46 protein-coding genes, 1 pseudogene and 1 CRISPR repeat array (1 of these 48 cut by a window edge) are annotated in these 57238 nt (G+C 64.7%); of the genes and pseudogenes, 34 read left to right on the top strand and 13 right to left on the bottom strand.

Annotated elements, in window-relative coordinates; genetic code table 11:
• Both A1D30_RS06310 and A1D30_RS06305 read right to left on the bottom strand, forming a co-directional pair.
• Window positions 1-732 carry the 5' portion of an ABC transporter ATP-binding protein gene (locus A1D30_RS06310; RefSeq protein WP_242421802.1) on the bottom strand. The gene continues 171 nt to the left of window position 1, outside the view, so 732 of the gene's 903 nt are visible here — the first part of the coding sequence; the start codon lies at window positions 730-732; the stop codon falls past the left edge of the window.
• Window positions 733-792: 60 nt separating this feature from the next.
• The gene (locus A1D30_RS06305) at window positions 793-1275 is read right to left on the bottom strand and encodes an Lrp/AsnC family transcriptional regulator (RefSeq protein WP_109790902.1); all 483 of its coding nucleotides are present in this window, start codon (window positions 1273-1275) and stop codon (window positions 793-795) included.
• 165 nt (window positions 1276-1440) lie between these two features.
• Here A1D30_RS06305 and A1D30_RS06300 point away from each other — a divergent pair, with 165 nt between their 5' ends.
• The 5 genes from A1D30_RS06300 to phhA all read left to right on the top strand — a co-directional run bounded on the left by A1D30_RS06300 (window position 1441) and on the right by phhA (window position 6616).
• Window positions 1441-2382, top strand: coding sequence for a triacylglycerol lipase (locus A1D30_RS06300; RefSeq protein ID WP_109790901.1), 942 nt, complete (start codon window positions 1441-1443; stop codon window positions 2380-2382).
• A gap of 3 nt (window positions 2383-2385) precedes the next feature.
• A complete protein-coding gene (locus tag A1D30_RS06295; RefSeq protein ID WP_063459944.1) occupies window positions 2386-3381 on the top strand; it encodes a lipase secretion chaperone in 996 nt (331 codons plus the stop codon).
• A gap of 179 nt (window positions 3382-3560) precedes the next feature.
• Entirely contained in the window at window positions 3561-4673 is a 1113-nt protein-coding gene (gene hppD, locus A1D30_RS06290; protein WP_063459943.1) for a 4-hydroxyphenylpyruvate dioxygenase, read from the top strand.
• 73 nt (window positions 4674-4746) lie between these two features.
• A complete protein-coding gene (locus A1D30_RS06285) occupies window positions 4747-5715 on the top strand; it encodes a tripartite tricarboxylate transporter substrate binding protein (RefSeq protein ID WP_063459942.1) in 969 nt (322 codons plus the stop codon).
• 61 nt (window positions 5716-5776) lie between these two features.
• Window positions 5777-6616, top strand: a complete 840-nt coding sequence (gene phhA / locus A1D30_RS06280) for a phenylalanine 4-monooxygenase (protein WP_063460827.1) — start codon at window positions 5777-5779, stop codon at window positions 6614-6616.
• Between the two features lie 1251 nt (window positions 6617-7867).
• On the opposite strand, the gene A1D30_RS06275 is transcribed toward phhA, so the two are convergent.
• Together A1D30_RS06275 and A1D30_RS06270 are read right to left on the bottom strand one after the other, a co-directional pair.
• Window positions 7868-8839, bottom strand: coding sequence for an IS30 family transposase (locus tag A1D30_RS06275; RefSeq protein ID WP_063459941.1), 972 nt, complete (start codon window positions 8837-8839; stop codon window positions 7868-7870).
• Between the two features lie 254 nt (window positions 8840-9093).
• Entirely contained in the window at window positions 9094-9990 is an 897-nt protein-coding gene (locus tag A1D30_RS06270) for an alpha/beta fold hydrolase (protein ID WP_063459940.1), read from the bottom strand.
• Window positions 9991-10097: 107 nt separating this feature from the next.
• Between A1D30_RS06270 and A1D30_RS06265 the strand changes: the two genes are divergently transcribed.
• The 9 genes and pseudogenes from A1D30_RS06265 to A1D30_RS06225 all read left to right on the top strand — a co-directional run bounded on the left by A1D30_RS06265 (window position 10098) and on the right by A1D30_RS06225 (window position 20100).
• Entirely contained in the window at window positions 10098-10844 is a 747-nt protein-coding gene (locus tag A1D30_RS06265) for a hypothetical protein (RefSeq protein ID WP_063459939.1), read from the top strand.
• Between the two features lie 82 nt (window positions 10845-10926).
• Window positions 10927-12609, top strand: a complete 1683-nt coding sequence (locus A1D30_RS06260; RefSeq protein ID WP_063460826.1) for an AMP-binding protein — start codon at window positions 10927-10929, stop codon at window positions 12607-12609.
• 302 nt (window positions 12610-12911) lie between these two features.
• On the top strand, window positions 12912-13865 hold the full coding sequence (locus A1D30_RS06255) for a sugar ABC transporter substrate-binding protein (RefSeq protein WP_063459938.1): 954 nt from the start codon (window positions 12912-12914) through the stop codon (window positions 13863-13865).
• 144 nt (window positions 13866-14009) lie between these two features.
• A pseudogene (locus A1D30_RS06250) lies at window positions 14010-15672 on the top strand (sugar ABC transporter ATP-binding protein).
• Entirely contained in the window at window positions 15669-16661 is a 993-nt protein-coding gene (locus A1D30_RS06245) for an ABC transporter permease (RefSeq protein WP_063459937.1), read from the top strand. Before A1D30_RS06250 ends, A1D30_RS06245 begins: the two are co-directional and overlap by 4 nt.
• Window positions 16662-16717: 56 nt before the next feature.
• Entirely contained in the window at window positions 16718-17740 is a 1023-nt protein-coding gene (locus A1D30_RS06240; RefSeq protein WP_063459936.1) for a LacI family DNA-binding transcriptional regulator, read from the top strand.
• The gene (rbsK, locus tag A1D30_RS06235) at window positions 17737-18681 is read left to right on the top strand and encodes a ribokinase (RefSeq protein WP_063459935.1); all 945 of its coding nucleotides are present in this window, start codon (window positions 17737-17739) and stop codon (window positions 18679-18681) included. Before A1D30_RS06240 ends, rbsK begins: the two co-directional genes overlap by 4 nt.
• Complete coding sequence (gene rbsD / locus A1D30_RS06230; RefSeq protein WP_063459934.1) at window positions 18678-19067, top strand: D-ribose pyranase; 390 nt, start codon at window positions 18678-18680, stop codon at window positions 19065-19067. Before rbsK ends, rbsD begins: the two co-directional genes overlap by 4 nt.
• Before the next feature lie 100 nt (window positions 19068-19167).
• The gene (locus A1D30_RS06225) at window positions 19168-20100 is read left to right on the top strand and encodes an MBL fold metallo-hydrolase (RefSeq protein ID WP_063459933.1); all 933 of its coding nucleotides are present in this window, start codon (window positions 19168-19170) and stop codon (window positions 20098-20100) included.
• 36 nt (window positions 20101-20136) lie between these two features.
• Here A1D30_RS06225 and A1D30_RS06220 read toward each other — a convergent pair whose 3' ends face one another.
• The 3 genes from A1D30_RS06220 to A1D30_RS06210 form a co-directional block, all read right to left on the bottom strand.
• Complete coding sequence (locus tag A1D30_RS06220; RefSeq protein ID WP_063459932.1) at window positions 20137-20682, bottom strand: hypothetical protein; 546 nt, start codon at window positions 20680-20682, stop codon at window positions 20137-20139.
• Between the two features lie 27 nt (window positions 20683-20709).
• Window positions 20710-21291, bottom strand: a complete 582-nt coding sequence (locus tag A1D30_RS06215; RefSeq protein ID WP_063459931.1) for a DUF4124 domain-containing protein — start codon at window positions 21289-21291, stop codon at window positions 20710-20712.
• Window positions 21292-21405: 114 nt separating this feature from the next.
• Window positions 21406-23391: a lytic transglycosylase domain-containing protein gene (locus A1D30_RS06210; protein ID WP_063459930.1), complete on the bottom strand. Its 1986-nt coding sequence runs from the start codon at window positions 23389-23391 to the stop codon at window positions 21406-21408.
• A 14-nt stretch (window positions 23392-23405) separates the two neighbouring features.
• Between A1D30_RS06210 and A1D30_RS06205 the strand changes: the two genes are divergently transcribed.
• The 3 genes from A1D30_RS06205 (at window position 23406) to A1D30_RS06195 (ending at window position 25107) form a co-directional block, all read left to right on the top strand.
• Window positions 23406-23978: a 5-formyltetrahydrofolate cyclo-ligase gene (locus tag A1D30_RS06205; RefSeq protein ID WP_063459929.1), complete on the top strand. Its 573-nt coding sequence runs from the start codon at window positions 23406-23408 to the stop codon at window positions 23976-23978.
• A gap of 119 nt (window positions 23979-24097) precedes the next feature.
• Window positions 24098-24790 carry a glutathione S-transferase family protein gene (locus tag A1D30_RS06200; protein ID WP_063459928.1) on the top strand — a complete coding sequence of 231 codons (693 nt, stop codon included), beginning with the start codon at window positions 24098-24100 and terminating at the stop codon, window positions 24788-24790.
• Window positions 24791-24798: 8 nt separating this feature from the next.
• Entirely contained in the window at window positions 24799-25107 is a 309-nt protein-coding gene (locus A1D30_RS06195) for an NIPSNAP family protein (RefSeq protein ID WP_063459927.1), read from the top strand.
• A 139-nt stretch (window positions 25108-25246) separates the two neighbouring features.
• Here the strand turns inward: A1D30_RS06195 and A1D30_RS06190 are convergent, their stop codons facing one another.
• Complete coding sequence (locus A1D30_RS06190) at window positions 25247-25702, bottom strand: hypothetical protein (protein WP_063459926.1); 456 nt, start codon at window positions 25700-25702, stop codon at window positions 25247-25249.
• Window positions 25703-25746: 44 nt separating this feature from the next.
• Between A1D30_RS06190 and A1D30_RS06185 the strand changes: the two genes are divergently transcribed.
• Window positions 25747-26997: a multifunctional CCA addition/repair protein gene (locus A1D30_RS06185; protein ID WP_063459925.1), complete on the top strand. Its 1251-nt coding sequence runs from the start codon at window positions 25747-25749 to the stop codon at window positions 26995-26997.
• 28 nt (window positions 26998-27025) lie between these two features.
• Here A1D30_RS06185 and A1D30_RS06180 read toward each other — a convergent pair whose 3' ends face one another.
• Complete coding sequence (locus A1D30_RS06180; protein ID WP_063459924.1) at window positions 27026-27667, bottom strand: DUF1109 domain-containing protein; 642 nt, start codon at window positions 27665-27667, stop codon at window positions 27026-27028.
• 1 nt (window position 27668) lies between these two features.
• Window positions 27669-28313 carry a sigma-70 family RNA polymerase sigma factor gene (locus A1D30_RS06175; RefSeq protein ID WP_277922017.1) on the bottom strand — a complete coding sequence of 215 codons (645 nt, stop codon included), beginning with the start codon at window positions 28311-28313 and terminating at the stop codon, window positions 27669-27671.
• Between the two features lie 200 nt (window positions 28314-28513).
• Between A1D30_RS06175 and A1D30_RS06170 the strand changes: the two genes are divergently transcribed.
• The 4 genes from A1D30_RS06170 to A1D30_RS06155 are packed head-to-tail and all read left to right on the top strand — an operon-like array spanning window position 28514 to window position 30920.
• A complete protein-coding gene (locus A1D30_RS06170) occupies window positions 28514-28807 on the top strand; it encodes a DUF2282 domain-containing protein (RefSeq protein ID WP_063459922.1) in 294 nt (97 codons plus the stop codon).
• Window positions 28808-28810: 3 nt separating this feature from the next.
• A complete protein-coding gene (locus A1D30_RS06165; RefSeq protein ID WP_063459921.1) occupies window positions 28811-29671 on the top strand; it encodes a DUF692 domain-containing protein in 861 nt (286 codons plus the stop codon).
• The gene (locus A1D30_RS06160) at window positions 29662-30423 is read left to right on the top strand and encodes a DNA-binding domain-containing protein (protein ID WP_063459920.1); all 762 of its coding nucleotides are present in this window, start codon (window positions 29662-29664) and stop codon (window positions 30421-30423) included. Before A1D30_RS06165 ends, A1D30_RS06160 begins: the two co-directional genes overlap by 10 nt.
• A gap of 23 nt (window positions 30424-30446) precedes the next feature.
• Window positions 30447-30920, top strand: a complete 474-nt coding sequence (locus A1D30_RS06155) for a DoxX family protein (protein ID WP_109790899.1) — start codon at window positions 30447-30449, stop codon at window positions 30918-30920.
• Between the two features lie 12 nt (window positions 30921-30932).
• Here A1D30_RS06155 and trxC read toward each other — a convergent pair whose 3' ends face one another.
• The 3 genes from trxC to A1D30_RS06140 all read right to left on the bottom strand — a co-directional run bounded on the left by trxC (window position 30933) and on the right by A1D30_RS06140 (window position 32760).
• A complete protein-coding gene (gene trxC, locus A1D30_RS06150; protein WP_063459919.1) occupies window positions 30933-31370 on the bottom strand; it encodes a thioredoxin TrxC in 438 nt (145 codons plus the stop codon).
• A 63-nt stretch (window positions 31371-31433) separates the two neighbouring features.
• The gene (locus A1D30_RS06145; RefSeq protein WP_063459918.1) at window positions 31434-31628 is read right to left on the bottom strand and encodes a DUF2905 domain-containing protein; all 195 of its coding nucleotides are present in this window, start codon (window positions 31626-31628) and stop codon (window positions 31434-31436) included.
• Window positions 31629-31641: 13 nt separating this feature from the next.
• A complete protein-coding gene (locus A1D30_RS06140; protein ID WP_063459917.1) occupies window positions 31642-32760 on the bottom strand; it encodes an SAM-dependent methyltransferase in 1119 nt (372 codons plus the stop codon).
• Window positions 32761-32775: 15 nt separating this feature from the next.
• Between A1D30_RS06140 and A1D30_RS06135 the strand changes: the two genes are divergently transcribed.
• The 12 genes from A1D30_RS06135 (at window position 32776) to cas6f (ending at window position 46584) form a co-directional block, all read left to right on the top strand.
• On the top strand, window positions 32776-33561 hold the full coding sequence (locus A1D30_RS06135; protein ID WP_063459916.1) for an SDR family oxidoreductase: 786 nt from the start codon (window positions 32776-32778) through the stop codon (window positions 33559-33561).
• 29 nt (window positions 33562-33590) lie between these two features.
• Complete coding sequence (locus A1D30_RS06130; protein ID WP_063459915.1) at window positions 33591-33965, top strand: dihydroneopterin aldolase; 375 nt, start codon at window positions 33591-33593, stop codon at window positions 33963-33965.
• 48 nt (window positions 33966-34013) lie between these two features.
• On the top strand, window positions 34014-34955 hold the full coding sequence (gene ttcA / locus A1D30_RS06125; RefSeq protein ID WP_199865932.1) for a tRNA 2-thiocytidine(32) synthetase TtcA: 942 nt from the start codon (window positions 34014-34016) through the stop codon (window positions 34953-34955).
• Window positions 34956-35010: 55 nt separating this feature from the next.
• Window positions 35011-35625 carry a DUF4136 domain-containing protein gene (locus tag A1D30_RS06120; protein ID WP_063459914.1) on the top strand — a complete coding sequence of 205 codons (615 nt, stop codon included), beginning with the start codon at window positions 35011-35013 and terminating at the stop codon, window positions 35623-35625.
• Window positions 35626-35653: 28 nt separating this feature from the next.
• Window positions 35654-36295 (top strand): histidine phosphatase family protein, encoded by a 642-nt coding sequence (locus tag A1D30_RS06115; RefSeq protein WP_063459913.1) that lies wholly within the window; start codon window positions 35654-35656, stop codon window positions 36293-36295.
• Window positions 36279-37448, top strand: coding sequence for a DSD1 family PLP-dependent enzyme (locus A1D30_RS06110; RefSeq protein WP_063459912.1), 1170 nt, complete (start codon window positions 36279-36281; stop codon window positions 37446-37448). Before A1D30_RS06115 ends, A1D30_RS06110 begins: the two co-directional genes overlap by 17 nt.
• 84 nt (window positions 37449-37532) lie before the next feature.
• On the top strand, window positions 37533-38522 hold the full coding sequence (gene cas1f / locus A1D30_RS06105) for a type I-F CRISPR-associated endonuclease Cas1f (RefSeq protein WP_063459911.1): 990 nt from the start codon (window positions 37533-37535) through the stop codon (window positions 38520-38522).
• The gene (gene cas3f / locus A1D30_RS06100; RefSeq protein ID WP_063459910.1) at window positions 38519-42052 is read left to right on the top strand and encodes a type I-F CRISPR-associated helicase Cas3f; all 3534 of its coding nucleotides are present in this window, start codon (window positions 38519-38521) and stop codon (window positions 42050-42052) included. Before cas1f ends, cas3f begins: the two co-directional genes overlap by 4 nt.
• Window positions 42053-42421: 369 nt before the next feature.
• Entirely contained in the window at window positions 42422-43828 is a 1407-nt protein-coding gene (gene csy1, locus A1D30_RS06095) for a type I-F CRISPR-associated protein Csy1 (protein ID WP_063459909.1), read from the top strand.
• Window positions 43825-44913, top strand: a complete 1089-nt coding sequence (gene csy2 / locus A1D30_RS06090; protein WP_063459908.1) for a type I-F CRISPR-associated protein Csy2 — start codon at window positions 43825-43827, stop codon at window positions 44911-44913. The genes csy1 and csy2 overlap by 4 nt, the downstream gene beginning before the upstream one ends.
• Before the next feature lie 56 nt (window positions 44914-44969).
• On the top strand, window positions 44970-45995 hold the full coding sequence (csy3, locus tag A1D30_RS06085; protein WP_063459907.1) for a type I-F CRISPR-associated protein Csy3: 1026 nt from the start codon (window positions 44970-44972) through the stop codon (window positions 45993-45995).
• Window positions 45996-46008: 13 nt separating this feature from the next.
• The gene (gene cas6f, locus A1D30_RS06080) at window positions 46009-46584 is read left to right on the top strand and encodes a type I-F CRISPR-associated endoribonuclease Cas6/Csy4 (protein ID WP_063459906.1); all 576 of its coding nucleotides are present in this window, start codon (window positions 46009-46011) and stop codon (window positions 46582-46584) included.
• A 140-nt stretch (window positions 46585-46724) separates the two neighbouring features.
• Window positions 46725-57086: direct repeats of the CRISPR family, unit length 28 nt; unit sequence GTTCACTGCCGCATAGGCAGCTCAGAAA.
• Window positions 57087-57238: the final 152 nt, after the last annotated feature.

Below are 57238 nucleotides of genomic sequence, written 5' to 3'. Positions count from 1 at the left end.
CTGGCCGATGCGCTCCTGGTAAAGCAGCGCACCTTGCACCGCTGGCAGCGCGGACGCATCGGCCGCCACGCCCATGTGCAGCAGGCGCGCCAGGTCGTCCATGCGGGCCGCCAGCGCCAGCCGCCCCTGGTCGATGAACCAGATGTGGCTCAGGATGCTTTCCAGGTCGTGCGCCTGGTGGGTGCTGATGAGCACGGCGCGGTGCGCGTGTTCGGGGCGCTGCATCAGCTTGCGAAACTGTGCGCGCCCGACGATGTCCAGCCCGTTGGTGGGCTCGTCCATCAACAGCAGCGGGGTGCCCGTGGCCAGCGCAAAGGCGATGGCGGCCTTCTTCTTCTGGCCCAGGCTCATGGACTCGAAACGCGCCTGCGCGGGCACCTCCAGCTCAACCAGGTACTGGTTCAGCAGGTCGGAAGAAAAGCGGGGGTAGAAGACGCCCTGCGTTGCGGCCAGCTGCGCGCAGGTGAGGTTGGGCAGGTGAAACTCTTCCGGCACGATGTAGATGGCGGCGAGCAGATCCGCCGCGCGCTCGCGCGGGTTGCGCCCCAGCACCTCGATGTGCCCGGCCCAGGGCGTGAGCAGGCCGCACAGCAGCTTGAGCAGCGTGGATTTTCCACTGCCATTGCGCCCGAAAAGCCCATAGATGCCGGGCTGCTCCACGCGCGCCGCAAAGCCTTGGTACAGCAGGTGACGGCCATAGCCGAACTGCATTTCATCGATTGAAATCATCATGCTGCGAACCGCCCTCCCGCGGCCCCGGGCGCGATGCCACGCCCCGGTGCGCGCGGATTGTCACACGGGCACGGCCGTCGTTGCCTTCACCCTGTCGAGCACAAAACTGGTCTTGCAGTCCTGCACGCTGGGGTGCTTGAGCAAGGTGTCCATGATGAAGCGGCTGTAGTGCGCCATGTCGGCCACCACCACGCGCAGCAGGTAGTCCATCTCGCCGGTGAGCGAGGCGCACTCCACCACCTCGGGCCAGGTCTGCACGCTGGCGCGGAACAGGTCCATGGGGTTCCGTTTGTGGCTTTCGGTGTGTTTTTCGAGCCGCACGTTGAGGTAGGCCGTGAGCCCCAGCCCCACCGCTTCGGGTGGCACCAGGGCCACGTAGCGGTCGATCACGCCGCTGTCCTCCAGCCGCTTGACGCGGCGCAGCACGGCGCTGGGCGACAGGCCCACCTGCTCGCCGATCACGTCGTAGGTCTCGCGACCGTTTTCTTGCAGACGGCGCAGGATGGCGCGATCCAGCTTGTCCAATGCGTCAAAAGCTTTCATGGCGCAGGATTTTACGGAATCGATGCACTTTTCCGCCGTCCACATTGCAGGCACGGGTATGTCCCGATAGTGACAGCGGCCATCTCCCCAAAAAATAAACCTTGCAAAAAAGAACGACCGTTCTATTTTGCAAGCATAAGAAATCACATCAACGGAGACAAACACATGACCGGATTTTTCAGCCGCTTGTTGCGGCGACTGGTGCTGGCAGCAACGGCGGGGTTGCTGCTGGCGGGCGGGGGCGCGCAGGCGCAAGCGGGCTACACGCAAACGCGGTATCCCGTCGTGCTGGTGCACGGGCTTTTTGGTTTTGACTCGGCGCTGGGCATCGACTACTTCTACGGCATTCCCGACGCGCTGCGCCAGGGCGGCGCCAAGGTCTACGTGGCCCAGGTGTCGGCCGCAAACAGCACCGAGGTGCGGGGCGAGCAGCTGCTGGCCCAGGTCAAGACCATTCTCGCCATCACCGGCGCGGCCAAGGTGAATCTGGTGGGCCACTCGCACGGCGGCCCCACCACGCGCTATGTGGCGGGTGTGGCGCCGCAGCTGGTGGCGTCGGTCACGTCCATCGGGGGCGTCAACCGGGGTTCGCGCGTGGCCGACATCCTGCGCGGCGTGGCGCCTGCAGGCTCGGTGTCCGAGGCCGTGGCCAATGCGGCGGCCAAGGCGCTGGTGGGCCTGATCAACCTGACCTCCGGCGGCACGGGCCTGCCCCAGATGCCCACGGCCGCGCTGGACTCGCTGACCACGGCAGGCTCGGCCAAATTCAACAGCCGCTTCCCGCAAGGCGTGCCAACCTCCGGCTGCGGCAATGGCGCCGAACTGGTGAACGGCGTGCGCTACTACTCCTGGACCGGCACACAGCCACTGACCAATGTGCTGGACGCCAGCGACGGCCTGCTCAGCGTACTGAGCCTGACCTTTGGCGAGGCCAACGATGGCTTGGTGTCGGCCTGCTCGTCGCGCCTGGGCAAACACCTGGGCGACTACCGCCAGAACCACCTCGACGAAGTGAACCAGCTGCTGGGCCTGCGCGACTGGTTCTCCACCGACCCGGTGACGCTGTACCGCCAGCACGCCAACCGCCTCAAGCAACAAGGCCTGTAAACCATGACCCGCCGCACCTGGGCCAGGCCTGCATGGCTCCTGGCCATCGCCTCGGCCGCCGTGGCCTGGTGGCTGGTGGGCCCTGCGGGCTGGCCCGGTGTGGCAGCAGGGCCTGTGCAAGCGGTGAGCGCGGGCGCCGCGCTCACCGGTGCTCCGGGCCTGCATCCCATGTCTGCGCCGGGCGCAGATGCAGACGCAGGGGCGCGGCGTCGCAGCGGCAGCAGCATCGACAGCACCGCCGACCCCTTGCTGGTGGACGGCCTGCGCAACACGCTGGAAGCCCTGCTGCTGGAAGCGGGCGACGCCAGCGACCCGGCCACGCTCAAGCAGCGCCTGGCCTCTTTGGTGGGCAAGCACTTCCCCGCCGCCCTGGCCACCCGCGCGCTGGCGCTGGCCGAGCGCTATGTGGACTACCGCGTGGCCCTGGGCCAGCTGCGTGCGCCCCAGGACCTGACCGACCCGCGCGCCTTGCGCGATGCGATGGACGCCCGCCACAAGGTGCGCCTGAAGCTGTTCGATGGTGCGGAATACGACGCGCTGTTTGCGCGCGAGGCCGAGCTGGACCGCTACACCCTGGCGCGCCTGGAGGCCGCACACAACACCCAGCTCACCCCGGAACAACGCACCCAGGCGCTGCAGCAGGCAGAGCGCGAACTCTCGCCCGAGCGCCGCGCCGAACGCAGCGCTGCCACCGAGCACCTGGCCGCCGCCGCGCAGACGGCCGCCTTCAACACCCAGAACGCCGACGACTACACCCGCCACGCCGCGCGCAGCGCCCAGTACGGCGAGGCCGCTGCCCATGCGCTGGCCCAGCTCGACCGGGAGGAGCAGCACTGGCAGCAGCGCCTGGACCAGTACAGCCAGGCCCGGGCCCAGCAGGGCGATGGGGCTGCCGCACTCCAGCAATTGCGCCAGCAGCTTTTTTCTGCCGACGAACAGCAGCGTGTGGACGCTGCGCTGGCCCTGCGCAAGCTGCAGGCCACCGGTCCCGGCTCCTGAGCCTGGGCGCCGTACATGGCGGCCTATCCCCGCAAACAGCGCCGACTCCTTGCGCAAAAATTTGACCATTCACAAGATTCCTGCAAATCAGAGACCAAAGCCTCTTGATTTCGCCAGAAACATGAGGCAGGGCGCGCCTACAGTCCATGACATTCATCAACGAATGCCGGAGACACCCCATGAACGCCGCCCTGCCACAAGAAACCGCCGCCCAGCTCCAAGCCTGGGACAACCCCATGGGCCTGATGGGCTTCGAGTTCGTCGAATTCACCTCGCCCCAGCCGGGCGTGCTGGAGGCGGTGTTTGAAAAGCTCGGCTTCACCCTGGTCGCCAAGCACCGCTCCAAGGATGTGGTGCTGTACCGCCAGAACGGCATCAACTTCATCCTGAACCGCGAGCCCCACAGCCAGGCCGCCTACTTTGGCGCAGAGCACGGCCCCTCGGCCTGTGGCCTGGCCTTTCGCGTCAAGGACGCGCACAAGGCCTACAACCGCGCGCTGGAACTGGGCGCCCAGCCCATCGAGATCCCCACTGGTCCCATGGAGCTGCGCCTGCCCGCGATCAAGGGCATTGGCGGCGCGCCGCTGTATCTGATCGACCGCTTTGAAGACGGCAAGTCCATCTACGACATCGACTTTGAATTCATCGAGGGCGTGGACCGCCGCCCTGCGGGTCACGGCCTGAACCTCATCGACCACCTCACCCACAACGTGTACCGGGGCCGCATGGGCTTCTGGGCCAACTTCTACGAAAAGCTGTTCGGCTTCCGCGAAATCCGCTACTTCGACATCCAGGGCGAATACACGGGCCTGACCAGCAAGGCCATGACCGCGCCCGACGGCAAGATCCGCATCCCGCTGAACGAAGAGTCCAAGCAGGGCGGCGGCCAGATCGAAGAATTTTTGATGCAGTTCAATGGCGAAGGCATCCAGCACATCGCGCTGATCTGCGACAACCTGCTGGACGTGGTGGACAAGCTCGGCATGGCCGGGGTGCAGCTGGCCACGGCGCCCAACGAGGTGTATTACGAAATGCTGGACACCCGCCTGCCCGGCCACGGCCAGCCCGTGCCCGAACTGCAGTCGCGCGGCATCCTGCTGGACGGCACTACCGCCGACGGCACGCCCCGCCTGCTGCTGCAGATCTTCTCCACCCCCATGCTGGGCCCGGTGTTCTTCGAGTTCATCCAGCGCGAAGGCGACTACCGCGACGGCTTTGGCGAAGGCAACTTCAAAGCGCTGTTCGAGTCGCTGGAGCGCGACCAGATCCGCCGTGGCGTGCTGAACGCCTGAGTCATCAGACATCAAGGGTTAACCCTGATCAGGTGCCTATACTGCGCGCTCCCCGGAACTCAAAAGGATCCCGATGTCGCTCCGTAGCACCCTGTTCAGTGTCGGCCTGACCTGTGTGGCCACCTTTGCCATGGCCCAAAGCCCCTCTGCCCCGCTCACCATCGTGGTGCCCTACCCCGCTGGTGGTCCGCTGGACACCTCGGCCCGCATCGTGGCCGAAGGTGCTGCCGCCCAGTTGGGCTCCATTACCGTGGAGAACAAACCGGGGGCGGGTGGCAATACCGGTGCTAACCAGGTCGCCAAATCGCCCAAGACCAGCAACCAGGTGCTGATGGGCGCCGTGGCCACCCACGCCGTCAACCCCTGGCTGTACAAGAACTTCCCCTACAACGCGCTCAAGGACTTCAAACCCATCGCCCTCGTGGCACGCACGCCCAACGTGCTGGTGGTGAGTGCGGCACAGGCGACCAAGCTGGGCATCAAGACCACGCCCGAACTGGTGCAGTACCTCAAGAAGAACCCGGACCAGGCCAAGTACGGCTCGGGCGGCAACGGCAGCATCGGCCAGATCTCGGCCGAGATGTTCAAGTCGCTCACCAACACCCGGATGGGCCACACGCCGTTCCAGGGCTCCAAGCCCGCCCTGGCCGCACTCGAATCCGGCCAGGTGCTGATGGTGTTCGACAACCTGGCCTCGGCGCTGCCGCAGATCCAGTCGGGCAAGCTGCTGGCGCTGGGCGTGACCACATTGAGCCGCAACGAGGCACTGCCGAACGTGCCCAGCATCAACGACAGCGTGCAGGGCTTCAACGTGTCCACCTGGTTCGGCCTGTTCGCACCGGCCTCGCTGCCCGATGCAGATGCGCGCCGCTACGCCGACGCGATCAGCGCCGCGATGCATTCGCCCGCTGGCAAGGAGAAGTTCAAGAAGATGGGTATCACGCCCGAAGAGCTCACGCTCGACGGGTTTGCGCAGTTTGTGCGCTCGGAAAACAGCAAGTACGAGTTCCTGATCCGGGCCGCAAAGATCAAGATCGATTAACAGCCGCCGGTCAAATGCGCACCGGTCGGTGCGCAAGGTCATGGCGGCAAAGGAGAAAAAAATGGGACAAGCCCCCGTCGTCTATGGCCAATCCACCCGCCCACCCCGTGGCGACTATTCGCGTGCCAACGCGGACTACACCTGCCCGCAAGACTACGCGGCCTACACCGACGCCGACCACGACACCTACCGCCGCCTGTACGAACGCCAGCGCGCGCTGCTGCCGGGCCTGGCGAGCCAGGCGTTCATCGACGCCCTGCCCTCGCTGGGCGCGAGCGACCAGATTCCCCGTTTTGAAGAAGTCAACGAGCGCCTCTACAAGGCCACCGGCTGGGAGCTGGTGGGCGTACCCGGCCTGATCCCCGAAGTGCCGTTCTTCACCCTGCTGGCCAACCGCCAATTCCCGGTGACGGACTGGATCCGCAAGCCCGAGGAGTTCGAGTACATCGTCGAGCCCGACATTTTTCACGACCTGTTCGGCCATGTGCCGCTGCTGTTCAACCCCGTGTTTGCCGACTATGTGCAGCGTTATGGCCAGGGCGGGCTGAAGGCGCAGGGGCTGGGGTCGTGCGAGATGCTGAGCCGCTTGTACTGGTACACGATCGAGTTCGGACTGATCCGGGAGGCGGGGGAGCTGCGGGCGTATGGCGCGGGGATTTTGAGTTCGTCGGGCGAGTTGGCGTATTCGGTCCAGAGCCCGGAGCCGCAGCGCATTCCGCTGGCGCTGGAGCGCACGATGCGCACGCGCTACAAGATCGATACGTACCAGCAGACGTATTTTGTGATCGACAGTTTTGAGCAGTTGTTTGAGATGACGGCGGCGGACTTTGCGCCGATCTATGAGCGGCTCAGGGGGTTGCCAGAGTTTGCTGCGGATGAGCGGGAGGCTGTGGCGGCTTGATTTTTTAGATGAAATTGGCTGCTACCGCCTGTCTATAAAGCACTAATAGCTATCATTTTCACAGTTAGTAAGCGGCCATTCGGGTTGAGCTGATCGGAGGATTGGCGTGCTGGTATGGAAGGCGTGCTTTGGTTGAGGGCGGAGGCCGGGGTGTGCGCCCGGCGGCGCAGTGGCTTTCTTTTGCTTCGCCAAAAGAAAGTCACCAAAGAAAAGGCGACCCTACACGCTGCGTCCCTCCGCTTCGCTGCGGGCAACCTGCGGTGCTCGTGCGTGGGGCGCGCCGTGGAACTCGCTTTGCGCTGCGCGCGCCGCTCGGACAACCACGGCGAGTCAGTTCACGAAGCACGCGCGCTCCGACGCGCGTGCCGCCCCACGCCCTGCGCTCCTCGGCGCATCGTGAAGGGGACCCAACGGACATCCACGCGGGCCATCGCTGCGCTCGGCCCCGCCTGCGCAGCGCGTGGCGCTTGCGCCCGCGAGAGGGGCCGAGCGAAGCAAAGGTCCGTGTGGCTGTTCGGCTGTTGGATGTTCGGCTGTCCACCCCCTGCTGGCTGCGCCTGCGGCGGGGCGGTTGCGGGGTGAGCATGCGCGTCGGAGCGCGCATGCCTCGTGATCTGACTCGCCGTGGTTGTCCGAGCGGCGCGCGCAGCGCAAAGCGAGTTCCACGGCGCACCCCGCAATCGCCCCGACGCAGGTTTGCCCCTTCGCACCGCGAAGGGGTCGCAGACTGGGGGTCGCCCTTTCTTTGGTGACTTTCTTTCGGCGACGCGAAAGAAAGTTACTCGCATGCCGGGCGACTCCCGGCCTCCGCCCTCAGCACAGGCATGCGCTCAATCCGCGAGCTCGCGAGCGGCGCCCAGGTTTCGACAAGCTCAACCCGAACGGTTGATGAAAACACGCGAGCTTTGACAAGCCTGCCCTGAACCTGTCGAAGGGCTCAGCTCAAAAGTTCAGTCCCACCCAAAAGCTACAAAAACAATAGCTACCCACGATTTACCAACAAGCGCTAGATGCCAAACTGACCGGCGGTTTCAACAACGAAGTGCGCCAGTCCCCAGTGTAAGTGGCGTCACTTTGTAGCCATGGAACACCTCATGCGGAGTCTTCCAGCCCAGGCATCTGCGGGGTCGGTGGTTGAGCCGGTACACAGCTTGGAGCACCTGCTCTTCGCTGNCCCCACCCAAAAGCTACAAAAACAATAGCTACCCACGATTTACCAACAAGCGCTAGATGCCAAACTGACCGGCGGTTTCAACAACGAAGTGCGCCAGTCCCCAGTGTAAGTGGCGTCACTTTGTAGCCATGGAACACCTCATGCGGAGTCTTCCAGCCCAGGCATCTGCGGGGTCGGTGGTTGAGCCGGTACACAGCTTGGAGCACCTGCTCTTCGCTGGCCTTGCCCAGATCGCTGCCCTTGGGGAAGTAGTGGCGTAGCAGCCCATTGTGGTTCTCGTTGAGCCCCCGCTGCCAGGGGCTGTGCGGATCGGCGAAGTACACCCTCGTCTTCAGGCGTCTGTGCACCCACCTGTGCTCGGCGAACTCCTTGCCGTTGTCCAGCGTCAGGGTGTGGCGGCGCTTGGGATGGGGCCTGAGCATTTCGATGATGGCCTGGCCCACCGGCTCGGCCTGGCGCCGCTGCACGTGCTGTGCCAGTGTGTAGCGCGAGCGCCGCTCGGTCAGGGTCACCAACCCTGCCAGCCCACCCGCACCCGAGACGATGGTGTCCCCCTCCCAGTCGCCCAGGCGCGCTCGCTTGTCCACGATGGCGGGGCGCTGTGCGATGCCCACGCGATCGCGCAGTTGCCCCGCCCCCGAAGGTGCCTTGCGCCGGCGCTGGCCGCAACGCAGGCGCAGTGCAGCTTGTCCCATACGGCGCAGCCGGTTGTAGATACAGGTGTGGCTGATGCGCAGGCGCCTTTCCAGCCCCAGGCGGGCGGCTGCCTGCTGAGGCGATAGGTCCAGCTGCAGATACGACAGCACCAGCGCCCACTGGGCATCGTCAAAGCGCTGAGCGTTGGTCTGGCCGCTTTGGCGTGCGAGAGCCTGTTGATGGGCGCTGTGGGCTTGGTAGGCTGTGCTGGCGCCGCTGTTGCGCCGGATCTCGCGGGCAATGGTGCTGCGGTGGCGCCCCAGGCGCAGGGCTGTCTGCGTGATCGACAGCCCCACGTCGCGCAGGCATTGGATTTGGTAACGTTCGCTTTGGCTCAGATGGGTGTAGTTCATGGTGCACTTGGGTTGACTGGCAGGTCACACAAGTCATCTTCACTTACTTGTCTGGGCCTACCTTTGGGCTGCGTGCACTTCGTTGTTTAAACCGCCNCGCAGGCATTGGATTTGGTAACGTTCGCTTTGGCTCAGATGGGTGTAGTTCATGGTGCACTTGGGTTGACTGGCAGGTCACACAAGTCATCTTCACTTACTTGTCTGGGCCTACCTTTGGGCTGCGTGCACTTCGTTGTTTAAACCGCCGACCCAAATTACCCTCGTCCAATCTCATCCAGACACTCTCGCACCACCGCAGGATCAAACGCCATCTGCACATGCGCCACCCCTTCCACTAACCGGAGCTCAGCCCCCGCCAACGCCGCCGTGGTCGCCGGGAACACGATGTTGTCGCAGTTCGAATACCAGCAGGTAAACAACGCAGCCCGCCCCGCAGGCTCCGCCCGCTGCAACGCCACCACCCAATCCCCCGCCAAGCTCATCTGCCGCCCATTCACCGCACGACTGAAACGCCCCAGCCACGTGCCCCCATGCGGCGTGCCCAGCGTCAACACCCGGTGCACCCGCCCATCCGCCTGGTGCGCCCGCAGCCATGCCCGCACCGCCAAGCCCCCCATGCTGTGGCACAACAACACAGGTGCCTGCCCCGTGGCCGCCGTCACCTTGCGCACAGCGTCTTCGATGCTGTCCGCATACGCGTCAATCGAGCCCATCACCGGCTCCAGATTCACCGCCACATAGGCATGCCCCCGCGCCTGCAAGGGCGCAAACCACGGCAACCACAAGCCCCGGTTGCACATGAAGCCGTGCACCAGCACCACGCCACGCTTTCCCGTCGGCTGGGCAGGCAGCCAGTCGGGCACGGACTGGTGGCGAAACGGCTGGCGCCAGCAGAAGACCATCAACGCCACCCACACCTCGGCCCACCAGGCACCCACCACCTGCGACAGGCGGGCGCGCGGCGCCGCTTCAGTGCGGTTGGTGATGTGCATCAGCACAAACTCCACCGCCATCACCACCAGGTACAGACACAGCGGTACCAAGGCCCCCAGCACGGCACGCCAGGGTGAATGGGGCCATTGCCACACCAGCCAGGCGGCCATGGCCAGCAGGATGCACAGGAGAAGGATTCGTTGCCAGCGCGCGATCATGATGGTGGTGGTGACGATGGGCCAATGTTGTAATCGACCAGCACATTGTGCGGTCTGGCCACAGCACCGCCACCGCACCCCGCAGAACGCTGAAAGGACCCCGCCCCATGGATGCCGCCCAGACCATCCGCGATGCCATTGCCGACGTGACCGCCCTGCGCCTGCACCGCACGGGCGACCCGGCGCTGGGGGCGGCGGTGGGCAGCGTCAAGACATTCCAGGCACAGCGCTTTCGCGGCACCTATGCCGACCTGATGGCATCGCCCGCGTTCGGACCCGCAGCACGGTTCTTTCTGGAAGAGCTCTACAGCGATACCGACTACACCGACCGCGACCAGCAGTTTGGCCGCATCGCGGGCACACTGCAGACCATATTTCCCCAGCCGGTCGTGAACACCGCCGTGGCCCTGGCCGTGCTGCATGCGCAGACCGAAGAACTGGACCAGGACATGGGCCGCGCTTGGCTTGCGCATGAAGGGGCCGACGCGGCCAACGACGCCGCCCTCTACACCGCCGCGTGGCGCGCTGTGGGCCAGCGCCACGCGCGCCAGCAGCAACTGCAGCGCGTGCTGGCCATGGGCACCGACCTGGCGCGCCTCACCCGCACACCCGGTCTGCGGATGATGCTGCGCATGATGCGCGGCCCGGCCAACGCAGCGGGCATGGGCGCGCTGCAGAAGTTTCTGGAGGCCGGGTTCGACACCTTCGGCCAGCTTGCGCGCCAGCGCGGTGGGGTGGAGCAGTTTCTGGCCACCATCGAGCAGCGCGAGCGGGCGCTGATGGATTTGCTCTTCGATGCCGACCCTGTCACCTGCGAGACCCAGCTTAACCACACACTAGGACAAGCCCGATAGCCCGTTGCGCCCCCGCCTTCCACAATCTGTGCCCACCTATCAATGGCATTTAGTGGCATTTGGCACCGAAGGAAACACGCGCATGGAAAAGATCTGGCTCAAGAGCTACCCCCCGGGCGTCCCGCATGACGTGAAGCCCGAACAATACCGCTCTGTGGCCCACCTGCTGGAAGAGTCGTTCCGCAAACACGCAAAGAGCCCGTTCTCGGTCTGCATGGACCAGTGGATGACCTATGGCGAGCTGGAACGCCGCTCGGCCGCTTTGGGCGCCTATCTGCAAAGCCTGGGCCTGGAGCCCGGTGCGCGCGTGGCCATCATGCTGCCCAACATCCCGCAGTTCGGCGTGACCATGGCCGCCGTGCTGCGCGCAGGCTACACCTGCGTGAACGTGAACCCGCTGTACACCGCGCGCGAGCTGGAGCACCAGCTCAAGGACTCGGGTGCCACGGCCATCGTGATCCTGGAGAACTTTGCCCACACGCTGGCCGATGTCATTGACCACACGGCCGTCAAGCATGTGGTGATGGCCTCCATGGGCGACCTGCTGGGCTTCTGGTTTGGCCAATGGATCACCTTTGCTGTGCGCCACCTCGCCAAGATGGTGCCTGCGTATGACCTGCCGCTGACGGGCGGCCGCAAGGTGGTCACGTTCAAGAAGGCGCTGTCGGTGGGCGAACACAAGTCGCTCGCGCCCAGCCAGGCCACGCTGGATTCGATTGCGTTTTTGCAATACACGGGCGGCACCACGGGCCTGTCGAAGGGCGCCGTGCTGACCCACCGCAACATCGTGGCCGCCACGCTGCAGGCCGAGGCGTGGTTCACGCCCGCGCTGTCCAAGGTGGGCGACCTCTCCAAGGCCAACAGCATTGCCGCGCTGCCGCTGTACCACATCTTCGCGCTCACGCTGTGCCTGCTGGCCATCCGCCAGGGCTCCAGCCTCACGCTGATCCCCAACCCGCGCGACATTCCCAAGTTCGTGGCCGAACTCAAGAAGCGCCCCTTCCACATGCTGCCTGCGGTGAACACGCTGTTCAACGCGCTGCTGCAAAACCCGCAGTTCAAGACGCTGGATTTCTCTCACCTGTGCGTGTCGCAGGCCGGGGGCATGGCGGCCAGCGAGGGCACGGCCAAGCAGTGGCAAAAGGTGACCGGCAGCACCATGATCGAAGGCTGGGGCATGAGCGAGACCTGTGCCATCGGCACCAACAACCCGGTGATCAGCACCACCTTCAGCGGCAACATCGGCCTGCCGCTGCCGGGCATCGACATCGCCATCAAGGACGACGACGGCAACAGCCTGCCCCAGGGCGAGTCGGGCGAGATCTGCATCCGCGGCCCCAACGTGATGGTGGGCTACTACAACCAGCCCGAAGAGAACGCCAAGGCCTTCACGCCCGATGGATTCATGCGCACGGGCGACATCGGCATCATGGACCCGCAGGGCTACACCCGCATCATCGACCGCAAGAAGGACATGATTTTGGTGAGCGGCTTCAACGTGTTCCCCAACGAGCTGGAGCAGGTCATCAGCCTGTGCCCCGGCGTGGTCGAATGCGCGGCGATTGGCGTGCCCGACGAGAAACAGGGCGAGGCCATCAAGGTGTTCATCATCAAGAACGACCCGGCCCTGACCGAGGACGAGGTAGCCAACTACTGCCACCAGAACCTCACGGGCTACAAGCGCCCCAAGTACATCGAGTTCCGCGACGAGCTGCCCAAGAGCAATGTGGGCAAGATCTTGCGCAGGGAACTGCGCAAGGCCTGACACCGTCCACAGGGGCAGCGCGCCAAACGCCGCCTTCTGCCACCTCCCCCAGGGCGCTTCGGCGCCCTTTTTCTTGGGCGCAAACCCTGCAAGTCGCCCGCGTGCATTGGGTCCCCCGATGTCTGCATCTCCGGGTTTTTACCGACTAGCAAACGTTTGCGCAAACGTTTGCTTTCGTTATCATCCCGATCGCGACAAGGCACCGGGCACCCGCAGCCGTTTCTTTTTTGCTGTATCAGCTGCGAATTTCCCTCCACGCTGTCGGTCGCCTTCGTCCACATTCCAACCTGGAGACAAAACCCATGCAGTTCACCCGCCGTTCCGTTCAGACCGCTGCCGCCCTCGCCGTTGTGGGCAGCCTGCTGGCCAGCCCTGCGTTTGCGCAGGACAAGCCCAAGATCGCGCTCATCATGAAGTCGCTGGCCAACGAGTTCTTCCGCACCATGGAAGACGGCGCCAAGGCGCACCAGAAGGCCCACGCCAAGGAATACACGCTGGTGGCCAACGGCATCAAGAACGAGACCGACACGGCGGCGCAGATCAAGATGATCGAACAGGCCATGGCGCAGAAGGTCAGCGCCATCGTGCTGGCCCCGGCAGATTCGAAGGCGCTGGTGCCCGTGGTCAAGGCGGCCATCGACAAGGGCATCCTGGTGGTCAACATCGACAACCAGCTCGATGCCGATGCGCTCAAGGAAAAGAACATCACAGTGCCCTTCGTGGGCCCCGACAACCGCGCCGGTGCCAAGCTGGTGGGCGACCACCTGGCCAAGACGCTGAAGGCGGGTGACAAGGTCGGCATCATCGAAGGCGTGTCCACCACCTTCAATGCGCAGCAGCGCACCCTGGGCTACCAGGACGCCATGAAGGCTGCCAACATCACCGTGGTGGGCGTGCAGTCGGGCAACTGGGAGATCGAAAAGGGCAACACCGTGGCCGCCGGCATGATGCGCGAGCACCCTGACCTGGTGGCCTTGCTGGCCGGCAACGACAGCATGGCCCTGGGGGCCGTGGCCGCCGTGAAGGCCGCCGGCAAGACCGGCAAGGTGCAAGTGGTGGGCTACGACAACATCGGCGCCATCAAGCCCATGCTGGCCGACGGCCGCGTGCTGGCCACCGCCGACCAGTACGCCGCCAAGCAGGCCGTGTTCGGCATCGAGCTGGCGCAGAAGGCGCTGGCCGCCAAGACGCCGCAGAACCAGCTGCCCGCCACGGTGAAGACCGACGTGGTGCTAGTGACCAAGGACAGCAAGTAAACCTCTGGCACCTGAGAACGCATCCAACCTCCTAGCCGTTCACCCTGAGCCTGTCGAAGGGCTGCGCTACCGTAGCGCCTTGGCTTCGACAGGCTCAGCCCGAACGGGTTGGGGAAGATGCCTTCTGATGCACGTGAGCAGCCCATGACTCCAAAGCCCCCTACGAACACTTCGCCACCCCTGCTCGCCATCCAGGCCATTGGCAAGGACTACACCGCCACCGTGCTCGATGGCGTGAACGTGGAGCTGTTTGCGGGCGAGGTGCTGGCGCTGACCGGGGAGAACGGCGCGGGCAAGAGCACGCTGTCCAAGATCCTCTGCGGGCTGGAGCAGCCCACGCGCGGCGGCATGTTGCTGGCGGGGCAGGCCTACGCCCCCACCTCGCGCCGCGATGCCGAGCGCCACGGCGTGCGCATGGTCATGCAGGAGCTGGGCCTGGTGCCCACCCTCACCGTGGCCGAGAATTTGTTGATGGGCCGCCTGCCGCACCGGCTGGGCTGGCTGCAGCGCGATGTGCTGCACGCCGCCGCCCGCGCGCAGCTGGCCAAGATCGGGCTCGACAGCATCGACCCCGCCACCCCCGTCTCGCAGCTGGGCATCGGCCAGCAGCAGATGGTCGAGATCGCGCGCAATCTGCAGGACGACACGCGCATCCTGGTGCTCGACGAGCCCACGGCCATGCTCACGCCGCGCGAGACCAACTACCTGTTCGAGCAGATTGCCCACCTCACCGCACGCGGCGTGGCCATCATCTACGTGTCGCACCGGCTGGAAGAATTGCGCCGCATCGCCGACCGCGTGGCCGTGCTGCGCGATGGCCGCCTGGTGGACGTGCGCCCCATGGCGGGCATGAGCGAAGACGACCTGGTGCAGCGCATGGTGGGCCGCGTGGTGAGCGACCTGGACCACCGCCCACGCCGCCCTGTGGGCCCGGTGGTGATGAGCGCCGAAGGCCTGGGCCGGGGCACCGCCGTGCAGGGCGTGAGCCTGGAGCTGCGCGCGGGTGAGATCTTTGGCATTGCCGGGCTGGTCGGATCGGGCCGCACCGAGCTGGTCCGCCTGCTGTTCGGCGCGGACCGTGCGGACCGGGGCAGCGTCACCCTGCACCCAGAATTTGAACAAAAACAGGCCCTACCGCGCGATGGACAAGCGCAAGCAGCTATACAAAAGATAGCAAATACACCAAACCCCGCCACGGCTGCGCCCCGCACCTGGCAACGGGGCTTTGCATCGCCCCTGCAGGCCATCGCCGCTGGCGTGGGCCTCGTCACCGAAGACCGCAAATCGCAGGGCCTGCTGCTGTCGCAGCCCATCCGCATCAACGCCACGCTGTCCGACCTGTCGGCCGTGTCGCGCGGTGGCTGGCTGCAGCGCGGGTTCGAAAACCGGCTGGTGCAAGGCTTTGTGCGCACGCTGGGCATCCGCTGCCGCAGCCCCGAGCAGCCCGTGGGCCAGCTCTCGGGCGGCAACCAGCAAAAAGGTGGTGTTCGCCCGCTGGCTGCACCGCGAAGGCCGCGTGCTGCTGCTCGACGAACCCACGCGCGGCGTGGACGTGGGCGCCCGCGCCGAGCTGTATGGCGAGCTGGACCGCATGGCCCTGGAAGGCCGCGCGCTGCTCATGGTGTCGTCCGACCTGCGCGAACTCATGGCCATGGCCGACCGCATCGGCGTGATGAGTGCGGGCCGCCTGGTGGCCGTGTTCGAGCGCGGCGAGTGGTCCGAGCAATCGCTGCTGGCGGCTGCGTTCTCCGAGCCCGGCGGGCGCACCAGCACCACACCTTCAACTTCTTCTCCTGTGACCGCATGAACGCCCCCACCGCACCTGCCGCGCCCGCTGCGACGCCCTCCTCCGCCTCGGTCTGGCGCAGCCAGCTGGGCACCTACCTGGGCCTGCTGGCCGTTTTGGCGGGCATGGTGGCGCTGTTCTCGTCGCTGTCCGAATACTTCTGGAGCGCCGAGACCTTCATCACCATCGCCAACGAAATCCCGGCCCTGGCCGTGATGGCCGTGGGCATGACCTTTGTGCTCATCATTGCGGGCATCGACCTGTCGGTGGGCTCGGTGATGGCGCTGGCCGCCGCCACCTCGGCCGCCGCCATCCTGCAGTGGGGCTGGACGGTGCCCGCCGCCGCCGCGCTGGCACTGGCCACCGGCCTGGTGTGCGGCACCATCACGGGCGCCATTTCGGTCGCGTGGCGGCTGCCCTCGTTCATCGTGTCGCTGGGCATGCTCGAAGCCGTGCGCGGCAGCGCGTATGTGGTGACCGACTCGCGCACACAGTACGTGGGCGATGCGATCTCGTGGCTGTCGGCGCCGTTCTTTGGCGGCATCTCGTTCGCGTTCTTGCTGGCCGTGGTGCTGGTGGTGGTGGCACAGCTGGTGCTGTCGCGCACCGTGTTTGGCCGCTGCGTGGTCGGCATTGGCACCAATGAAGAAGCCATGCGCCTGGCCGGTGTGGACCCGCGCCCCATCCGCGTCATCGTGTTTGCCATGACCGGCCTGCTCGCCGGCCTGGCGGGCCTGATGCAGTCGGCCCGGCTGGAAGCCGCCGACCCCAACGCGGGCACGGGCATGGAGCTGCAGGTGATTGCGGCCGTGGTGATTGGCGGCACCAGCCTCATGGGCGGGCGCGGCTCGGTGGTGAACACCGCGTTTGGCGTGCTCATCATCGCGGTGCTCGAAGCAGGCCTGGCCCAGGTGGGCGCCAGCGAGCCCAGCAAGCGCATCATCACGGGTTTTGTGATCGTGGCGGCTGTGATCGTGGACACACTGCGCCAGCGCCGCGCCAAGGTCTGAGAGACTGACCCCGCATCCAGCCGCCCCACCACCCACGACCTCATTCTTCTTTTTGCATGGCTACTATCAAGGACGTTGCGCGCCACGCCGAGGTGTCGGTCACCACGGTGTCGCACGTGGTCAACGGCACACGCCGCGTGAGCCCCGAGGGGCGCGAGCGGGTCGAGGCCGCCATCCGCGCCCTGGGCTATGTGCCCAGCGCCATTGCGCGCAGCCTCAAGAGCAACAACACGCGCACGCTGGGCATGCTGATCCCCAACAGCTCCAACCCCTACTTTGCCGAGATCGTGCACAGCGTGGAAGACCGCTGCTTTGGCGCGGGCTACAACGTCATCCTGTGCAACACCAACGACGAGGCACACCGCCAGGGCACCTACCTGCAGGTGCTGGCCGAGCGGCGCATCGACGGGCTGATCGTGGTCTCTACCGGGCATGACGCCACGCTGGCCACGCAGTTGGCGGGCCTGTCCATCCCCACCGTGCTGGTGGACCGCGAAATCGACATCGCCGAACAGCAGCCTTGCGACCTGGTGGAAACCGCCCACATGCAGGGCGGCCTGCTGGCCACGCGCCACCTGCTGTCGCTGGGCCACCGCCGCATTGCCTGCATTGGCGGCCCCGAAGGCATTGCCCCCAGCGAGCAGCGCATTGCCGGCTGGCGCACCGCGCTGGCCGACGCAGGCTGCGGCACCGGCGAGGGCCTGCTGTGGCACGGCAACTTCACGAGCCAGGGCGGCTACGAAGCCATGCACGCCGTGCTGCGCGCACCCGAGCCGCCCACTGCCGTCTTCGTCTGTAACGACCTCATGGCCATGGGCGCGCTGTGCGCCGCGCACGAGCGTGACCTGCGCGTGCCCGAGGCACTGTCTATCGTCGGCTTTGACGACATCGAACTCACCGCCTTCACCAGCCCGCCGCTGACCACCGTGGCCCAGCCCAAGCAGCGCATCGGGGCGCTGGCCGTGGACATGCTGCTGGAGCGCATCGACGGCAAGCGCCAGGACGCGCGCAAGGTGATGCTGCAGCCCGAGCTGCGCGTGCGCGCCTCCACCGCCCATGCGCCCGGAGGTGCGGCATGAGCGCAAACAACGCGCCCCGCATCGCCGTCGTCGGCAGCCTGAACATGGACCTGGTGCTGCAGGTGCAGCACGCACCCGGCCCCGGCGAAACCGTGCTGGCCGACGCCCTGCACCTGGTGCCCGGTGGCAAAGGCGGCAACCAGGCCGTGGCCTGCGCGCGCCAGGGCGCCCAGGTGGCCTTGTTCGGCCGCGTGGGCGACGATGGCTACGGCCACACGCTGCGCGCGGGGCTGGACGCCGACGGCATCGACCACAGCGGCGTGCAGACCGACACCGCAACCACCACCGGCGTGGCTGCCATCACCGTGGAAGCCACCGGGCAAAACCGCATCGTGGTCGTGCCCGGCGCCAACGGCCGCTTTGTGCTGGATGCCACCGCGCTGGGTGCAGCGCTGCAAGGCGCAGGTGGCCTGGTGCTGCAGTTTGAAACTCCCCTCCGCCAGGTGCTGGCCGCCGCCGAGATGGCGCATGCCGCTGGCTGCCCCGTGGTGCTCAACCCCTCCCCCATCCAGCCCCTGCCCGAAGCCCTGTGGCCGCTGGTGCACACGCTGGTCGTGAACGAGGTGGAAGCCGCCGCGCTGGCAGGCCAGAACGTGACCACCCCCGCCGATGCTGCGCAGGCCGCACAAGCCTTGCGCGCCAAGGGGCCCGCCCAGGTGGTGGTGACCCTGGGCGCTGCGGGCGCCGTGGCCGCCGATGCCGCAGGCAACCGCTACCACCCTGGCCTGGTCGTGAGGGCTGTGGACACCACGGCCGCAGGCGACACGTTCCTGGGTGCGCTGGCCGTTGCTCTGGCACGCGGCGAGCCGCTCGATGCCGGCGTGCGCGAGGGCATCCGCGCCGCCGCGCTGTGCGTGACGCAGCACGGCGCGCAGCCCTCCATCCCCACCCGCGCCGCCGTGGCGCACAGCCCCCAACCGCCCGACTGGATCGCCCTGTGAAACGCACCACCCTGCTGCACGCCGAACTCTCCCACGCCATCGCCAGCCTGGGCCATGGCGACATGCTGGTCATCGGCGACGTGGGCCTGCCCATCCCCGACGGCCCGCGCCGCATCGACCTGGCCCTGACCCCCGGCATCCCGGCCGTGGTGGACGTGCTGCGCGTGGTGCTGGCGGAAATGCAGGTCGAGAAGGCCGTGATCGCCACCGAAGCCGTGGAGCGCAACGGCGGCCAGTTGCCCGCCTGGTGCCAGTTGCCGGTCACGCCCCAGGCGGTTTCGCACGACGACTTCAAGCGCCTGACCCAGCAAGCCCGCGTGATGGTGCGCACCGGCGAGTGCACGCCGTATGCCAACGTGATCCTGGTGGCGGGCGTCACGTTCTGACACCACTCGCCCCCGCCAGGGGCGATGGCTTGCGGGTTTTGGAGAAGGTCTGAAGGGGCGCTCCTGCGGTACGCTGGGCCGTCACCGTTTGCCCGCCCCCATGCCCAGTTCTGCCCCCCACGACCTGCTCCCCCCCGAAATCACCGTGCTGGAGCGCGGCTGGCTGTCGGCCAACAACATCCTCTTCATCGGCCACCACGACACGGCCATCGTGGACACCGGCTACTGCAGCCATGCCGAACAGACCGTAGAGCTGGTGCGGGGCGCACTGGCAGGCCGCGCGCTGGACCGCGTGCTCAACACCCACCTGCACAGCGACCACTGCGGCGGCAACGCCGCGCTGCAAAAAGCCTGGCCCGGTGTGCTCACCGCCATCCCGCCCGGCCAGGCCGACCATGTGCGCCAGTGGGACGCCTATGCGCTCAGCTACACCCCCACGGGGCAGGAATGCCCGCCGTTTCGGGCCGACACCTTGCTGATGCCGGATTCGTGCGTGCTGCTGGGCGACAAGCCCTGGCAGGTGCATGCTGCCCCGGGCCACGACCCGCACTCGGTGGTGCTGTTCAACCCGCAGGACCGGGTGCTGATCTCTGCCGATGCGCTGTGGGAAAACGGCTTCGGCGTCGTCTTCCCGGAGCTGGAAGGCGACAGCGCGTTCGCCGAGGTGTCCGCCACGCTCGATGTGATCGAAGCCCTGGCCCCGCGCGTGGTGATCCCCGGCCATGGCCCGGTGTTCACCGACGCCCCCCGCGCCATCGAAGGCGCGCGCCGCAGGCTGGACGGCTTCGTGCGCAACCCGTCAAAACATGCGCTCTACGCGGCCAAGGTGCTGCTGAAATACAAGCTGCTCGAATGGCAGCAGATCGGCATGGCCGACCTCACGGCCTGGGCGCAGGGCACGCCGTACTTCGGCATGCTGCACGAGACACACTTCGGCGACCAGGATGAGGGTGTGTGGCTGCAGAGCCTGGCGGATGACCTGGTGCGGTCGGGGGCGGCCGTGCGGCAGGGAGACGTGCTGCACAACGTGTGAGCCCTTGCAAGGCCGCCACTCCCATGGCCGCCGAAGCTACGCAAGCTTGGCCTGGTAGCCACGCAATCGCGCGCCGAGGCCCGGCTCCAGGAGAGCATTGAATCGGTCGGCTTCCCGCACGGAGGCGTCGGAGCCCTCTGCATACAGCACCGCAATCCAGGTCGGCTCGATGCGTCGCGGTATCGGTTCAGCCTCTTGCCCCAGGGCATACCGCATGGCGCTGACCACCTGCGGGTTCTGCGCCACCTCCAACAACCGGGAGCGCTGGCGTTCCGTTCCGACGGGAGAGGCGGACAGCAATGCGCGAAGGTGGGACAGATTGCGCTTCCAGGACTCGCGCAGGGCATCGTCGTCGTCGGAAAGCTCGACGATGCGGGTCAGCGCATGGGTGTAGCGGGAGAGGTCCGGCCGCTCCCGCAGCATGCGGAGCGAATCCCGTATCAGCTGCGGTTTGATGCCCACGAGATTCTTCGAGCCGGAATCAAATGCAGCTGACGGATCCCAGTCCGCCCAGATGATGCAGCGGATGAACTCGTCGGCCGATTTCGGCTTCTGGTGGAAGGGGTTGCCGAGTGGATGCATGGGGGTCAGCGGGGCACAGAGTGCTTGCTACTCATGCTTGTACTGCTTGTCGCACCCCATCACATGGTTGTTGCTGCTCGACATGCATTGGTAGAACAGCTTCTTGTTGCCCGACGAGGACTGGCAGTCCGACACGCTGTACCTGCCCCGGGCCTCGCGGATCTTGGGGGCGTTCTTGTCGAAGTCGGCCTTGCTCATGTAGCCATCGCGCACGTTCTTCTGGCCCACTTCCAGCATGGTGTCGGCCTGATCGTGGATGTTGCCCACGGCGGCGGTGCAGTTGAGGGGCACCTGCTTGCTATCCACGGTCTGCAGGGACTTCTTCAAGCCCTCCCCGAACTCTTCAACGTCTTTCGGGATTTTCTTGGTGCCGTCCGCGTTGTACTGCTGGCCCGGTTTGCCCGATGAAGATGAAGAAACGCTTCGGGTGGAGCCGTTGTTGCTCTGCAGCTTGAGCGGCTCGGCATCCGCATGGGACGGCGGCGGCTGGGAGCCGTAGTGCGTCTTGCCCTGGGCGTCCACCCACTTGTAGACGGGCTGCGCCTGCGCGCCGGCCGCAAGGCCGCACACCAGGGCCGCCATTGCCAGCCATGACAGTGTCTTGTTCATCCTCTCCATCCCTCTCGTTCATTGACGATCAAAAAAGCCGTTCACCGATTGATGCACAAGCGGCAACAGCTATTATTTTTATAGCAAACCCAGGCTCACTCGGCCCCGTGCCACTCAGGGCAGGTCTTTGTTCACCTCGGGCGCTGCCGCATCGCGCGGGCCGATGGTGCCCAGGCGGCTCTTGAGCGACTGGGACTGGCCGGTGAGCATGGCGGCGTAGTTGGTGGTGTTGGCCAGCACCTTCTTCACGTAGTCGCGCGTTTCGGCAAAAGGCACGTTCTCGGCCCAGATGGCGGCGTCCAGCACGGGGCCGTTGCGCCAGCTGCGCGGGCGTCCGGGGCCGGCGTTGTAGGCCGCCGCGGCCATGGGCATGGAGCCCGCGAAGTCGTCCAGCGCGAGCTTGAGGTACGCCGTGCCGATGGTGATGTTGGTGTCGCGATCGTTGATCTGGTCGGCGGTGAAGTTGGTCATACCGATCTTCTTGGCCGTCCAGCGCGCGGTGGCGGGCATGACCTGCATCAGGCCCGAGGCGCCCACATGGGAGCGCGCGTCCATGATGAAGCGGCTTTCCTGGCGGATCAGGCCGTAGACATAGGCCGGGTCCAGCCCAATGCCGTTGGCGCGCTCCACCACCGCGCTGCGGAAGGGGGTGGGGAAACGCTGGGTGACGTCCACCACGCTCTTGGTGCGTTCACTGGTGTTGATGCAGCGGTCCCACACCTCGCGCTGGCAGGCGAAGTCGGCGGCGGCCAGCAGTTCGCGGTCGGGCATGCCGCCGCTCTGGTGCAGGTTGGTGGTGTAGTTCCATTCGCGCACGCCCTCGGTGCGCAGGCCCAGCAGGATGGCGTAAAGGGCACGGTTCAGGCCCGGGTTGGCGCGGGCACCCGCTTTTTCTTCGGCGGTGAGGGGCGCGGGGGCCTGGGGCGTGGTGATGCGCTGGCCCAGTTCTTCCAGCGCCAGCATTTCGTAGAAGCCTCGGGTGCTGGCAATGCCTTCGAGCAGCTGGCGCGCTTCGGCGCGTTCGGCATCGGTCACGCGGCCTGCGAGCAGTGCGCGCGCCTTCCAGTACACCCAGGTGCTGTCCTGGCGCCCTTCGGGGCCCATGGCGTCCACGGCCTTGCCCACTGTCTTCCACTGCCCGGCACGCAGCGCGGCGCGCACCTTCCAGCCCAGCAGGTCGTCGTTCAGGTCGGTGTCCTTGGTCACGTTGGCAAAGTAGCCCGCCGCGTTGGACGAGAGCTTTTGCGCAGCGGCCTTGCCGATCACGCCCCAGGCCCAGTTGCGCTCTTCGGCCGAGAGGTGCACGCCCCATTTGTTGTCCAGCTGCTGCGCGGCGCCGTCCGGGTCGCTGCCTCCGAGCTTGATCAGGGCCAGCAGCACCAGCTCTTGCCGGGCGTTGCCGCGTGCCGTGGCGCGCGAGAGCAGGAATTTGGTGGGCGCGTCCAGCACCTCCTTGAGCTGCGGCAGCGCGTCGGGCGAGACGATCTCGACCGCGTTGCGCACCACGCGCGGGCGGTTGGCCTCCACGCCCAGACGCGCCTTGCGCCAGATGTCGAGCGCGCTGAGTTTCTTGTAGCTGTACAGCTCGCCAGCGGCATGGGTGCAGCCATCGTCGGCGTCGCGGATCGCATACCAGTTGCTGCGCACATCGTCCGCCACGGTGGCGGGGGCGGTGCCTTTGAGGGTGTCGATCAGCAGCGCATAGCAGCGCACTTCGCGGTCGTCCGACATGCGGTAGGCGGGGTGCTGCTCGGCAAACTGCGCCCAGTTGCGCCGCTGGCCCAGCAGCAGCAGCCAGTCGTTGCGCAGGCGGTCCTCCTGGTAGCTGCCCGCGTAGCGCTGCATGAAGGACTGGATTTCAGCGGGCTGGGCCTCGGCCAGGCGCACGCGCAGCTCCCAGTAGGCGGCCCAGGGCTCCAGCGCATGGCCACGGGCGGAGGGCAGCAGTTGCTCCAGCCGCTTGCGGTCGCCCTTGCGGAAGGCCTGCTGCATCTCCAGCAGGGTGTCGTCGCCCTTGCTGTTTTGCGCCTGGACAAGGGGGGCAGCCGTGGCAAGCAGGGCACTGGCGACAAGCGGTGTCAGAATTCGAAACAATTGCATGGGGGAATTATGTGATGGACAAAGCAGCCCTTCGGCGCGCATTGATAGAAGAACGTCTCAATCTGCCCGACCGCCTACAGCGGTCCGACCTGTTACAGCAGGTGATGCGCATCTGGCTTGTGAACCGGCCCGACACCGTGATCGGCGCCTATTGGCCCATCAAGGGCGAGTTCGACCCCCTGCCTGCCCTGCATCGCTGGAAGGAAGACGGCGAACTGCTGGACGAGCCCCAGCTGCGCCGCATCGGCCTGCCGGTGGTCAACAAGCAGCACAAAACGCTCACCTTCCACGCCTGGTACCCCGGCTGCCCCATGGAGGAAGACGCCTACGGCATCCCCAAGCCCAAGGACACCGAGGTCATCGTGCCCACGCTGCTGTTTGTGCCCTGCGTGGGCTACGCGGCCGGGGGCTACCGCCTGGGCTATGGCGGCGGGTTCTATGACCGCACGCTGGCCACGCTGCAGCCCAAGCCGTTCACCGTGGGACTGGGGTTCACCCACGGCTTCCTGGACGACTTCGAGCCCGAAGAATTCGACCTGCCGCTCGATGCCATCCTGAACGACAACGGCGTGGTCTGGCCGATCTGATCGGCGGCGGGGTGGCCGGTGATGCGCGCCGCGCATCATTCAGACCGCGTTTTGGCATCGCTGGCGCGCCGCGCAGCCGCTAGCATGGCGGGCTGACCTTTATTTTTCAGGTGCCCACCATGCCCAAGCTCTACATCGGCAACAAGAACTATTCGTCCTGGTCCATGCGCCCCTGGGTGCTGCTCAAGCAGGCCGGCATCCCGTTCGAGGAAGTGCGCGTGCGCTTCGACAGCTTCGAGACCGACTCGGAATTCAAGCGCGTCATCGGCCCCGTGAGCCCCACCGGCAAGGTGCCAGTGCTGGTCGATGGCGACCTGGTGGTGTGGGACACCCTGGCCATCGCGGAATACGTGGCCGAAACCTGGGCCGACAAGCAACTGTGGCCCGCCGACCCCAAAGCCCGCGCGCGCGCCCGCAGCGTCTGCGCCGAAATGCACAGCGGCTTCACCGCCCTGCGCAGCCACTGCATCATGAACATCGAGGCCGACCTGGCCGACACCGGCGCGCTGATCTGGCGCGACAAGCCTGGCGTGCGCGCCGATGTGGCCCGCTTGGTGGAGATGTGGAGCGCGCTGCTGCAAGAACACGGCGGGCCGATGCTGTTTGGTCAGTTCTCGGTGGCCGATGCCTACTTTGCCCCCGTGTGCACACGCCTGCACACCTATGCCCTGCCTGTGCCCCCCCAGATCGCCGCCTATGTGGACCGGGTGCGCGCACTGCCGGGTGTCAAGGCATGGATAGACGACGCCCTGGCCGAGAAAGACTTTCTCGACTTTGAAGAGCCCTACCGCCTGCAACCCACGCAAGACTGAAGCACACCATGGCCGTCACCATCTACCTGCGCTACGTGCTCAACACGAGCAAGCTCAAGGAGTTTGAGCACTACGGAAAACTGTGGATCCCACTGGTCGAGAAGTTCGGCGGTCAGCACCACGGTTACTTCCTACCCAGCGAAGGGGCCAACAACATCGCGCTGGCGCTGTTCACGTTTGAAAGCCTCGCGGCCTACGAACGCTACCGCGAGGCGTCGATGCAGGACGCGGAATGCCAGGCGGCGTTCCGCTATGCCGAGGAGACAGGGTGCATCGTGAGTTACGAGCGGAGCTTTTTCAGGCCGGTGTTTGGCTGACGCGAATCCGCGTTGAATCCTCAGCACCGTTCGGGCTGAGCTTGTCGAAGCCTCGCGCGGCGCTTCGACAAGCTCAGCGTGATCGTTTTTTTGTTTTTTGATCGCACCGTGATACACGCCTGTGCGGGTGGATGAAGGTCTACCGGAACTGCTTGCGCAAAAACGCCTTGTGCCGCGCGATGTGCGCCAGCTGTGCGGGGGCGATGGAGCCGCCCAGGTCTTCGTCCTCGGTGTTGAGCACCTGGTTGGCATAAGCCATGGCGCGGGCCACCACCTCTTCTTCGCTCACGCCCTGCGGGGCTGCCAGGTCCATCGCCACGCGGCGCATGGCGCGCTGCGACAGCATCCACATCGCGCCGAAGGAATCCCACGCGGCCGCCACCTCCTTGAACTTGTCGTGTTCGGCCAGGATGTCGTTGAGCGGCTTGGCCAGGATCTCCTGCAGCCCCTCCACCTTCGCCTTCAGGGCCTCGAACTGCGCCTCGCGCTGCAAGGCTTCGGCGGCCGCGTTGGCAGCGGCATCGGGCGCGGTGGGCACGGGCACGCTGCCGTCGGGGTTGAGCTGGGCGATGGTGAGGTCAGACGAGAGGGACATGATGGGTTGAATATACGGCGCGGCGCAGGTCCTAAACTAGCCCGATGCAAATCTACATGGTGGGCGGCGCGGTCCGCGACAAGCTGCTGGGCCGGCCGGTGAATGACCGCGACTGGGTGGTGGTGGGCGCGACGCCCGAGCAGATGCTGGCGCTGGGCTACCTGCCCGTGGGGCGCGATTTCCCCGTCTTTTTGCACCCCGAGACGCGCGAGGAATACGCCCTGGCCCGCACCGAGCGCAAGAGCGGGCGCGGCTACCGGGGCTTTGTGGTGCACAGCGCACCCGATGTGACGCTGGAAGAAGACCTCTCGCGCCGCGACCTTACTATCAATGCGATAGCTGAAAACACAGATGGGACGAGCGCAGAGGGCATTTTTGACCCCTATTCTGGTGCCCAGGACATTGAAGCGCGCGTGCTGCGCCATGTGACCGACGCGTTCCGCGAAGACCCGGTGCGCATCCTGCGCGTGGCGCGGTTTGCGGCGCGCTTCACCGACTTCAGCGTGGCGCCCGAAACCATGCAGCTGATGCGCGAGATGGTGGAACACGGCGAGGTGGACCACCTGGTGCCCGAGCGCGTGTGGCAGGAGCTGGCGCGCGGGCTGATGGAAGAACAACCCTCGCGCATGTTCGAGGTGCTGCGCGACTGTGGCGCACTGGCCGTGCTGCTGCCCGAGGTGGCGCGCCTGTGGGGCGTGCCCCAGCGGGCCGAATACCACCCCGAGGTGGACACCGGCGTGCACCTGATGATGGTGCTGGACATGGCGGCGCGGCTCTCGGCGCCGCTCACGGTGCGGTTTGCCTGCCTGGCGCACGACCTGGGCAAGGGCACCACGCCCGCCGATGTGCTGCCGCGCCACATCGACCACGAAACCCGCAGCGCGGAGCTGCTGAAAGACGTGGCCGAGCGCCTGCGCGTGCCCGTGGACTGCCGCGAGACGGCCGATGTGGTGGCGCGTGAACATGGCCACATCCACCGCAGCACCGATTTGTCTGCCGCCGCACTGGTGCGCCTGCTGGAGCGCTGCGACGCGATCCGCAAGCCCGGGCGGTTTGCCGAGATCCTGCTGGCCTGCGAGTGCGACGCACGCGGGCGGCTGGGGTTTGAAGAGTCTGCCTATCCGCAGCGCCCGCGCCTGCTGGCCGTGCTGGGCGCCGTGCAGTCGGTGGTCACGCGCGAGATTGCGGCGCAGGCAGCGGCCAAGGGGCTGAGCGGCCCGCAGGTGGGCGGGCTGATCCACCAGGCGCGGGTGGCAGCGGTGGCGCAGTGGCTCAAAGCACCCACTGCGCTCTGAACCGATCAACGCACGCTGAGAGCGGCCCTTACCAGCGCAGCAGGCGCGGCCCCAGCATGGCGCCCAGCGCCGTGGGGATGGCGATGCCCGCCAGGTACCACACGGCCAGGAAGGGCGTGGCCATCTCTGGGCAGTGCAAGGCATAGACCAAGGCGCCCAGCGCACCGGCCAGCAGGCCCGCGCCCGCGCCCGCCCAGGCCAGGCGGGTGGGTGCTGCGCCCTTGAGCGCCCAGAACCCGGCCACGAACGCGGGCACCGACAGCGCGGCGATGTTGAATGGGCAGGTGCGCCAGGTGCTGCCCAGGATGAGCGGCGCACGCTCTGCCGCAGGCACCTGCGCCAGTGCCCCCAGGGCCAGGGCCCAGAGCACCAGCGGCGGCACGGCCAGCCACAGGGCGGCATGGCCGACCTGCATGCCCGGGCGGGCCATGCGGCGCAACAGCCCCACCCCGGCCGCAGCCAGGGCCGCCGCAAACACCAGCTTGCCCCAGAACATGGGCAGCGCCATGGTCGCCAGCAGGTCGGGGCGCAGGCCAAACAGCGCCAGCATCAGCACCCCGGCACCGGCAATGCCCGCTGCGGTGGCCACGGCAAACCGCTGCTCGATGGCGGCGCGCTGCACAGGCCGCTCGTCCGCAGCCAGCAGGTGGATCAATTCATCGGTTTTCATGCTATTTCTCCTGGGCTTTGCGCGCATCCGGGGGCAGCACCGACCGGCCTGCGGTGTCCGGTGGTTTGCCCGCCCCCTTCTGGGCGTAAGCCATGTCCCTGATCCTGGCGGCCAGGGCCTTGAGCCCCCGGTGCACGCCGACTTTGACGGCCGACTCCGACAGCCCCGTCAGGCGCGCCGTCTCGACCACAGACAACCCTTCCAGCTTCACATACTCAATCGGCAGGCGCTGCTTGTCCGGCAGGGTCTGCAGCAGCTGCCCCAGGTCGCGCCGCGCCTCGGCAGCCTCGCTGTCGCTGCTGGCAAACAGTTCGTCCGCATCGTCCAGCGGGTCGTTGCGCGCCTCTTTGGCGGCATGCGAGCGCAGCCAGTCGATGAGCTTGTAGCGCGCAATCGCATGCGCCCAGGCCGTCACCGGCATCTCGGGCCGGTAGGTGTGGCGCTGGTTGTGCACGGCCAGCAGCGTCTCCTGCACCAGATCCTCGACCTCGTCGGGCCGCTGCGCCAGGCGGCGGCGCAAAAACGCACGCAGGTGGGCGCTCAGCTCCTTCAGAAAGCGCTGGTAGGCGGCAGCGTCCGCATCCAGCCCCTGCAGCAGCAAGGCCCGCAAGCGCTCTTCCACAGTCTCCATGGTGTCTCCCTGCAAGGTATTCGTCTCCAGAGGCCCACGGGTTACAGGCAGCGCAAAAAATTCTTTGCACAACCGCCGCGATCTTTTTTTTGCGCAGCGCTGTAACCCGCCCGCTGCACAGCGCGAATTACAACGCAGATCGGGCCGCTGAAAGCCGCTTTCGCGCAGCACCCCGGTCGGATTCAACCCTTACCCAACCTTCGGAGAACCGTACCATGACCACCCGCCCCCTCAGCCTTGGCGCCCTCGCCCTTGTTGCCCTCACTTCTGGTGCCGCCATGGCCCAGACCAGCTCCGCGCCCATGGATGGCGCCAAGCCCGCCATGGAGAAGTGCTATGGCGTGTCGATGGCCGGCAAGAACGACTGCGCCGCAGGCCCCGGCACCACCTGCGCAGGCTCGTCCAAGATGGACTACCAGGGCAACGCCTGGAAGTTTGTACCCGCAGGCACCTGCGCCACGATCAAGACGCCCAAGGGCATGGGCTCGCTGACACCCGCCAAGGCCTGACCCATGGCCCCGCACCCGCTCACCGCTGGCCTGGGCCTCAAGCCCCAGCACTATGGCGAGGCGCTGCATTGCAGCGCCCCCGGCCTGTGGTGGGAGGTGCACCCCGAAAACTACCTGGCCGACGGCGGCCCGCGCCTGGCCTGGCTGGAGGCCATCCGCGCACGCCACCCCGTGGCGCTGCATGGCGTGTCGCTGTCGCTCGCGGCCGACGCGCCGCCCGATGCGGCCCACCTGGCGCGCCTGGCCGCCCTCACAAGGCGCGTGGAGCCCGCCATCGTTTCAGAGCACCTGGCCTGGTCCACCTGGCGCGGGCAGTACCTCCCCGACCTGCTGCCGTTTCCGCGCACCCACGCCGCGTTGCAGCGCATTGCCGACAACATCGCCCGCACGCAGGATGTGCTGCAACGCCCCATCGCGATCGAGAACCCCACGCACTACCTGCACATCGACGGCCACGACTGGGCCGAGACTGAATTTCTGGCCGCGCTGGTGCAGCGCACCGGCTGCGCCCTGCTGCTGGACGTGAACAACGTGCACGTCAGCGCCCACAACCTGGGTTTTTGCGCGCAGACGTACCTCGACGCGTTTCCCCTGCATGCCGTGGCCGAGATCCACCTCGCAGGCCACCATGCCGACCCGGTACATGGCGATGCCTTGCTCATCGACAGCCACGATGCGCCCGTGGCGCCCGCCGTGTGGGCACTGTACGAGCAGGTGATCGCACGCACCGGCCCCGTACCCACCCTGATCGAGCGCGACGAGCACCTGCCCGCGTTTGGCGAACTGATGGACGAGCGCGACCGGGCCCACCGGGCGCTCTCGGCCGCGCACGCAGCGCAGCCCGAGGAGGCCGCATGCAGCTGAGCACATTCCAGGACGGCTTTTCTGCTGCGCTGCACGGCCAGGCCGTGCATGCGCCGTGGCTGTCCGCATTGGAGGCCCAGCCGGGTTTTGCCGTGTACCGCAATACCGTGCTCAAGGGCTGCATCGACGCGCTGCAGGCCAGCTACCCCACCGTGTGCCAGCTGGTGGGCACCGACTGGTTCCGTGCAGCGGCCGCCATGTACGCGCGCGCCCAGCCGCCCCGTGATGGCTTGCTGATGGACTATGGCGACGGCTTCGTCCACTTTCTGAACCAGTTCGCGCCCGCTGCCGACCTGCCTTACCTGGGCGCCGTGGCGCGCCTGGACCGCTGCTGGACCGAATGCCACCTGGCGGCGGATGCCCCCGCTGTGGGCCGCGACTGGCTGGCACAGCAGGCCCCACACACCTTGCCCCAGGTGCCACTGCGCCCCCACCCTGCCGCGCGCTGGGCCTGGTGCGATGCGCATCCCGCCTATGCACTGTGGCAGCACCACCGCGCGGGCCTGGCGCTGCCCGACGCGTTGGACTGGTTTGGCGATGGGGCCCTGCTCACCCGGCCCCACACGGAAGTGACATGGCGCCCCTTGCCCCGCGCAGGGGTAGCGTTTCTGGACGCCTGCGCCCAAGGCCTCCCGCTGGAGGCCGCAGCCACCCGCGCCCTGGAGACCGAGCCCGGCACCGACTTTGCCGCCCTGATGGGCAGCCTGCTGGACGCAGGCGCCCTGACCCTCACCGATTCACGCGCAGGCTGAGAACCTGTTCAAAGGAGCCCCCCATGCACACCACCACCCACTTCCCCACCGCCCCCGCCAAAGGCCCGCGCGTGCTGCTGGCCCGCCTGGCCGATGCCGCCACCTGGCTCACGCCCCACAGCCTGCTGGCCCTGGTGAACCGCGTGGCCATCGCGGGCATCTTCTGGCTGTCGGCACGCACCAAGGTCGATGGCTGGTTCACCATCTCCGACAGCGCCTACGCGCTGTTCCGCGACGAGTACAAGCTGCCCTTGCTGCCGCCCGAACTGGCGGCGCAGATGGCCACAGTGGCCGAGCACCTGTTCCCGGTGCTGCTGGTGCTGGGCCTGTTCACGCGCCTGTCGGCCCTGGCCCTGCTGGGCATGACGCTGGTGATCCAGGTGTTTGTGTACCCCGACGCCTGGCCCACGCACCTGTCGTGGGCGGGGCTGATGCTGTACCTGGCGGGGCGTGGTGCGGGCAATGTCTCGCTGGACCGGGCGCTGGGGATTCGCTGACGATTTGGCTTTTTATGCTGCCGCCGTGCGCACCCAGCGCACGATGTCCGCCGCGCCCAGCGCGCCGGAAATGCGCGCCACCTCGCGCCCCTGCTGGAACAGGACCATGGTCGGGATGCTGCGAATGGCATAACGCGCAGCGATGGCCTGCTGGTCTTCGGTGTTGAGCTTGGCCAGGCGCACACGCGGCTCCAGCTCGCGCGCAGCCTGCGCAAAGGCGGGCGCCATCTGGCGACAGGGCCCGCACCAGGGCGCCCAGAAGTCCACCAGCACGGGGATGTGGTTGCGCACCACCTGCTTGTCGAAGCTGGTGGCATCCAGCTCCAGCGGGGCGCCCATAAACAGGGGGCGGTGGCAGCTGCCGCAGTCGGGCGCGCTGCCCAGCTGGGCGGCCTGCACGCGGTTGGTGGTGTGGCAATGGGGGCAGACGATGTGCAGGGCTTCGGTCATGGGCAGGTCAGGGGTTTTCTGACAAACCACATGGCGACCACAGCGTGGCGTTTCAAGGGCGAACTACAGCAGCTTGGTCAGCAGGCTCACCACAAAACTCAGCAGCAGCGTGGACGCGAGCGGCACATCCCAGTCGCGCCCCAGCCAGCGAAACCGGAAGTCCCCCGGCAGGCGCCCAAAGCCCATGCGGCGCAGCAGCGGCGACAGCCAGCTGATGAGCATTAGGGCCAGGACGATGACGAGGAGCCAGCGGAACATGGGGCCTGCAGCCTCACAGCCGGTGCGAGCGGTCGCCGTGCGCAAACCCCACGGGCTCCCACGCCTCGCCCGCGCCCACGGCCAGCACCTTGAACAGCTCGCCCATTTCATGCTCCATGATCAATTTGGCCGCTGTCGCGCGCCCCTCTTGCGGCAGTTGCTCCATTTTTAATAGCAACCCACAGTTGATGAGGAAATGCGCCTGCGTGGTGTAGCCCAGCACGTTCAGGCCCGCCTCCTGCGCGGCCAGCGCCATGGCGGTGAAGTTAACGTGGGCGGTGATGTCCTTGCGGCCCACCGCCACCAGCGGGTCGCCGTCGGCCAGGTGGCCCTGGTGGCACATCACGGTGCCCATGTGGCGCTGGGGGTGGTAGTACTCGCTTTCGCCAAAGCCGTAGTCCAGCAGGAAGGCCGCGCCGCGCGTGAGCCGGTCGGCCAGCATGCGCATGAAGCCTTCGCCCTGCGCGTGGATCTCGGTCAGGTAGTCCTGCGGGCCTTCGATGTCCACGGGCGGGCGCAGGTCGGTGGGGCGGTCGGCCCAGGCAAAGCGGCCGTCTGCGTCCACCACCACGCCGCGTTCGTGCCACACGCCGCCCTGCTGGCCGCCATGGCGCGCGAGCAGTTGCACGGGCATGGCATCGAGCACCTCGTTGCCCACCACCACGCCGCTGAATTTCTCAGGCAAGGCATCCACCCAGCGCAGCTTGTGGGCATGCGCCACCAGCCTGGCCTGCTGGCGCGCGCGCAGGCTGCCCGACAGATCAACGATGGTGTAGCGCTGCACCTGGTCGCCCAACGCATCCAGCAACTGCAGCGGCAGCGCGCCGGAGCCCGCGCCAAACTCCCACACCTCGTCGGTCCCGGTGTGCGCCAGGGCTTCGCCCACCTGCACGGCCAGCGTCTGGCCGAACAGGGGGGTCATCTCGGGCGCGGTCACAAAGTCGCTGCCGGACTCGGGCATGGCGCCGAACTTGGTGGAATCGTTGGCGTAATAGCCCAGGCCGGGGGTGTAGAGGGCCAGTGCCATGAAGCGGTCAAACCCCAGCCAGCCCCCTTCGGCGGCAATGGCCTGGGTGATGTGCTGGTGCAGGGCGGTCGTTAAACTGTCGGGTCTTTGGGTCACGGCCCGCATTGTCTCCCAGCCCACATGCCTACTCCCTCCCACCCGCGCACCGTTCTGGTCACAGGCGCCGCCAAGCGCCTGGGCCGCAGCATTGCGCTGGCGCTGGCAGAGGGCGGCTGGCAGGTGGCGGTGCACTACCGCTCGTCGCAGCAGGATGCTATGGATACCGTAGCTGCTTGCGCACAGCTGACGCGCGGTAGTGCCCTTTTTGATGCAAATTTCGAAGACGAGGCCGCCGTGCGCGGCCTGCTGCCCCGCGTGGTGGCGCACTTTGGCCGCGTGGATGCGGTGGTCAACAGTGCCTCGCTGTTCGAGCACGACAACGCCGCCACCTTTGGCTTTGCCGCGCTCGAAAAACACCTGCGCAGCAACACCGCCGCCCCCGTGCTGCTGGCCCAGGCGCTGCACCAGCATGTGGCCGACCGCGTGGTGGCAGGCGAGGCCGATGCCCAGGGCGCTGTGGTCAACCTGCTGGACCAGAAGCTCTGGAACCAGAACCCCGACTTCGTGAGCTACACGCTCTCCAAGGCCGCGCTGGAGGCCGCAGGCACCATGCTGGCGCTGGCGCTGGCGCCGCGCGTGCGGGTGGTGGGCGTGGCGCCGGGCCTCACGCTCACCAGCCACATGCTCAGCGACGACAAGTTTGCACAGCTGCATGCGCTCTCCCCGCTGGGCCGCTCGTCCACCGCAGAGGATGTGGCCGCCACCGTCAAATTTGCGCTGGAGAACCGGTCGATCACCGGCACCACGCTGCTGGTGGACGGTGGCCAGCACCTGATGAAGTTTGACCGCGATTTTTCAATGATGTGAGCGCAAGCTCACGCAGAAAGCCATCTCCCATGGACCACAAAGCCGTCGGCACCCAGATCCTCACGCTCACCGGCCTGCGCTTCGACGCCAACCTGGGCATCCTCTCGCACGAGAAGACCGCCCCCCAGCCCATCCAGGTCGATGCCGAGCTGAGCCTGGGCGTGCAGCCGCTCGCGCCGCGCGACGACGACATCCAGCATGTGCTGGACTACCGCAAGGTGCGCCAGATCATCATCGACGAGTGCCGCGCCGAGCATGTGAACCTGCTGGAAAGCCTGATCGGCAAGCTGTCCAACCGCCTGATGCAGCTGCCCGGCGTGCTGGGCGTGCGGGTGAAGATCGCCAAGCTGGAGATTTTTGACGACTGCGAAGTGGCGATTCGTGTGGAAACCGGGCAGTGGTGAACGCAGTGCCCGGGCCCGCAAAAAGGCACAAATGAGACAATCGGCGGCATGAGTACCGTCTGGACAGAAGTCGAAGCCCCCTCCGTTGCCGCCACCGCGCCGCGCAACGACTTGAAGATCGAGCGCGAAACCCACAAGCTGGAAAAGCGCCTGTGCCGCGAGGTCGGCAAGGCGATTGTGGACTTCAACATGATCGAAGAAGGCGACAAGGTGATGGTGTGCATGTCCGGCGGCAAGGACAGCTACACCCTGCTGGACATCCTCATCAAGATGAAGGCGCGCGCGCCCATTCACTTTGACCTGGTGGCCGTGAACCTGGACCAGAAACAGCCCGGGTTCCCAGAGCACATCCTGCCCGAATACCTGGCCAGCACCGGAGTGCCGTTCCACATCGAGAACGAAGACACCTACAGCATCGTCAAGAAGCTGGTGCCCGAGGGCAAGACCACCTGCAGCCTGTGCAGCCGCCTGCGCCGGGGCATCCTGTACCGCGTGGCCGACGAGCTGGGCTGCACCAAGATCGCGCTGGGCCACCACCGCGACGACATCCTGCAGACCCTGCTGCTCAACATGTTCTTTGGCGGCAAGATGAAGAGCATGCCGCCCAAGCTGGTCAGCGACGATGGCAAGCATGTGGTGATCCGCCCGCTGGCCTACGTGGCCGAGAAGGACACGGCCCGCTGGTCCGCGCACCGCGACTTCCCCATCATCCCCTGCAACCTGTGCGGCAGCCAGGAGAACCTGCAGCGCAAGCAGGTGGGCGAGATGCTGCGCGAGTGGGAGAAAAAATTCCCCGGCCGCGTGGAGAACATGTTCACCGCGCTGCAGAACGTGGTGCCCTCGCACCTGCTGGACGGCGATCTGTACGACTTCAAGAACGCCCGGGCCACGGGCATCGCCAGCGAAGACGGCGACAAGGCGTTTGACAAGGAAGAGTTTGCGGCGCCCTCGCCATCGCTGCCGGGCGTGCAGGTGGTGCAGCTGTCGTGAACCCCGGCGGGCTGCGGCACTCTCACAGAGATCTCTTTTTCTGGAGCCTCTGAGCATGACAGCCCGACGCCGCTGGATTCCCCTTCTTGCACTCGGCCTGGCCACCGCCCTGCTCGCAGGCTGCAGCACCACGCGCGTGGTCGAAGGCCAGGTGCAAAGCTTCTCGACCCTGGCGGCCGTGCCCACGCCCGCCACCTACCGCATCGACCGCCTGCCTTCGCAGCAGGCCCCATCGTTTGACGCCATCGCCACGCTGGCCGAGCAATCCCTGGCCCGCGCAGGCCTGCAGCGCGACGAAACCGCGCCCCGCCTGCTGGTGCAACTGGGCGTGCAGGCCGACGCCGTGCCGCGCTATGACCCGTTCCGGCCTTATGGACCCTACAGCCCCGGCCCCTGGGGCATGGGCGGCTGGTATGGCCGGGGCTGGGGCGTGCATGGCATGTGGCGTTTTGGCGACCCCACGCCGCTGCACCGCCGCGCTGTCAGCATCGTGATGCGCGACGCCGCCACCCAGGCCGTGGTGTACGAAACATCGGCCGTGCACGAGGACGTGTGGGTGAGCGACCCGGCCGTGTATGGCGTGCTGTTCGACGCCGCGCTCAACGGTTTTCCGAAGCCGCCCCAAGGGCCCCGCCAGGTGCGCCTGCCCCTGGCGCCGCCAGCTCCCTGACACCCTGCAGCCCCCACCACCCCACTGCATGCAAGCCACCCGCATCGTTGCCATCCGCCACGGCGAAACCGCCTGGAACGTGGACACCCGCATCCAGGGCCACCTGGATATTCCGCTCAACACCACCGGCCTGTGGCAGGCCGATCAGGTGGCCCGTGCACTTGCCGACGAGCCCATCACCGCCATCTACACCAGCGACCTGAAGCGCGCCCACGCCACCGCCCAGGCCGTGGCGCGCAGCACGGGCGCACCGCTCACCACCCACACCGGCCTGCGCGAGCGCAGCTTCGGCCATTTCCAGGGCCGCACCTTTGCCGAAATCGAGGCCGAGCTGCCCGAGGACGCCTACCGCTGGCGCAAGCGCGACCCGCACTATGCCCCCGAGGGCGGCGAGTCGCTGGTCACATTGAGAGAACGCATCGAACGCACCGTGGCCCAACTGGCGCAGCAGCACCTGGACGAGCAGGTGGTGATGGTGGCGCACGGCGGCGTGCTCGATGTGCTGTACCGCCTGGCCACGCGCCAGGACATCCAGGCGCCCCGCACCTGGCAACTCTCCAACGCGGCCATCAACCGCCTGCTGTGGACACCCGACGGCCTGAGCCTGGTGGGCTGGGCCGACACGCAGCACCTGGACAACAACGCCCTCCGCGATGAAACCCATTCCTGACGCCCTGCAGTCCACCATCGGCCAACGCGTGGACCTGATCGACACCCCCGCCCTGGTGGTGGACCTGGACGCCATGGACCGCAACATCCAGCGCATGGCCGACTTTGCGCGCAAGCACCAGGTGCGCTGGCGCCCCCACGCCAAGATGCACAAAAGCGCCGAGCTGGCCCTGTTGCAGCAGCAGGCGGGCGCCCAGGGCGTGTGTGTGCAAAAAGTGGCCGAGGCCGAGGCACTGGCCGCCGGGGGCGTGCACGACATCACCATCACCAACCAGGTGGTTGCCATGCCCAAACTGCACCGCGTGGCACGGCTGGCCGCCCAGCTGGCGGCGCGCGGCGGGCGCCTGGGCGTGGCGGTGGACCACCCCGAAGGCATCACCCGCCTGGCCGAAGCCATGGCGCAGCATGGCAGCGATGCGGGCATCGACGTGCTGGTGGAGATCGACGTGGGCCAGGGCCGCTGCGGTGTGCCGCCCGGCGAGGCCGCCGTGCCGCTGGCGCTGGCTGTCTCGCGCAGCCCGCGCCTGCGGTTTGCGGGCCTGCAGGCCTACCATGGCCGCGCCCAGCACCTGGGCAGCAGCGTGGGCCGCCGCGAGGCGATTGCCCAGGTGGTGCGCGCCGCCCACCACACGCGCCAGCTCATCGAGGCCGAGGGCCTGACCGTGCCGCTGATCACTGGCTCGGGCACCGGCACCCTGGTGCACGAGGCCGCCAGCGGTGTGTTTGGCGAGCTGCAGGCGGGCTCCTTCATGTTCATGGACGCCGACTACGCGCGCAACGAGCGCGAGCCCGCGCAGCCCGCGTTTGAACACGCGCTGTTCGTCAAGACCCAGGTGGTGTCGGTGCGCGACACCCACGCGGTGTGCGACGCGGGCCACAAGAGCCACGCCATTGACTCCGGCCTGCCCACCGTGGCCCTGCTGCCCCCCGGGCACGCGCTGCGCTATGGCAACGGCGGCGACGAACATGGCCTGCTCTACGCCGACGGTCCCGAAGCCCGCCTGCCCACGCTGGGCCGCATGCTGTGGCTCATCCCCGGCCACTGCGACCCGACGGTGAACCTGCACGACTTCCTGATCGGGGTGCGCGGTGGCCTCGTGCAGGGCGTGGTGGAGCGCATCATCCGGGTGGATGCCAGAGGGGCGCTGACCTGAGTGATCGACTGAGTACGCTCAGACTGGGCACGGTTCGGCCAAATATTCCGTGATGTGCACATTGTTTTGGTCAAAACTGATGCCATGGAATCCATTGCATCCTCCGACCTAAAAACCATCCTGCACTCCAAGCGGGCCAACCTTTACTACCTGGAGCATTGCCGGGTCTTGGTCAACGGTGGCCGCGTAGAGTATGTCACCGACACGGGTAAGCGCAGCCTTTACTGGAACATCCCCATCGCCAACACCACCAGCATCCTGCTGGGCACGGGCACATCTATCACCCAGGCGGCCATGCGCGAGCTGGCCAAGGCTGGCGTGCTGGTGGGTTTCGCGGGTGGTGGCGGTACGCCACTTTTCAGCGCCAACGAGGTGGATATCGAGGTCGCGTGGTTCGCACCCCAATCGGAATATCGACCCACAGAGTATCTGCAGGCCTGGGTCAAGTTTTGGTTTGACGACGATCTGCGCCTGATGGCAGCCAAGGCCTTACAGACCGCGCGCTTGCAACGCTTGCGGGAACAATGGCTACAGCGCCCCCTGCGGGAGGCAGGCTTTGCGGTTGACGCACCGCGCCTGGAGGCGCTGATAGGGCAATTCACACAACGCATTGCTACGGCTCCCGATGTGACTGCCCTGCTCACGGACGAAGCACAGCTCACCAAAGCACTTTTCAAGCTAGCGGTCGATGCCACTCAGTACGGTGAATTCACGCGGGCCAAGCGTGGCAGCGGCACGGACGCCGCCAACCGCTTTTTGGACCACGGCAATTACCTGGCCTACGGCCTCGGCGCCACAGCCACCTGGGTATTGGGCTTGCCGCACGGCTTGGCTGTGCTGCATGGCAAAACACGAAGGGGTGGCCTGGTGTTTGATGCGGCGGATCTGGTGAAGGACGCAGCGATCTTGCCCCAGGCATTTCTGTCGGCCATGCAAGGCGACGATGAACAACAGTTTCGTCGGCGTTGCATCGACACATTGACGCAAAGCGACTCGCTGGATTTCATGATCGATACCCTCAAGCTCATCGCCATCACCACCGCGCAACACGCCACGGCCCGCCCCGCACCATGAACGTGCTCTTCATTGCCCAGTGCAACAAGCGAGCGCTGGTGGAGACCCGCCGCATCCTCGACCAGTTTGCTGAGCGGCGCGGCGAGCGCACCTGGCAAACGCCCATCACCCAGGCAGGCCTGGACACCGTGCGCAGGCTGCTGCGCCAGACGGCGCGCAAGAACACCGCCGTGGCCTGCCACTGGATTCGCGGGCGTGACCACAGCGAACTGCTGTGGGTGGTAGGTGACGCCAACCAATTCAACGACCAGGGGGCCGTGCCCACCAACACCACGGCCAGCAACGTGTTGCGCGCGGGCGATGAAAACGCCTGGCACCACCTGCCACTGATGACCGCCCTGGCCGCGCTGGCGGCCCTGCTGCACGACCTGGGCAAAGCCACACAGGCATTTCAAGACAAGCTCAAGAACCCTGGCCTGCGCGAGCGCAACCACTACCGACACGAATGGGTGTCAGTGCGGCTGTTTCAGGCGTTTGTGGAGCAGGAAGACGATGCCGGCTGGCTGCAACGGCTTGCGGCCTGTGCAGACGCGGATGCGGATGCGCAGACGTTTGAGGCGTTGTGGCTTGACCACGCCGGTGGTCGGCTGCTGCGCGATGGGATCGATGAGCCCCAAGCCTCGCAACGCTTGCCGTTCGCCCGCTTACCGCCGCTGGCTCAAGCGGTTGCATGGCTGGTATTCACCCACCACCGCCTGCCATGCCTGCCGGTTGAACAAGCACAAGGCGTTGATGCAGAGGACATGGAGGAAAGCAGGCGCACCTACCGCCGCTTTGGCGCCCGCCCAAGCTTTGTCAACACCAACGCCCTGGACGATGTGCTTCAGCGCATCAACGCCGACTGGAACGAGCCGCGCGAGCAGGCCAACACAGAGACCAAACAAGCCCACTGGTGCTTCCCGCATGGGCTCCCTGTTACCACCCTCGCCTGGCGCAAACAGGCCGCCCGCTACGCACGCAAGCTACAGGAACTATTGAAAGCCCCTGGCCAAGGACCGGTGTTGCACGACCCGTTTGCCATGCACGTCGCGCGCCTGTGCCTCATGCTGGCCGATCACCACTACTCCAGCGTCACAGACAAAGCCGCGCGGGCGCAGTATCTCAATGAAGACTACCCCCTGTACGCCAACACGCGCAGCAATCACTATCAAAACGATAGCTACCCGCGCTTGATAGACAAGCACCAGAGCCCACTTTTCATCCAAACCCTGGATGAACACCTGCTGGGCGTACAGGCCCATGCCACGCTGGTCGCACGCTCCCTGCCCAGCCTCACGCACAGCCTGCCCGCACTCAAGAACCACAAGCCCCTCAAAAAACGCAGTGCTGACCCACGCTTTGCCTGGCAAGACAAGGCTGCAGACCTGGCCACCAGCGTGCGCACCCGCACAGCGCAGCAAGGCGCGTTCATCGTCAACATGGCCTCCACAGGCTGCGGCAAAACATTGGGTAACGCCCGGGTGATGAATGCACTGGCTGACCCTGCCACCGGCATGCGCTGCGCCTTTGCCATGGGGCTGCGCACGCTCACGTTGCAGACTGGGCGCGTCTTCCAGAACGACCTGCAGTTGAATGACGAGCAACTGGCCATTCAGGTCGGTGGCGCGGCCAGCCGAGCGTTGTTTGAATACTGGGAACAACAGGCCGAAGCCACCGGCTCCGCATCCAGCCAGTCGCTGCTGGATGAAGCGGGCACCGTGCTCTACGAAGGCAACGACCAGCATCCGCTGCTGCAGCGCCTGACCGATGACGTCAAGGCCCGCGCGTTGATCGCCGCGCCCCTGCTGGTGTGCACCGTAGACCACCTCACTCCCGCCACCGAAAGCCTGCGCGGTGGCCGCCAGATCGCGCCCATGCTGCGCCTTCTGACCAGCGACTTGGTGCTGGACGAGCCCGACGACTTTGACATGGCCGACCTGCCCGCCCTCACCCGCCTGGTGCACTGGGCGGGCCTGCTGGGCAGCCGCGTGCTGTTGTCATCGGCCACGCTGCCGCCCGCGCTGGTGGAAGGGCTCTTTCTGGCCTACCGCGCCGGGCGAACCGTGTACCAGCGCCACCGCAGCGAACGGCCCAGCGAGCCTGTGAACATCTGCTGCCTGTGGATCGACGAATTCCACCAGACCACGCAAGACTGTGCGGACCCAGCCGCCTTCCGCGAAGCGCACAGCCAGTACGTACACAAGCGAGTCGCCAAGCTGAAGCAGGCCGAGGTGCGGCGGCTGGCGCAGATTGCGCCCCTGCCCGACACCTGGCAGGGCATGCAAGAAGCAGAGCGCCGCAAAGACTTTGCCCGCTTGGTACTGGCGCAAGCGTGGCAGCTTCACCGGCAGCCCCACAACCACAGCACCGACAAAAGTGACAAACGCGTGAGCCTGGGCCTCATCCGCATGGCCAACATTGCCCCGCTGTACGACGTGGCCCTGGCCATGTACGCGCCAGACGCACTGCCGCCAGAACTGCAAGGCCAGGTCCGCATCCACCTGTGCGTGTACCACTCGCAGTTCCCCCTGCTGCTGCGCTCGGCCATCGAACAGCAACTGGACACCCTGCTCAACCGCCGGGGAGCCAAAGACGATCACGACCCAGCGCTACAACGCCCCGCCCTGCGCTCCCTGATCGACGCCCACCCCGAGCCCCACCACCTGTTCATCGTGCTGGGCAGTCCCGTGACCGAAGTGGGCCGCGACCACGACTACGACTGGGCCGTAGTCGAGCCCTCGTCCATGCGCTCGCTCATCCAACTGGCCGGGCGCGTGCGCCGGCACCGGCCTGGGGCTGTGGGTGGGGTGAACATGGTGGTGCTGGACAGCAATCTGCGGCACTTCAAAGACAAGAGCAAAGCGGCGTTTTGCAAACCCGGCTTTGAAATGGACCCGCAACCGCCGGGGTCGAGCGACGCTTCACAGAACTTCTACCTGCACAGCCATAGCCTGCGCCAGCTGATAGCTCGATTGGTCAAGGACGCCGAGCCGTGGGCGGTGGATGCCCAACCGCGCATTGAGGTAGCCACCGCGCAATACCACCCCCGCCGCCATTGGGCCGACCTGGAGCACGAGCGCATGCGAGATGCCATGTTGCAACGCTCTGCAGCCAGCAAATACACCACCGCCCCAGAGCGCGCTGCCTTCCTGCATTGGGCACACCACAGTCAGCTGTGGCTGACCGGCCTGCTGCCGCAGTTCCAGCGCTTTCGCCAGGACGATCAGAAACGCGACGACGTGGCCCTGCTGCCGGACGAAGAGGCAGAAACGCTGTTGCTGCACCGCGTACAAGACGGAGAACGGCGCTACGAAAAGCTCTATGTACCCATCCACCAAAGCCTGTGCCACCCCGTGCCCGCAGCGCAACTGGCATCACCCAGCGTATCGCCCTGGCCGCAGGTGGGCTTGATGGAAGAACTGACTGCACTGGCGCAAGCGCAGGGTTTGTCGCTGGAGCACTGCGCAGAACGCTATGCCACCGCCAGCCTGCCTGAATCGCAGGCGGGCTGGCGGTGGGATGAGCGCTTGGGCTTTAGCAAGAAAGCCTGAGCTGCCTATGCGGCAGTGGATCGACAGCCAAATTGTCTAGCTGACTTTTCTGAGCTGCTTTTCAGCAGGTGTTGCAAAGATAGCACGCTGCTCTTATCATTGGCCAACATCGCCCCCTTTTACTACGTCAAAATTTTCAAGTTGACTGGTTCAATTTCAAGCAACGAAAAAAACCGTGGTGCAACTGGTACTTGCACCACGGTTGATTCAGCAACGTGCCGGGCAGGCACCAGGAGAAAGGAGGCGTTGTGCATTACAACCACATGATCTTATTAGTCCTGTGACGGTTTGCCGTCCACACCCATTCCCCGGTTGGTTCTGTGCTGACCGGGGAATTTTAGCTTCCAACCCTTTCGGAAAGGTATTCCCATGTCTGAAGCCCCTGCAACAGGTGGCAAGGCGGGCTACCGAGCGGCTATCAGCGCCTTCTTGCAAGAGCGGCTGCAAGCCAAACTCGACAAGCTCAAGCCTGACGATCCTCAACGCGACGAGGTTATTGCCTCGTTCGCCCATGATGTATGGCTAGCCAACGCTGCCAAGCGCGTGGAACAAATCCAGGCCGTCACCCACTCCCTCAAACCCATTCACCCCGATGCGCGGGGCACCAATTTTTATGTGGAGCCCCGCACCCTGCCCTCGCTGGCCGAGCTGGGCAGCCACGCATTGGGTGAGCGCTTTGTGGGCGACGTAGTGGGGAACGCTGCTGCGCTGGATGTGTACAAGCTGCTCAAGCTCGAAGTGAGCGGCCGCAGCTTGCTCGCTGCCCTGCTGGCGCACGATGCGGACGCGCTGGCTGCCCTGCATGCAGACCAGGCACAAGCGCAGGCGCTGCGCGATGCCTTTGTGTCCCTCACCCAGCCCCGCGCTGAAGGCCCCAGCAGTCACACGCTGGCCAAGCAGCTCTACTGGCTCACGGGAAGTGATGCCTGCGACGACGCACACTACACCCTGCTGGCCCCGCTGTACGCCACATCACTGGCGCATGCGGTGCATGCCCAGCTGCAGGAAGACCGCTTTGGCGAGACCAACAAGGCCGCCCGCCAAGCGCGGCGCGAGCGCAAGATGCATGACGGCGTGTTCCACGACTACCCCGGCCTGGCCGTGCAGAACATGGGCGGCACCAAGCCGCAGAACATCAGCCAGCTCAACAGCGAGCGCCGGGGCGTGAACTACCTGCTGTCATCGCTGCCACCGCAGTGGAAGGCCAGTGCGGTGCGGCTGCCGGTGCATGCCACTTCGGTGTTTGACCGACTGTTCATTGCCCGGCCCGAGGTGCGCCGTACCGTGCGGGCGCTGCGGGTGTTTTTGGAGTCCGACCCCGATGCCAAACTGGCCACCCGTGAGCGGCGCGAGGAACTGCTCGACGCGCTGGTGGACGAGCTGGTATCGCTGGCTGCCGAGTTGCAACAGATCCTGCCACCAGGCTGGAGCCGGGATGACGAGCGCTTTAAAGAGCTGATCTACGAAGAGGCGCTTTGGCTGGACCCTCTGCGCGCAGAGATACCCGAAGAGGCACAGTTTGCACATGACTGGCAGTACACGGATTGGCCGGCAGCCATCGGCAAAGCGTTCGGCAACTGGCTCAACGCGCAACTGCGCGGCAAGCTGCCAATGGGTGATGCCGAAGCACGCGAGTGGAAGAAGGTGTTTCTGACTGACGACGATGGATTCAAGCAGCAGTTGCGCGAATTGCGCGACAAGCTGGGTACGCCGCACTACATCCCCATTCGCAAAACACATGCGGAACCGTTGGCACTGCGGGAGGAGAACCCATGAGCCCGGAGCAACCCCAAGCCATCCTCGTACTGCCCCACCTGCGCATTCAGAACGCCAACGCGATTGCCAGCCCACTCACGCACGGCTTCCCGTCCATCACGGCCTTTACGGGTGTGATGTGGGCACTAGAGCGCAAACTCGCCCAGGCGGGCGTACCGCTGCAACTACACGGTGTGGGTGTGGTGTGTCACCACCATCAAGAGCAGGTCACGCAGGGCTATGTGCGCAACTTCAACCTCACGCGCAACCCGGTGGACAAAGACGGCAGCACCGCCGCCATCGTCGAAGAAGGCCGCATGCACCTGCAGATCACGCTGGTGCTGGCCGTGTCAGAAAGGCGCACGCCCGGCACCCCGGCGGCGCTGGTGCAAGGCAACCAGGCACAGCTGGACGAATGGGCTGCGAAAGCAGGCCACATCCTGGCGGGCATGCGCGTGGCGGGCGGCAGCCTGCTGCCATCGCGCCCGGTGCCGGGCAAGCGCGTGCGGCCCTGGATGGCCGTCGTGCCCGAAGACCCTGTGGCGGCAGAGAAGGAGTTTCGCCAATGGCGGCGGCAGTGGCTGCCGGGCTTTGCCCTGGTGGGGCGTGAAGACCTTCTGGCCCAACGCCTGCAGGACCTGCGTACCACGCAGCCCGACGCCACGCTGCTGGACGCTTTGCTGCACGCAGCCCGCTTCAACTACGCGCCTGTGTTGCCCGACAGTGGCGTGCCTGCGCCGGACGGACAGGTGCCATGGGCCGACCCACGGCGGCCCAAAGGCAGCGGCTGGGTGGTGCCCATTCCGGTGGGCTATGCCGCGCTCACGCCCACGCACGCCCCAGGCACCGTGCGCAATGCACGCGATGCCACGGTGCCCATGCGGTTTGTGGAATCGGTCTATGCGCTGGGCGAGTGGATCAGCCCGCACCGCCTGACGCACCTGGGCCAGTTGCTGTGGCATGCCGAAGCCAACGCAGAGCGGGGCCTGTACCGCTGCCGCAATGGCTACCAACCCGCCAAGGCGGAAGACGCTGGCGCAGACGGCCACCCCACCATCGACACGCTGGACGAATGGGACGACGACGAGGCCTATGCATACACCTGAGCCCCACGCGCCTGCCCCTTCGCATTCAACACACCTATTTTTGAGAGATTGACACCGTGACCGAAAAACTCACCACCGCCTCCGTCCTGGCCTTTGAACGCAAGCTGGACCCATCCGACGCCGTGTTCCACGCCGGCCGCTGGGACGACCGCGCTCAATCACACGCTTGGCAGCCCGTCACTGTCCGCGAAAAATCTGTGCGCGGCACCATCAGCAATCGCCTCAAGGCCAAAGACCAAGACCCCGCCAAGCTGGACGCCGCCATCGAGAACCCCAACCTGCAAACGGTGGACGTGTCCGCCCTGCCCGCAGAAGCCGACACACTCAAAGTGCAGTTCACGCTGCGCGTGCTGGGCGGCGCGGGCACACCATCGGCCTGCAACAGCGCGGCCTACCAAGCCAAGCTGCTGGCGACGGTGCAAGGCTATGTGCAGCAGCACGGCTTTGGCGAACTGGCCCGGCGCTACGCGGCCAACCTGGCCAATGGCCGCTTCTTGTGGCGCAACCGCGCAGGGGCCGAGCAAGTAGCGGTAACTGTGGAGCAGATGCAAAACGGGCAGGCCGCAAATACATGGTCTTTTGATGCCCTGGCGCTCAATACACGGGCGGTAGGCGCTATCAATACAGAAACAAAAGGCTTGAACGAGCTGGGCCAGGCCATTGCCGCCGGGTTGGCCGGGTCACAGCATGTGCTGCTGCGCGTGACGGCCTTTGTGCGCCAGGGTGCGGGGCAAGAGGTGTTTCCATCGCAAGAGCTGATCCTGGACAAAGGCAGCGCAGGCAAAAGCAAAACGCTGTACCACGTGGACGGCGTGGCCGCCATCCACTCGCAAAAGATCGGCAACGCCATCCGCACCATCGACACCTGGTACGAAGGCGCCGACGAACTGGGCCCCATCGCGGTGGAGCCCTACGGCTCTGTCACCACCCAAGGCAAGGCCTACCGCCAGCCCAAGCAAAAGCTGGACTTTTATACCCTGCTGGACAACTGGCTGCTGAAAGACCAGGTGCCGCCCTTGGAGCAGCAGCACTTTGTGATGGCGGTGCTGATCCGTGGCGGCGTGTTTGGCGACGCCAGCTGATGCGCGAGGCCCCATGACCACGCACTACATCGACATCACCCTGCTGCCCGATCCGGAGTTCAGCCACGCGCACCTGCTGGGCGCGCTGGTGGCCAAGCTGCACCGCGCGCTGGTGCTGGGGCAGATCACCGACATTGGCGTGAGCTACCCGCAGCACGTTAGCCAGCCGCTGACAAAGCGCACCTTGGGCGCGGTGCTGCGCCTGCACGGCACACCCGAAGCACTGCAACGCCTGACGGGGCAAGACTGGCTCAAAGGCATGCGCGACCACACGCAGGCGGGCGAGCTGCTGCCAGTGCCCGCCAACGCACAGCATCGCACCGTGCGCCGCCGCCAGTTCAAGACCAACGTAGACCGGCTGCGCCGCCGCCGCATACAGCGCAAGGGCGAAACCACCGAGCAGGCCGCAGCCGCCATCCCTGACACGGTGGAGCGCCGCCCCGACCTGCCGTTTGTGCAACTGCGCAGCAGCAGCACGGGCCAGCCGTTTTGCCTGTGCGTGGAGCACGGCCCGCTGCAGCAGCAGGCGGTGGCGGGAGCCTTCAACGCCTATGGTCTGGGGCACGAAGCGACCGTGCCCTGGTTTTAAGTCGGTTTGACCCTTTTTTTGGGGACCTGCGCAGGGCCCTTTGAAATCAAGCACTTACGGAACACCCCAGGAATTGGGGTGTTCTGGCTTGAATGGGGAATGCTCCTTAAAAATCAAGTAGTTGGGAGGCTAGAGTTCTAGTTCACTGCCGCATAGGCAGCTCAGAAAATGAACGGTTTTGTCTGGGGCGCGGCGGCCATGTTCACTGCCGCATAGGCAGCTCAGAAAAGCGCCAGCGGCCAAGCCTGCGCCACCGGCACGTTCACTGCCGCATAGGCAGCTCAGAAAAGCGCGGCAGACACCGTGACGGCGGTCATCGAAGTTCACTGCCGCATAGGCAGCTCAGAAAAGCCACGCGCATGGCATAGGCCATGACCACGCGTTCACTGCCGCATAGGCAGCTCAGAAAAGCACCTGCACCCGCATCGCGGGGCTTTTTTCGTTCACTGCCGCATAGGCAGCTCAGAAAAAGCGGTCGCAGGATCTCTGGCGGTGTCAGCCGTTCACTGCCGCATAGGCAGCTCAGAAAATGTGTGGGTGATTTCAGGGCGTGCGCGCTCTGTTCACTGCCGCATAGGCAGCTCAGAAAAATCGCTTCATCACCCAGGCGGGCGCCTACCCTGTTCACTGCCGCATAGGCAGCTCAGAAAGTTGAGGTAATACTGGCCGGTCGGGCTGATGGCGTTCACTGCCGCATAGGCAGCTCAGAAAGATCCAGGCAAGGCCGCGCAGCTTCTTGCTGCGTTCACTGCCGCATAGGCAGCTCAGAAAGGGCGCGGCCCGGCCTGTTCGCCGTAGCGAGTGTTCACTGCCGCATAGGCAGCTCAGAAATTGGTCTTCAGGCCATCAAACGTGTCCTGAATCGTTCACTGCCGCATAGGCAGCTCAGAAAGTCGAGCGCCAGTTCTATCGACAATTCGCGAGGTTCACTGCCGCATAGGCAGCTCAGAAAATCGATCCATCTGCCGCCTGCACCACCTGGCCGTTCACTGCCGCATAGGCAGCTCAGAAAACGCACCCATTGTCGTTCGGCGACTGGAACCCGGTTCACTGCCGCATAGGCAGCTCAGAAAAAGCCATCCTGGGCGCCTGATGGCTGGTCGGAGTTCACTGCCGCATAGGCAGCTCAGAAAATCCTCCCGGAGAACAGCATGGGTTTTTCCTCGTTCACTGCCGCATAGGCAGCTCAGAAAATTCGGTGATATACATGTCAACACCAGAAGGTGTTCACTGCCGCATAGGCAGCTCAGAAATGAGCCATCCATGGCATGGCCGCGTGTGGTGCGTTCACTGCCGCATAGGCAGCTCAGAAAACGGCGATCAGGGTGCATGCGTAGTTCATTGAGTTCACTGCCGCATAGGCAGCTCAGAAAAGCGCGCGCTGGCGGAGGGTAGGACCTGGGATGTTCACTGCCGCATAGGCAGCTCAGAAACCAGTTCATGCCCGCCACCGCGCGGGAGCTGGGGTTCACTGCCGCATAGGCAGCTCAGAAATCCACCTCCGGCCTCAGCCTGGCGGCCGTATCGTTCACTGCCGCATAGGCAGCTCAGAAAAGCGCCTTCTCCCCAGCCTCCTTCACCTGGCCGTTCACTGCCGCATAGGCAGCTCAGAAAAACTACGCCAACGATGTTCGCACCGCACGCGAGTTCACTGCCGCATAGGCAGCTCAGAAATCACCCCCGTAGCTGTTCACGTCGAAGATGATGTTCACTGCCGCATAGGCAGCTCAGAAATGAAGCGACATCATCGTCGCCTTCAACTCGTCGTTCACTGCCGCATAGGCAGCTCAGAAATGGTGCGGCGCATGCAGGACCGAACTGGGAACGTTCACTGCCGCATAGGCAGCTCAGAAATTCGCCCGCGCTGATCTTGAGCGCCAATACAAGTTCACTGCCGCATAGGCAGCTCAGAAATCCTTTCCTTTGATGCCGTGGGCGGCTTCGACGTTCACTGCCGCATAGGCAGCTCAGAAATTCTGGCGGCTGAATTGGCCGCCATTGCTGTAGTTCACTGCCGCATAGGCAGCTCAGAAAAGAAGTCGCGCTCGTAGATCGCAACAGCGTCTGTTCACTGCCGCATAGGCAGCTCAGAAAAGAACCTGCTGCGCTTGCGCCTCGGTCGCATCGTTCACTGCCGCATAGGCAGCTCAGAAAACGAACGAGCTGGAGCTGCTTGGCAAGACGGCGTTCACTGCCGCATAGGCAGCTCAGAAAACATCAAGAAGCCGCCGAACGAAGACCACAAGGTTCACTGCCGCATAGGCAGCTCAGAAATGCTGTCTCGCGCACACGTTCGCGCCTGGCTCGTTCACTGCCGCATAGGCAGCTCAGAAATTCACCGTGATGTTGAGGTGGTCGGCCTCAATGTTCACTGCCGCATAGGCAGCTCAGAAATCATCAACCCGGACTACGAGAAGTTCCTCGCCGTTCACTGCCGCATAGGCAGCTCAGAAAAAGTGCGGCACCTCGCCTCCGGTGATTGCTGCGTTCACTGCCGCATAGGCAGCTCAGAAAAAAGTAAGTGCGGGTTTGCTGGTGCTCGCGGTGTTCACTGCCGCATAGGCAGCTCAGAAACCTGCTCGGCCTGCAGCGTTTTGATCGCCTGCGTTCACTGCCGCATAGGCAGCTCAGAAAAAGCACCTGCTGACGTTGTGGATCAGCACGAAGTTCACTGCCGCATAGGCAGCTCAGAAAATGCAAGAGGCCCAGTGGTTCATCGACCGTGGTGTTCACTGCCGCATAGGCAGCTCAGAAAGACCTGGGCCACCCCAGCGCCCGAGAAATCGCGTTCACTGCCGCATAGGCAGCTCAGAAAAAAGGGGGCGAGAAATGAACCGACGGCAGTACGTTCACTGCCGCATAGGCAGCTCAGAAATTGCTGTCGTGCTGCTGTGTGTGTCGGTATTCGTTCACTGCCGCATAGGCAGCTCAGAAAGATGATCCCCATGGATAACGCTGACATACCCGGTTCACTGCCGCATAGGCAGCTCAGAAAAAAGCACGCGCGCTGCTGGCCCAGTGCCTTGCGTTCACTGCCGCATAGGCAGCTCAGAAAAATCAATACCCCTGCGATGGGCATGATGCCCAGTTCACTGCCGCATAGGCAGCTCAGAAAACCGTGCAGCAGATGGTGCGCGAAGGCCACTTGTTCACTGCCGCATAGGCAGCTCAGAAAAAATACGTCGCCAAGAACATCGACGGCTACCGCGTTCACTGCCGCATAGGCAGCTCAGAAAACCGTGCGGTCGTAGCTGCGCGCCACGTAATTGTTCACTGCCGCATAGGCAGCTCAGAAAACTGGTACGGGTCGGCGTCGAGCAGGCGAGCAGTTCACTGCCGCATAGGCAGCTCAGAAATCGGACGCGGCTGCGCTGGCAGCCGATGCCGTGTTCACTGCCGCATAGGCAGCTCAGAAACAGAGGTCCATGCCGTGGCGCGAATGCGGAAGTGTTCACTGCCGCATAGGCAGCTCAGAAATTTGATGCCGGATTGAATAAGGCCCCGGCGTTGTTCACTGCCGCATAGGCAGCTCAGAAAATGCGTGGATCAATCGGCATAGTCAACACTCCGTTCACTGCCGCATAGGCAGCTCAGAAAGAAAAACAGCACGTCAGGGGTTCGGGGTGTGAGTTCACTGCCGCATAGGCAGCTCAGAAAAAGTGGGGCCAACCATCCGGGGCGGTCGATTGGTTCACTGCCGCATAGGCAGCTCAGAAAATGGCGATCAGTCGTTGATCGCGGCCAGCACCGTTCACTGCCGCATAGGCAGCTCAGAAATATGACTGACTACGCCGAATTCCTCCGGGCCAAGTTCACTGCCGCATAGGCAGCTCAGAAAAAGCCCATGCAGATTTGAGAGGAACACCATGAGTTCACTGCCGCATAGGCAGCTCAGAAAGTCTACACCCAGGCCGACCAGGTGTTGAGGGAGTTCACTGCCGCATAGGCAGCTCAGAAAATGAAGATTTCACGGATGCGGTCGCGGTCCAGGTTCACTGCCGCATAGGCAGCTCAGAAAATAGACTGGGCCGAGATAACCGTTCTCATTGGGTTCACTGCCGCATAGGCAGCTCAGAAAACAACCGGCACGCTAGAAGAAGCCTTCACGCAGTTCACTGCCGCATAGGCAGCTCAGAAATTGCTGCCTGGTGCTGTCATGCAGTCGTACAAGTTCACTGCCGCATAGGCAGCTCAGAAATGATGTACGCCACTCGCGCGGTGGCACAGCCGGTTCACTGCCGCATAGGCAGCTCAGAAAGACCCGCTCTTGATGCGGCAACACAAGCCAACGTTCACTGCCGCATAGGCAGCTCAGAAAGAAGTGGCCGGGTGTTCTCGGCAGTTCCATGCGTTCACTGCCGCATAGGCAGCTCAGAAAACAGCAGCAGGAGACTCGCCAACCATGCGCGCGTTCACTGCCGCATAGGCAGCTCAGAAATTCCAGAGTGGTGTTTCCCAGCGGTCAATAACGTTCACTGCCGCATAGGCAGCTCAGAAATCTGGAGACACGGAGCGGTTGAAAGCGCCGATGTTCACTGCCGCATAGGCAGCTCAGAAAGTCGTCTGCGCGGCGACCGATGATGCTGACAAGTTCACTGCCGCATAGGCAGCTCAGAAATGAACGAATCCGCCCCTGGTTGGATGGTGCTGGTTCACTGCCGCATAGGCAGCTCAGAAAAAACTTGCGAATCGCTAGGCACCCCCGCTTGCGTTCACTGCCGCATAGGCAGCTCAGAAAGTGTCTCCCCAGGAGATCAAATCGCCCAAGAAGTTCACTGCCGCATAGGCAGCTCAGAAAAGCCACGATTGCACATGCACGCGCGACACGATGTTCACTGCCGCATAGGCAGCTCAGAAATTTGCCGACCTGGGCGACTTCATCCGCATCACGTTCACTGCCGCATAGGCAGCTCAGAAAACCCATCGGGCGAGCGGGCCGCGTTCAACAGTGTTCACTGCCGCATAGGCAGCTCAGAAAAGAACTCAACGTGACCCAGCAACGCGCCGTACGTTCACTGCCGCATAGGCAGCTCAGAAATGCTGTTCTGCGTGCAATGCGCGGCGCTTCCACGTTCACTGCCGCATAGGCAGCTCAGAAACTCCCCTTCAGCCACTCGTCCACCCGAGCCTGGTTCACTGCCGCATAGGCAGCTCAGAAAAGAGATCCTGCGACCGCTTGGCCAGTTCGACCGTTCACTGCCGCATAGGCAGCTCAGAAAAAGTTCATCGGCGACTGGGCTGGCAAGACAGGGTTCACTGCCGCATAGGCAGCTCAGAAAACCCGAACGACCCGGGCGGAGAAACTAAATTCGTTCACTGCCGCATAGGCAGCTCAGAAATAACCCAACAGCCCGCACCACGCGGGCTTTTTGTTCACTGCCGCATAGGCAGCTCAGAAAACTCTGCACCATTTTGACCTTTGGGGCTGGTAGTTCACTGCCGCATAGGCAGCTCAGAAATGGCCCAACTTTACGGGCGAGGCCTGGGTGCTGTTCACTGCCGCATAGGCAGCTCAGAAATTGCGCCCCTCCGCATCGATGTAGGTGCCGTCGTTCACTGCCGCATAGGCAGCTCAGAAAACCGAAGGCGAATTGTTTGAACCGAAGGAGATGTTCACTGCCGCATAGGCAGCTCAGAAAACCCCCTCGGCTGATGTGGGAGCCGGTGGCAGGTTCACTGCCGCATAGGCAGCTCAGAAACATGACCAGGAGCGCTGGCTTCTGGTTGATGCGTTCACTGCCGCATAGGCAGCTCAGAAAACGGAACGCGGAAGGACGTGGCCGATTCAGAGGTTCACTGCCGCATAGGCAGCTCAGAAACTATGCAGAGCCGCCCGCCCCGCCAGCGCCACGTTCACTGCCGCATAGGCAGCTCAGAAAATGCACTGCTGCTCCATCTGCACGCGGTACAGGTTCACTGCCGCATAGGCAGCTCAGAAAATTCCCTCTGGGGGAGAGGGGTGGGTGAAGCCGTTCACTGCCGCATAGGCAGCTCAGAAAGACCAGAACACGGTGAAGAACGCCCTCCGCCAGTTCACTGCCGCATAGGCAGCTCAGAAAATTTCGACCTTTGGGGCTGGTACTCGCCCGCCGTTCACTGCCGCATAGGCAGCTCAGAAAAGACGCTCAAAGCAGGCGCGGGTTTTGATGTGGTTCACTGCCGCATAGGCAGCTCAGAAATTCCGCGTTCCGTTGGTGCAGCAGTTCACCCCGTTCACTGCCGCATAGGCAGCTCAGAAAACCCCCTCGGCTGATGTGGGAGCCGGTGGCAGGTTCACTGCCGCATAGGCAGCTCAGAAAATGACGGCGCACAGGTGGCCGGATGGCTGGCGGGTTCACTGCCGCATAGGCAGCTCAGAAAAGACGACAAACAACACGTACACCGACAACCGGGTTCACTGCCGCATAGGCAGCTCAGAAAAATAACACGTACACCGATAACCGGCAGGTGAAGTTCACTGCCGCATAGGCAGCTCAGAAAGAAGCACGCGCGCTGCTGGCCCAGTGCCTTGCGTTCACTGCCGCATAGGCAGCTCAGAAATCCATAGGCATTGAGCAGGCCGGGCACCTGCGGTTCACTGCCGCATAGGCAGCTCAGAAAAGGCCACTCCATCCCACGCAGCAGACACGCGGGTTCACTGCCGCATAGGCAGCTCAGAAATTCATCGGCGGCCTGGGCACCGTCAATTACGGGTTCACTGCCGCATAGGCAGCTCAGAAAATGAAGCACGACGAATGGCTGACACCGCCAGAGTTCACTGCCGCATAGGCAGCTCAGAAAGCGCCCCATTCTGTGGCCGGTCGGCTGCGCAGGTTCACTGCCGCATAGGCAGCTCAGAAAATTTCCCGGGCCTGGGCCGGGTTCATGGTGAAGTTCACTGCCGCATAGGCAGCTCAGAAAGGTCGCACGAACTACCGCGCCACCCGCGACGGGTTCACTGCCGCATAGGCAGCTCAGAAATTACCGAAACAAGCCCATGGAACAAATTTGCAGTTCACTGCCGCATAGGCAGCTCAGAAAGTCGCAGAGGCACGTACCTGCACGATGGCAGCGTTCACTGCCGCATAGGCAGCTCAGAAAACGGTGATGAGCGCCCCGGCCGTCAGCGTCTCGGTTCACTGCCGCATAGGCAGCTCAGAAAAGAAAGCACCCGAATGCGTTGTCTTTGGTACTGTTCACTGCCGCATAGGCAGCTCAGAAAATGAAGCACGACGAATGGCTGACACCGCCAGAGTTCACTGCCGCATAGGCAGCTCAGAAATCAACGCCAACACGCAGTAGCCGGGGGTCAAAGTTCACTGCCGCATAGGCAGCTCAGAAAACATGGAGGGCATAGCGAAGGGGCAGGGCCTGGTTCACTGCCGCATAGGCAGCTCAGAAAGCAGGCAAAGCCAGTGTTACCGGGGGCGGCGAGTTCACTGCCGCATAGGCAGCTCAGAAAACCAACGCCAGACACGATATTCACATATCGGGGTTCACTGCCGCATAGGCAGCTCAGAAAAGGAATACCGGCGCCGGTATCGTAGCGGACAGGTTCACTGCCGCATAGGCAGCTCAGAAAAACATCATCAAAGACACCCGAAACCGCATCCTGTTCACTGCCGCATAGGCAGCTCAGAAAGCTGTAGCGCATGTGCAGGTGATGCCGACTATGTTCACTGCCGCATAGGCAGCTCAGAAAAGCAACTCCAGCGCCTGCTACGCCCAATCAGCGTTCACTGCCGCATAGGCAGCTCAGAAAATTCGGTGGCCGGGCGGCTGCGCAGGACGACGGTTCACTGCCGCATAGGCAGCTCAGAAAAGGGGTAGCGCGGGCCGCATCCATGCCGCGCAGTTCACTGCCGCATAGGCAGCTCAGAAAAGTGGAAAGACGAAGACCGCCGTGTTCCTGCCGTTCACTGCCGCATAGGCAGCTCAGAAACGGCATGTCTGGCACTTGAGCCGGCGCGCACCGTTCACTGCCGCATAGGCAGCTCAGAAAGGCAGGCCAACACGCTATGAAGGCCTCTCTTGGTTCACTGCCGCATAGGCAGCTCAGAAATTACCCCCCCCCGCAAAACTGCGCCTGAACGTTCACTGCCGCATAGGCAGCTCAGAAACAGACCACCACCGCCAGCCGCTGATGCACCGGTGTTCACTGCCGCATAGGCAGCTCAGAAAAGCAACGGCGCGGGCGTTGTGGTTCTGTCAGGGTTCACTGCCGCATAGGCAGCTCAGAAAGGGCAGCCTTCGACCTGAACAAGCCGCAGCGTGTTCACTGCCGCATAGGCAGCTCAGAAATGAAAAGACTCAGAACCCAGAGCACCGCACCTGTTCACTGCCGCATAGGCAGCTCAGAAAAGTCTGGCGACTCGTTCAGGATCACCATGTCAGTTCACTGCCGCATAGGCAGCTCAGAAAATTGCTCAATCGCCCGGGCGTAGTCCTTACCCGTTCACTGCCGCATAGGCAGCTCAGAAACACCAGCGTCCCATGTAGAGGCTGCCGTCAGGGTTCACTGCCGCATAGGCAGCTCAGAAAACTGCCAATGCCGGTTCGATGAAGATGGCCGCGTTCACTGCCGCATAGGCAGCTCAGAAAGTCTTCGTGCACGACGTAGGCCTTCACTTGTGTGTTCACTGCCGCATAGGCAGCTCAGAAACTTCACATCGGCCGCTGGCCACGGTAGGCGCGTGTTCACTGCCGCATAGGCAGCTCAGAAAGTTGCAGAGGCAATGTCCATGCAGTCGCGCAGGTTCACTGCCGCATAGGCAGCTCAGAAACGCAGCGTCTGGGGCTTCGTTCGGTAGTGTTTGTTCACTGCCGCATAGGCAGCTCAGAAAACTTGGGTATCGCGCGGCAGTTTGCCCAGTGCGTTCACTGCCGCATAGGCAGCTCAGAAAAGCACATGGGGCATCCGGCAGTTCCAGCAGGTGTTCACTGCCGCATAGGCAGCTCAGAAACGTGAGCCGCCCGAAAGGAAACAGCGCTGACAGTTCACTGCCGCATAGGCAGCTCAGAAAAGCTCGCAGTGGCTGTAAGGCCCACGGTCAATGTTCACTGCCGCATAGGCAGCTCAGAAAAGCCAACCTGCAGGTGCGGCCGCAGCCATTGCGTTCACTGCCGCATAGGCAGCTCAGAAAATGAAGAGCCCGCCGTTGTGTTGCAGCACCAGGGTTCACTGCCGCATAGGCAGCTCAGAAACGGAAAATCCCACCATTCAAGCCTGTGGGCCAGTTCACTGCCGCATAGGCAGCTCAGAAATACGCCGCAAAGCGCTACACCGGCATTTGATGTTCACTGCCGCATAGGCAGCTCAGAAAGCCCGGACTGGCCGCGCCACCGCGTACGGCCCGTTCACTGCCGCATAGGCAGCTCAGAAAAGCTCCGCCAGCGTGTATTCCTGGCCCAGCTCGTTCACTGCCGCATAGGCAGCTCAGAAAGCCACGACCTTCACCTTTGTTCCGGCGAGCAGGTTCACTGCCGCATAGGCAGCTCAGAAAATCAACGCAGGCCCAGACGCTGTGCTGCACCAGTTCACTGCCGCATAGGCAGCTCAGAAACGTTGCATTGCGTAACGGCGGGCAAGTGCTGGGTTCACTGCCGCATAGGCAGCTCAGAAAGTCACAGTAGGCATAGAAGTAATCGGCCGCCAGTTCACTGCCGCATAGGCAGCTCAGAAAAGCACGCTGACGCAGGAATCCGGCCGCACGGCGTTCACTGCCGCATAGGCAGCTCAGAAAACGCAGGCCACCACCGTGATGCGCCCCGGGAAGTTCACTGCCGCATAGGCAGCTCAGAAAATGGCGGCCAGGATCAGAGGGAAATCGGCCTCGTTCACTGCCGCATAGGCAGCTCAGAAAGATGGAGCCACCCACCCCCGCGCCGGTGATGGGTTCACTGCCGCATAGGCAGCTCAGAAATATAGCCCGTTGAACAACTATGCGACGGTAACGTTCACTGCCGCATAGGCAGCTCAGAAATGCTCGCCCCGCGCGATGCATCGGTGGCCATTGTTCACTGCCGCATAGGCAGCTCAGAAATGACCGCGATAGCCTGCGCTGCAGCGATCAGGTTCACTGCCGCATAGGCAGCTCAGAAAGTGCCGTCCAGCGGCGGGATGAGCGCGTTGACGTTCACTGCCGCATAGGCAGCTCAGAAATGTCTGCTGATCGCCAGTGCCTTGACGCTCGCGTTCACTGCCGCATAGGCAGCTCAGAAATGCCGTGAAGGTCGTGGCTGAGCTGGTGGACGAGTTCACTGCCGCATAGGCAGCTCAGAAAAAAAACCACCATCGGGACCATGGCCTGCCTGTGTTCACTGCCGCATAGGCAGCTCAGAAATTGTTGGCAGGGCCTTTGGCCGCCAGCTCCGCGTTCACTGCCGCACAGGCAGCTCAGAAATTCCCAGGCATTCAGCAAAAGCCCCTGCCAGCGTTCACTGCCGCATAGGCAGCTCAGAAAAGCAGCCCGTCCGGTTTCAGGAACTTGTGGGCGTTTACTGCCGCATAGGCAGCTCAGAAAAAACTGAATCGCCCCGGCTTTCGTGGAGGCCAGTTGGTTTAAGTCAGGCCACCATCATGGCAGTCTGACTGGCGAGTTGCCGGTAGTAGTTTGCCTCAGCTTCTACGGGCGGGATGTACCCGATGGGTTCGAGCAGCCTGTGATGGTTGAAC

It is taken from the genome of Acidovorax sp. GW101-3H11 (assembly GCF_001633105.1).
Classification (GTDB): Bacteria; Pseudomonadota; Gammaproteobacteria; order Burkholderiales; family Burkholderiaceae_C; genus Acidovorax.
This window is presented reverse-complemented; position numbering and strand designations above follow the sequence as displayed.

Excerpts from the sequence above, each read along its gene's own strand:
- A1D30_RS06305 (WP_109790902.1), bottom strand. The coding sequence starts at position 1,275 with ATGAAAGCTTTTGACGCATTGGACAAGCTGGATCGCGCCATCCTGCGC.
- A1D30_RS06300 (WP_109790901.1), top strand. The coding sequence starts at position 1,441 with ATGACCGGATTTTTCAGCCGCTTGTTGCGGCGACTGGTGCTGGCAGCA.
- A1D30_RS06295 (WP_063459944.1), top strand. The coding sequence starts at position 2,386 with ATGACCCGCCGCACCTGGGCCAGGCCTGCATGGCTCCTGGCCATCGCC.
- hppD (WP_063459943.1), top strand. The coding sequence starts at position 3,561 with ATGAACGCCGCCCTGCCACAAGAAACCGCCGCCCAGCTCCAAGCCTGG.
- A1D30_RS06285 (WP_063459942.1), top strand. The coding sequence starts at position 4,747 with ATGTCGCTCCGTAGCACCCTGTTCAGTGTCGGCCTGACCTGTGTGGCC.
- phhA (WP_063460827.1), top strand. The coding sequence starts at position 5,777 with ATGGGACAAGCCCCCGTCGTCTATGGCCAATCCACCCGCCCACCCCGT.
- A1D30_RS06275 (WP_063459941.1), bottom strand. The coding sequence starts at position 8,839 with ATGAACTACACCCATCTGAGCCAAAGCGAACGTTACCAAATCCAATGC.
- A1D30_RS06270 (WP_063459940.1), bottom strand. The coding sequence starts at position 9,990 with ATGATCGCGCGCTGGCAACGAATCCTTCTCCTGTGCATCCTGCTGGCC.
- A1D30_RS06265 (WP_063459939.1), top strand. The coding sequence starts at position 10,098 with ATGGATGCCGCCCAGACCATCCGCGATGCCATTGCCGACGTGACCGCC.
- A1D30_RS06260 (WP_063460826.1), top strand. The coding sequence starts at position 10,927 with ATGGAAAAGATCTGGCTCAAGAGCTACCCCCCGGGCGTCCCGCATGAC.
- A1D30_RS06255 (WP_063459938.1), top strand. The coding sequence starts at position 12,912 with ATGCAGTTCACCCGCCGTTCCGTTCAGACCGCTGCCGCCCTCGCCGTT.
- A1D30_RS06245 (WP_063459937.1), top strand. The coding sequence starts at position 15,669 with ATGAACGCCCCCACCGCACCTGCCGCGCCCGCTGCGACGCCCTCCTCC.
- A1D30_RS06240 (WP_063459936.1), top strand. The coding sequence starts at position 16,718 with ATGGCTACTATCAAGGACGTTGCGCGCCACGCCGAGGTGTCGGTCACC.
- rbsK (WP_063459935.1), top strand. The coding sequence starts at position 17,737 with ATGAGCGCAAACAACGCGCCCCGCATCGCCGTCGTCGGCAGCCTGAAC.
- A1D30_RS06225 (WP_063459933.1), top strand. The coding sequence starts at position 19,168 with ATGCCCAGTTCTGCCCCCCACGACCTGCTCCCCCCCGAAATCACCGTG.
- A1D30_RS06220 (WP_063459932.1), bottom strand. The coding sequence starts at position 20,682 with ATGCATCCACTCGGCAACCCCTTCCACCAGAAGCCGAAATCGGCCGAC.
- A1D30_RS06215 (WP_063459931.1), bottom strand. The coding sequence starts at position 21,291 with ATGAACAAGACACTGTCATGGCTGGCAATGGCGGCCCTGGTGTGCGGC.
- A1D30_RS06210 (WP_063459930.1), bottom strand. The coding sequence starts at position 23,391 with ATGCAATTGTTTCGAATTCTGACACCGCTTGTCGCCAGTGCCCTGCTT.
- A1D30_RS06205 (WP_063459929.1), top strand. The coding sequence starts at position 23,406 with ATGGACAAAGCAGCCCTTCGGCGCGCATTGATAGAAGAACGTCTCAAT.
- A1D30_RS06200 (WP_063459928.1), top strand. The coding sequence starts at position 24,098 with ATGCCCAAGCTCTACATCGGCAACAAGAACTATTCGTCCTGGTCCATG.
- A1D30_RS06195 (WP_063459927.1), top strand. The coding sequence starts at position 24,799 with ATGGCCGTCACCATCTACCTGCGCTACGTGCTCAACACGAGCAAGCTC.
- A1D30_RS06190 (WP_063459926.1), bottom strand. The coding sequence starts at position 25,702 with ATGTCCCTCTCGTCTGACCTCACCATCGCCCAGCTCAACCCCGACGGC.
- A1D30_RS06185 (WP_063459925.1), top strand. The coding sequence starts at position 25,747 with ATGCAAATCTACATGGTGGGCGGCGCGGTCCGCGACAAGCTGCTGGGC.
- A1D30_RS06180 (WP_063459924.1), bottom strand. The coding sequence starts at position 27,667 with ATGAAAACCGATGAATTGATCCACCTGCTGGCTGCGGACGAGCGGCCT.
- A1D30_RS06170 (WP_063459922.1), top strand. The coding sequence starts at position 28,514 with ATGACCACCCGCCCCCTCAGCCTTGGCGCCCTCGCCCTTGTTGCCCTC.
- A1D30_RS06165 (WP_063459921.1), top strand. The coding sequence starts at position 28,811 with ATGGCCCCGCACCCGCTCACCGCTGGCCTGGGCCTCAAGCCCCAGCAC.
- A1D30_RS06160 (WP_063459920.1), top strand. The coding sequence starts at position 29,662 with ATGCAGCTGAGCACATTCCAGGACGGCTTTTCTGCTGCGCTGCACGGC.
- A1D30_RS06155 (WP_109790899.1), top strand. The coding sequence starts at position 30,447 with ATGCACACCACCACCCACTTCCCCACCGCCCCCGCCAAAGGCCCGCGC.
- trxC (WP_063459919.1), bottom strand. The coding sequence starts at position 31,370 with ATGACCGAAGCCCTGCACATCGTCTGCCCCCATTGCCACACCACCAAC.
- A1D30_RS06145 (WP_063459918.1), bottom strand. The coding sequence starts at position 31,628 with ATGTTCCGCTGGCTCCTCGTCATCGTCCTGGCCCTAATGCTCATCAGC.
- A1D30_RS06140 (WP_063459917.1), bottom strand. The coding sequence starts at position 32,760 with ATGCGGGCCGTGACCCAAAGACCCGACAGTTTAACGACCGCCCTGCAC.
- A1D30_RS06135 (WP_063459916.1), top strand. The coding sequence starts at position 32,776 with ATGCCTACTCCCTCCCACCCGCGCACCGTTCTGGTCACAGGCGCCGCC.
- A1D30_RS06130 (WP_063459915.1), top strand. The coding sequence starts at position 33,591 with ATGGACCACAAAGCCGTCGGCACCCAGATCCTCACGCTCACCGGCCTG.
- ttcA (WP_199865932.1), top strand. The coding sequence starts at position 34,014 with ATGAGTACCGTCTGGACAGAAGTCGAAGCCCCCTCCGTTGCCGCCACC.
- A1D30_RS06120 (WP_063459914.1), top strand. The coding sequence starts at position 35,011 with ATGACAGCCCGACGCCGCTGGATTCCCCTTCTTGCACTCGGCCTGGCC.
- A1D30_RS06115 (WP_063459913.1), top strand. The coding sequence starts at position 35,654 with ATGCAAGCCACCCGCATCGTTGCCATCCGCCACGGCGAAACCGCCTGG.
- A1D30_RS06110 (WP_063459912.1), top strand. The coding sequence starts at position 36,279 with ATGAAACCCATTCCTGACGCCCTGCAGTCCACCATCGGCCAACGCGTG.
- cas1f (WP_063459911.1), top strand. The coding sequence starts at position 37,533 with ATGGAATCCATTGCATCCTCCGACCTAAAAACCATCCTGCACTCCAAG.
- cas3f (WP_063459910.1), top strand. The coding sequence starts at position 38,519 with ATGAACGTGCTCTTCATTGCCCAGTGCAACAAGCGAGCGCTGGTGGAG.
- csy1 (WP_063459909.1), top strand. The coding sequence starts at position 42,422 with ATGTCTGAAGCCCCTGCAACAGGTGGCAAGGCGGGCTACCGAGCGGCT.
- csy2 (WP_063459908.1), top strand. The coding sequence starts at position 43,825 with ATGAGCCCGGAGCAACCCCAAGCCATCCTCGTACTGCCCCACCTGCGC.
- cas6f (WP_063459906.1), top strand. The coding sequence starts at position 46,009 with ATGACCACGCACTACATCGACATCACCCTGCTGCCCGATCCGGAGTTC.